This window comes from Amycolatopsis sp. NPDC058986 (assembly GCF_042741125.1).
Lineage (GTDB): Bacteria > Actinomycetota > Actinomycetes > Mycobacteriales > Pseudonocardiaceae > Amycolatopsis.
The window spans coordinates 1-55,094 of the sequence record NZ_JBHYJW010000050.1; the positions used below are offsets into that span (position 1 = coordinate 1).

Genomic DNA, 55,094 nt, shown 5'->3' on the forward strand with positions numbered 1-55,094 from the left:
AGCACGTCCGCGACACCACAACCTGACCATTACCCCACCCCGTCAACCCCACCCCACCAGCACAAACCAGGATGAAAAATCCCCATTGGGGCGCTCTCGGAGCCGGGCCTCGTAGGCTGCCGAGATCCTGAAGTTCCGTTCCACTGCGGTGTCCCGAACGCTCCTTTGGTGACGGCGCATGTCCCGAACGACGCGTTCGCGACATGCGCCACGCAACCAGGGTGCGCAGCGCTAGAACGGCAAGTCCGTGAAGGCCTCCTTCACGGCACTCAGCGCCGGTAAGGAGGCCTTCACTACCTCAGAGTCCATAAAGGACGCAAGGTCAGCCGAGGTCTTGGAGTTCTCGTTCCACCGCCGCCAGTTCCTCCGCGCTACCTTGGACTTTCGGGCCGGTGAACCACTTTCGCGCCGAGACGACCCACCACAACGCCGCTCCGCCGAGAACGACCAGGAACGCGATCGGCGTGTAGTTGAACGTGTCCACCGTGACCGGCGCGGCCTGCGGCAGCATGAACAGTACGAAGATCACGACGACCCACACGCTCGCGACGATCCCGATCGGCTTTCCCCACCGGCCCAGGTTCCACGGCCCCTTTTCGAACCGGTCACCCATCCGCACCCGCAGGAACACCGGGATCACATACGCCACATACAAACCAACCGTCGCGATCGACGTCACGGCCGCGTAGGCCGTCGCGCTCCACAGGTACGGCAGTGCCAGGATCAGCGCGCCACCGGTGGCGAGCCACACCGCGTTCGTCGGTGTCTGGGTGCGTTTGTTGATGCGGTGCCAGATCTTCGAGCCCGGGATCGCGCCGTCGCGCGCGAAGGCGTAGATCATCCGTGAGTTCGCCGTCACCGACGCCATCCCGCAGAACAGCTGCGCGCCGATGCAGATCAGCAGCAGGAACTTTCCGGTCACCGCGCCGGTCGCGTCGATGAAGATCTGCGCGGGTGGCACACCGGTGGCCGAGCCGACAGCGCCGTCGTAGTCCTGGATCGCGAAGGTCAGCCCGATCAGCAGGATCCAGCCCGCCACCAGCGAAACGATGATCGACGTGACGATGCCGCGCGGCCCCGCCTTGGCCGCGTTCTTCGTCTCCTCGGTCATGTGCGCGGAGGCGTCGTAGCCGGTCAGTGTGTACTGCGCCAGCAACAGCCCGAGCGCGAACACGTACACCGACGATCCCCAGCCGGTCTGGTTCTGGAAACTGCCGAACACGAACGACGCGTCCTGGTGCTTCGCCGGTACGAACACGAGCACGCCGACGATCACCAATACGCCGATCAGGTGCCACCACACGCTGACGCTGTTGAGGATCGCGACGATCCGTACGCCGAAGGTGTTCAGCGCGCCGTGCACTACCAGGATGATCGCGAGCAGCAGGATCGTGTGCCCCGGTGTCGCCGCGAAACCCCATTGCAGGTCGAGGAAGGCGTTGAGGAACAACGCCGCGCCGAAGTCGATGCCCGCGGTGACCGCGATCTGCCCGATCAGGTTGAACCAGCCGGTGAACCACGACCAGGCGGGACCGTTGCGCGGCGCCAGTTTCGCCGCCCAGTAGTACAACCCGCCCGCGGTCGGGTAGCTCGAGCAGACCTCGGCCATGCCGAGCCCGACCAGGATGACGAACAGGCCGACCAGCGGCCAGCCCCAGATCATCGCCGCCGGTCCGCCGGTCTTCATGCCGAAGCCGTACAGCGTGAGGCAGCCCGAAAGGATGGAGATGATCGTGAACGACACGGCGAAGTTGGCGAACGCCGACATCGTCCGTTTCAGTTCCTGCGCGTAGCCGAGCTGATGCAGGCGGGCGCTGTCGTCGTCGGCCGCGTCGTCGGCGGGTTTGGTGTTGGCCTGGTCGGAGACATCCATCGGGCTACCTCTCGAAAGGTATGCGGACAGACCATTGAGATCCGCAGAAAGTAGCCCGGGTCACCAGGGGTGTCAAGGTTTCGTCAAAACCCATGGTCGAGAGTGGGGCGCCAAATGCCGTTAAGGCCACCTTGCGGGCGTCAGATGCCCGCAAGGTGGCCTTAAGGGAACTTCAGACGTGGCTCAGCGGCCGAGGAAGTCGTGCAGTGATTCCAGCGCGGTGTCCGGCTGGTCGGCGAAGAAGCCGTCGACACCGGCCTTGAAGAACGCTGCCTCCTCCGCGAAGACGTTCCCGTACGCGTCGGGCTTGTCCGACGAGCGCAGGTTCTTCGGCAGGAACGGGTTTTCGTTACGGAACGTGTACGGCTGGACCTTCAGGCCCGCCGCGTGGGCGTCGCGGACGATCGCCGTCGGCTGCGTCAGATTGCCCGCCGCGTCCAGCGGGATGATCTGCGACTTCGCGGGACCGAGGTAGTCCGCGTACTTCGCGACCTCACGAAGTCCTTGCGGCGTAACAAGATCGGAATAGGTCCGCTTGTCGCCCTTCGCGACGAAGTCGGCGGGCGCACCGGTCGCGTCGGTCAGCTGCAGCAGCGGCACCCGCACCTGCTTGTGCAGGGCGATCAGGTTCGACACCTCGAACGACTGGATGATCACCGGCGCGTTGCGGCGGTTGAGCCCGTTGCGGTCGAGGATGGCCACCAGCTTCGGCTCGGTCGGGTTCCCGATCGACTGGAAGTACGTCGAGTGCTTGACCTCCGGGTAGGTCCCGACCGTCCGGTGCAGCTCGCGCGAGAGCCGCTTCGTCAGGTCGAGCACCTCCTGGTACGTCGCGATCTGGTAGCGGCCGTTGTACATCTGGTTGTTCGGCCGGTTCTGCGGGATCCGCTCCACCGCGCGCAGCGTCTTCAGCTCGGCCAGCGTGAAGTCCTCGGTGAACCATCCGGTCAGCGGTGTGCCGTCGATCACCTTCGTCGTCTTGCGCGAGGCGAATTCCGGGTGCTTCGCGACGTCGGTGGTGCCGCCGATCTCCGGTTCGTGCCGCGCGACGAGCTGACCGTCCTTGGTGGGCACGAGATCGACGTCGACCCAGTTCACCCCTTGGCGGAACGCCAGTTCGTACGAGGCGAGCGTGTGCTCGGGGCGATAGCCGGGCGCGCCCCGGTGTCCGATGATCACGGGGTCATCGTGCCCTCGGCCGTACCCCGCCGCATTCGGACTCTCCACAGTGTCCGCCGGAGCGGCACTCGCGGGCCCGACAGCCAGTCCGGCGACGCCGAGCAGGGCGAGACCGGTCAGTGCGAGCACGCCCACACGCTTGCGCTTCATCTGCAACCTCTTTCGCTTCCGGGACGGGTCCCGACTTACCGCGCCACCCTTGACAGCGCAAGCATCCGCTCGGCGTCGCTGCCCGTAAGCACGCCTGACGTCCGGGTGAACACCTCGAGGCCACCGCTGCCGTGGGTGACGGCGAAGTGTCGGCGCCGGGGACCGCCGGTACCCTGTCCGGCGTGCGCGTATTGGTAATCGGGTCCGGCGCCCGTGAGCATGCACTGGTCCTCGCGGTGTCCGGCGATCCCGCCGTCACCGCGCTCGCCTGTGCCCCCGGCAACGCCGGAACCGCCGCGGTGTCCGAGCAGCTCGGCGTCGACGCCGCCGATCCGGCGGCGGTGACCGCACTGGCCAAGGACTGGCAGGCCGACCTCGTCGTCGTCGGGCCGGAGGTCCCGCTCGTCGCGGGCGTCGCCGATGCCGTGCGCAAGGCGGGCATCGCCTGCTTCGGCCCGTCCGCCTCGGCCGCGCGGATCGAGGGCTCCAAGGCGTTCGCCAAGGACGTCATGGCGGCGGCGAACGTGCCGACGGCACGCAGCGAGGTCGTGGACACGCCCGCTCGGCTCGACGCGGCGCTCGGCCGCTTCGGCCCGACCTGGGTGGTCAAGGACGACGGGCTCGCCGCGGGCAAGGGTGTCGTGGTCACCAAGGACATCGAGGTCGCGCGCAAGCACGCCCTGATGCTGCTCGACGGCGGCCACCCGGTCCTCCTGGAGTCCTTTTTGGACGGTCCGGAGGCGTCGCTGTTCTGCTTCGTCGACGGACACACCGTCGTCCCGCTGCTGCCCGCGCAGGATTTCAAGCGTGTGGGTGACGGCGACGCCGGCCCGAACACCGGCGGTATGGGCGCGTACGCCCCGCTGGGCTGGGCGCCGGAAGACCTCGTCGACGACGTCGTCGCGAGGATCGTGCAGCCGGTCGTCGACGAACTCGTCGCGCGCGACGCGTCCTTCTCCGGGCTGCTGTACGCGGGTCTCGCGCTGACGTCCGAAGGCCCGCAGGTCATCGAGTTCAACTGCCGCTTCGGCGATCCCGAAACGCAGGTCGTGCTGGCGCTGCTGGAGTCCCCGCTCGCCGGCCTGCTGCACGCGACCGCGACCGGCAAGCTCGCCGAGCACCCGCCGCTCGAGTGGTCCGGTGGCGCCGCGGTGACCGTCGTGGTCGCCGCGGACGGCTACCCCGGTAAACCCCGTACGGGTGACGTCATCACCGGCGGGGAGCTGGAAGGTGTCCTGCATGCGGGCACGCGCCGCCGCGACGACGGCGCTGTCGTTTCCTCCGGTGGCCGCGTGCTTTCGGTCGTCGGCACCGGTCGCACGCTCAAGGCCGCGCGCAAGCACGCGTACGAGATCGTCGAGAAGGTGCACCTCGCCGGTTCGCACCACCGCACGGACATCGCCCTGCGCGCGGTGAACGGCGAGGTCACGGCCCCGGTGGCAGATCAGCACGCGTGAATCTCCGGCGGGACGGAACCGGACGGCGGCGAACTTCGCCGAATTGAGGCCGTCGCTACACGCGCGTTGGTAGCCTCGATGCAGCCAGCCGGTGACCGTCCGTATCACGTCAGGGGAACGCATGCCAGGAACCCCAGCCACCACAGAGGGACTCGACCTGACCGGTGCCGTCCCCGTGGCGCCGGGCGTCGCCGACGTCATGGTCGACCCGGAAAAGCTGCTCGCCGTCGCGAAAGTGGTGGAGGAGCAGGTCAAGGCGCTCGAGGACAAGCTGCTCACGCGGCTCGGCCGGCTGCGCATCGACAGTCCGTCGGCGGACATCGTCAGCACCCATGCCGTCGAGGCCTGGAACGGGCTGGTCGCGGACGGGGACCAGTCGTACGCGGGGCAGGTCCGGGAGTACGTGGCCGGGCTGCACCGGCTCGTCGCCCAGCTTCGTGAGGCCGCGAAGAAGTACCACACGGGCGAGGCGGACAAGGCCGCGGCACTCAGGGAGCGCGGTGGCCACCGCACGTAGGCACGGCCTGTGGCTCGCCGGTGGCGTCCTCGTCACCGCGACACTCGCGGGCTGCTCGTCCAGCACGGACGGCACCCCTTACCCGGTGGAGACCGCGGCCAGTTCGCTCGCGCAGCGCGCGAAAGCCGCGGAACTTCCGGCGCGCCCCAAGGATCTTCCGGTCAAGGGCGTCGATCCGTGTTCGCTGCTGAGCCAGCCGCAGCTGGCGCAGCTCAAGATCACCGGCGCGCCGCGTCCGGCCGCCGATCAGCCGGACGGGCCGACCTGCGTGCTGGACGCGAAGGACACCGAACCGTTCTTCGCCTACCACGTCCGCACGATCGGTGCGGACGTCTCCGAATGGCTCACCGGTGCCCGGCGCAAGAACAGTATGACCACGCAGCCGAACCCCGTCGGCGGATTTCCCGCGATCACGAACTTCCGGGCCGCGGGCACCCCTGCCGACTGTGAAACGCTCGTCGGCGTCGCCTCCGGGCAGACGCTCGTGGTGCAGGCGTTCGCGATCAGCGCGGGCGCGTTCACCCAGCCGCGGCTGTGCGAAATGTCCGCGCAGGCGGCCGATCTCGCCCTGCAGACCTTGAAAGCACGTAACTGAGGGAGCGCGCGTGAAGATCTCCGAGCTCGCGGGCAGGATCCGCGACCAGCGTTTCGACGGCTGGACCAACACCGCGATCGCCACCGAGATCGAGCGGATGACCACCGGCGACGGCATCGGCAGCATCGGTGTCGCGGTGGACGCGCTGAAGTCGGTCGCCGACGCCCTCGCGCAAACCGATCACACCCTGCGCACCGAGCTGGCCAAGATGGGCGTCGAATGGCAGAGCCAGGCGGGCGGCCAGGCCGGGCAGGTGTTCACCGAGCAGGCCGGGTTCTCCCAGGACGCGAAGGTGAAGGTGACCCACGCCGCCGAGATGATCTTCGCGCAGGGCGAGGCGTTCAACCGGGCGCGGTACAAGCTTCCCGACGCCGAAACCGTGCGCAAGGGGGCGGGCGGATTCACCTTCGGTGACACCGTGCTGAGCCTGATCGGGTTCGAGACCGACCACGCGCGTCAGGTCAGCGCCGCGAACAACGCCAGGGGGCAGGCGCTCGCCGCGTTGAACGAATACGCCAAGGAGAGCGGGGAAAACCTGCTCTCCACCGAGACGTTGAGCAAGCCGGAGGCGCTCAAAGCCGCGCCTGTCGGTGACTTCGGCGCGACCGCGCTCGCCGGTTCGGCGGTCGACCTGACCCCGGACGGCAGCGTGAAACCCGCGGCGGCGGAGGTCCGCTCGCAGTACGTCGAGCCGCCGCCGCAGGCGCAGCCCGTGCGCTACCAGGCCCCGGCACCCGCGCCGGTCGACCCGCCGACCCCGGCCTACGGCATCGCGGCGCAGGCTCCCCGGCAGACCGCTTCGGGCAGTCCGGCCGGCTATCAGCCCACCGCACCGAGTTCTGCCCCGACGGCACCGGCCGGTGTTCCGAAGCAGTCGGCTCCGGCGCCCAGCGGCTGGGTGAACGCGCCCGGGCGCGGACCCACCGAGTCCGCGCCCGCGCGGCCGGGTCTCGCGCCCACGCCCGCGGTGCCTCCTACGACCGGCGAGTTCGTCCCGCCCGGCGCGCCGGGCAGCCCGGCCGTCGGCGGCACCACCGGCGTCGGCGGTTCCGGTGGCACGGGCGGTGGCCCCGGTGGCGGCCCTGGTCCGACCGGTAGCCAGCAGCCGGGACGTCCTGTGGTCCCCGGTGGCGGCGCCGCGCTGCCCGGCGGCACGACCGGTGCCGACGGCTCGCTGGGACGTGGAGTGCCCGGAAGCTCCGACACCCGCGGCGATCAGGCGCTCGGCAAGGGCCGCACGGTCGGCGCCGCGCCCCAGTTCCCCGGCCAGGCACCGCAGCCGGGGCTCGTCAGCGGCTCCGGTGTCGTGGCGCCGAAACCGGTGGGGTCCGCGGGCGAACTGGGCGCGGGTGCGGCCGCGATCGGCGCGGGCGGAATCGGTGGCGCGCTGAGCGGTGAGCGGGATCGGCAGGGCCGCGGCTTCGGCTCCGGGGGTTCCGGCAGGGGCAAGGTCGGCCCGCTCCCGGTCGGCGAACTGCCGGAGGAGGAGGCGGTCGCGTTGCGGAAGTCGGAGCAGATCAGCCCGAAGCAGTCGCGTGGTGACGCCAAACTGCTCTCCAAGGCCGCGCCGCAGGACGGCCAGGAGCCCGAGGACGCCGAGCACGTGCGCCGGTACGGCGTGGACGACAAGGACCTGTTCGAGGACCAGCGCATGGTGTCCCCGGACGTCATCGGCGACAAGGATGTGCGCTGACCGTGCCCGCCGAGAACGGCAGCCTCGTGCTGTCCGCGCTGGAGTTCGACATGCTCTGGGAGGCCGAAGGCCTGCCACAGCGCCACGTCGCGCTGGACGTGCCGACTCCGGGCGTCACCCACACCGAGCGGGCGGAACTGGTCGAACAGGCCTGGTCGTCACTGGCCGCGCGGCGCCTCGCCCGCGGCCACCGCGCGACCGGCGAACTGGTCGACATGTTCCACCTGCTGGCGCGTCCGCAGCTCGCGGTCGACGTCTGGGTGTGGGCGGAGCGGGAGATCCGCGGCCGCGCCGTCAGCCTCGGCCGTCAAGCGCTGCTGGGCGTGGTCGACGAGGGGCAGGTCTGGCTGATCCCGGCCCGCGAAGGCATGCTGCCCGAGGCCGCGGTCTCGGTCGCCGGCGAACTGGACCCCGGCGTCGGCCAGGCCGTCAGTGTCCCGCACGACGTGCTGATGGCCGCCGACGCCGATGCCCGTGGTGAGGCGAAAGCCCTGGTCACCGCCTTGGAGGATCGGCGGATCCCGCTGTTTCAGGCCCAGGAACTGGCGGGGATGCTGCTCGGCCAGGAAGCTCGCGGCCAATTCGGCGCCGAACGCATCGGCCGCGACGGCGTCGCCCACCGAACCTCGCGCGTCGTCGCCTTCTACGACACGGATGCCGGACGGTACCTGTTCCAGCTCGGCAAGGACGCCGACGGCAGCGACTGGGCGACCATCGCCCCGGCCGACAACGCACTGCTCGCCGACCGGGTCCGGGAACTGCTCGCCGAAGCCTGAATCTGCTCGCCGGGGTGGAGTTTGGTGAAGATCCGCACACGGGGCGCAGCCGAAGTCTTACAGTATGCGCGGGAACCGTCCTGGTCGTGCCGACGTCACACCAGGTGGACGCAAGCTTCGAAGGGGATGACGAACCGTGCCTGTGTATGACCCGGATTCCATGGGCATTGCCGCCAAGCAGGTCGAGAAGCTCAAGGACGAGTTCGAGAAGTCCAAGAACAAGGTCACCGGCATGGACCACGAGAAGGAAAGTCCCTTCGGCGGTCTGACCGGCGCGAACGACGCGCACGGCGCGGTCGGCCAGTTCAAGCAGGGCGTGCACAAGGAATTCGACGCGGCGGGCAAGCTCATGGAGGCCACCAGCTTCGCGCTGCGTAAGGCCGCCGGGCTGATCGCGGAGACGGACCAGGTGGCGAAGAGCGACGTCACGCTGCACCAGACCGGGAACCACTGAGGGGGACACAGCTGTGGGTTTGAATACTGGCAGCGTGGGGGCACCGGACAACTGGGGCGCGTTCACGCAGAAGGTCGACCAGGTCTCCAAAATCAATCTTGACGCGATTCACAACGCGTCGGTGCAGTTCCATGAGGCTGCCAAAAATGCGGGCGACCACAGTGCTGCGTTCAAGTCGGCGACCGATGCTCTGAACGGTGGGGTCTGGTCCGGCCCTGCCGCGGACAACTTCGTCAACTATGTCAAGTCGATCACGACTGCGGGCGCGAAGGTACAGAGTCACCTCGAAGACGTCGGCCGGGACCTCGACGGGCTCGTGACCGATCTTGGCGATATCAAGAAGAAAGCGCACGACAAACTCGTCGATGCCGAGAAGGCGGTCAACGACCGCATCGGCAAGGCGGAAGCGGACATCGCCAAGGCGAAGATCGCTGCCGACGCGCACGCCAAGGATGCGAACAAACCCGCTCCGAACCCGGACGAGGGCGCCATTCGCAAACAGGCGCAGACCGATATCCACACCATCACCGCCGGGTTCGACGGTGATGTCGCGGGGCTTCTCGACGCGGCGAACAAGCAGATCGAGAAGTCCCAGGAGCTGATGAAGACTCAGATCGAGGGTGGGTACAAGGACGTTCCACCGCCGGGCAAGGACGGGACGATTCCGCAGAGCACCGGTGGCATCCACAGCAACGGCGCCATGTCGAACCACGGCGGCGGAGGCGGCGGTGGAGGGGGCGGCGGTGGTGGAGGCGGTGGCCTCGGCCCCAGCGGCGGGCCGCCTTCGTCGCCACCGCCGGGCAACGTGCAGCAGTGGATCCAGGAGGCGATCAAAGCGCTGCAGGCCGCCGGGGTGAACGTCACCGAGGCCGACATCCCCAATATCTGGGCCATTATCCAGCACGAATCGGGCGGTAATCCCAACGCGATCAACAACTGGGATTCCAATGCCGCTGCCGGGCACCCGTCGAAGGGGCTCATGCAGTGCATCGACTCGACGTTCAACTCGCACAAGCTGCCCGGGCACGACAACATCTACAACCCGGTGGACAACATCATCGCGGGCGTGAAGTACTCGATCAGCCGATACGGTTCGATCGCCAACGTCCCCGGTCTGAAGGCCATGGCGCACGGCGGTGCCTACCAGGGTTACTGAGCCGAAGTCCGTGAAGGCCACATTGAGGTTTTCTCAGTAATGGTCGGTTGCATTCGATACGGGCGACGGCTGTTGCGGGCTTTCGGCCTGGTCGGCACTCCAGGCTTTGCTGGTGGGCACTTTCCCCGGGGCATGCGCGGGGATGTCCGAGGGACGCCCTGGGTGCATCCACCGCACCCAGGGACGCCCTTGACGCACCCCAGGCCAGCGCACCCCAGGCGTCCTGCAACACAACCGGCAGCACACACGGCCCCAGAATCCTTAGCGAGAGAACCACATTGAGAGACTCCTGGTCCCTCAATGTGGCATTCACGGATCGTCAGTAGTCCTTGAGGCGGACGGTGTTGGCGGATTCGGTCAGCGGCTGCATCGCCTTTCGCATGATTTGGCTGCGGAAGGGCAGATAACGCAGCGCGCGCAGGCTCTGGATCTGCCGCCATTGCGCGGCGCGGGTCTGGCTGCGCTTGTTCGACATCGCCAGTTCCTGGTTCTTCAGCACGAACGGCCGCATGATCTCCGTGTACCGAGCGAACGCCGTGTGGTGGTCGCCGTGCGCGGCTCGCAGTTCGCCCGCCAGGACGTACGCGCCGACGAGTGCCAGGCTGGTTCCCTGGCCGGACAAGGGCGACGGGCCGTATCCCGCGTCGCCGACCAGGGTGACGCGATCGGCGGTCCAGGAATCCATGCGCACCTGGCTCATCGAGTCGAAATACAGGTCCGGTGCCGAGCGCATTTCCCGCAGCAGTCGCGGAATTTCCCAGCCGCCGCCCAGAAACGCGTCCGCGATCAGCTTTTCCTGCTGGGCGCGGTCGTGGTGGTCGTAGTCCAGCACCGGCGATTCGAAGCCCAGCATCGCCCGCGTTTCCGTGTTGCCCCGCGCGCTGTAGACGCCGGCGAGTCGTCCCGGCGACATGTGGAAGGCCTGCCAGCGGTCCAGGTTCAGGTAGTTCGGCATGGTGAACACGCTCAGATACGTGTCCAGATGGTGCAGATAACGCGTTTCCGGCCCGAACGCCAGCCGCCGTACCGCCGAGTGGATACCGTCCGCGCCGACCACGAGGTCGAACGTGCGGGAGGTGCCGGAGGCGAACGTGACGTCGACGCCGTCGGGGGTCTGGGTCAGTCCCGTGATCGAGTCGCCGAAGACGTACTCGACGCCGTCGGTCGCCGCGTAGAGGATGTCGGTGAGTTCGTCGCGCAGGATCTCGACGTCCTCGCTGTCGACGAGACCACCGGTCAGCGTGTGCTCGGTGACGTCCACCAGCTTCCGGCCGCGGGCGTTGTACCAGGACATCCCGCGCATGTCGGTGCTGAGCCGCCGGATGTCGGCCAGCACGCCCATTCGCTCGACGACGCCGAGCGCGCTGCCCCGGATGTCGATCGCGTGCCCGCCGCGCCTCGGCGCTTCGGCGCGCTCGACGACGGTCGGCCGGAAGCCGTGCCGGCGCAGCCAGTAAGCCAGGGTGATCCCGGCAACGCCCGCACCCGAGATCAGGATGTTCCGCTCGGTCATGATATCTCCCTGTGTACGTCGCTTCGAAGTTCGCTGCGTACAAGGTATGCATGAGGGCTAACATTGACCTAGAGCTGCGAAAAGGCGATGTATGAGCACTAGTGCGGAGAACGCTCGCGACCAGTAGCGCACTAGGCTCTGAGGAGCGATCGCACTAGTGCACTAGGAGGAGAAATGGGCCCTCAACCGGACCCGCCCTACCGCCGGATCGTCACCGAGATCCGGCGGCGGATCGCCGCGGGCGAGCTGGCGCCGGGCGCACGCGTGCCGTCGACCCGCCAGATCGTCAAGGACTGGGGCGTCGCGATGGCCACCGCGACCAAGGTGCTCGCGACCCTGCGGGACGAAGGGGTCGTGGTCACCCGTCCCGGCGCGGGGACCGTCGTCGCCGAGGCGCCCGAGCGTCGCGTGCCGAAGCGGGAGGCCGAACTTTCCCGCGAAAGCATCGTGCGGGCCGCCGTCCGCATCGCCGACACCGAGGGCATCGGCGCGCTCGCGATGCGGCGGATCGCGTCGGAACTCGGTGTCGCCACGATGGCGCTCTACCGTCATGTGCCCAAGAAGGACGATCTCGTGCTCGAAATGGCCGACCTCGTCCTCGGCGAAGTCACCTTCCCGGCGACGCCGCCGGAGGGCTGGCGGGCGCAGCTCGAACTGCTGGCCACGCGTCAATGGCAGCTGTTCCGGCGGCATCCCTGGCTCGCGCAGGCGCTTTCGGTCACCCGCCCGCAGCCGCTGCCGAACCTGCTCGACCACGCCGAATGGGCCGTCCGCGCGCTCGACGGCCACGGCCTCGCGCATTCGACGATCATGTACGCGCACATCACGCTGTTCAACTACGTCCGTGCGACGGCGCTGAACTTCGAGTGGGAGGCCGAAGCCGAGGCCGGGTCCGCGCGCTCGGACGAGGAATGGCTGGCCGAACACGAGCCCGTGCTGTTCGAGCTGATCGCCCAGGGCCGCTACCCGTCCTTCGCCGCCGTCATCGCCCGCGGCGACTTCGACTTCGAGCTGGATCGGCTGTTCGGGTTCGGCCTGCAACGCCTGCTCGACGGCTACGGGACCTTGATCGCCCGCACCGCGGCACATCGGGGCCGGCCCCATCAGCCGGGTTAGCCTGCAGGACATGGTCGACCTCGGTGCTTTCGCCGGGCCCGCGCTGCGGGCCGGAGTTCCCCCGTTCCACGTCATGGACGTCCTTTCCGCGGCACAGGCCCGGCAGCGCAGCCATGGTGATCTGGTCGCGCTCTGCGCGGGCCAGCCGTCGGCGCCCGCCCCCGCGCCCGTGCTCAAGGCCGCGCAAGAAGCTTTGTCGACGCGGACCCTCGGGTACACCGAACAGCTCGGCATTCCCGAGCTGCGCGAAGCGGTGGCCGGGCATTACCAGCGGAAATACCGGCTCGACGTCTCCTCGCAGGACGTCGTCATGACGACCGGTTCCTCCGGCGGCTTCCTGCTGTCGTTCCTCAGCGCGTTCGATCCCGGCGCTCGGGTCGCGATGGCAAGGCCCGGCTACCCGGCCTACCGGAACCTGCTGCATGTGCTCGGCTGCGAGGTCGTCGAGTTCGCCACCGGCCCGGAGACGAACTTCCAGCCCACGGTGGCCCTGCTCGACGAACTCGGCCCGATCGACGGGCTCATCGTGGCCGCCCCGAGCAACCCGACCGGTACCGTGCTGCCGCCCGGTGAGCTGGCCGCGATCAGCGGCTGGTGCTCGTCCCACGGCGTCCAGCTGATCAGCGACGAGATCTACCACGGCATCTCCTACGGCGCACCGCCCGAGGTACGTATTCCCGCCGAGGGCGCATCGACACAGTTGGATTGTGCCTGGCAGTACGGGCACGAGGCGCTCGTCCTCGGCAGCTTCTCGAAGTACTTCGCGATGACCGGCTGGCGGCTCGGCTGGATGCTGGTGCCGCAGCGGCTCCACCGCGCCGTCGACGTCCTGACCGGCAACTTCACCATCTGCCCGCCCGCGGTCTCGCAACACGCCGCCGTCGCCGCGTTCACACCGGAGTCCTATGCCGAGGCCGACGGCCACGTCGAGCGCTACCGCGCCAACCGCGACCGGCTCTTCGCCGGGTTACGTGAGGTGGGAATCGACAAGCTCGCCCCCGCCGAAGGGGCCTTCTACGCCTACGCCGACGTGTCCGCGTACACCACCGACAGCCTGAGCTGGTGTCAGCGGCTGCTCGCCGACACCGGCGTCGCCATCGCACCCGGCGTCGACTTCGACCCGGTCGACGGCGGGAAGTTCGTGCGGTTCTCGTTCGCGGGCTCGGCCGAGGACATCGACGAGGGCGTCCGGCGCATCGGTGCCTGGCTCGGCTGAGGACGTCCGGACACGTTCAGGGGGAACCCGGAGATCCCCCTGAACGTTGGCCGGTTCGAGAGAGTTTTCGCGTCGAGGGTGGGACGCTGGCCATACCGGGCCGGCAGGGCGCGGGGACGCAATCGGAGGAGCCATGTTCTGGAAGATCGTCGGAGCGCTTGTCGTCGCGTGGGTGGCGTTCATGGTGCTCGGCTCGGTGATCGGGTTCGTGTTCAAGGCGATCCTGTGGATCGCCGTGATCGGCGGGGTGCTGTTCCTCGGCGCCGCCGGCTACCGCGCGATCACCGGCAAGAAGGACCCCAGGCGCATCAATCAGTGAAACCGGTGAGCTGACGGCCGGTCACGGGATCCGCGCCACGCCTGCCAGCGACGTGAAGTTCACGGGCGCCAGCTTGGCGAGGCGCGGCCCCTCCGGCCACCACTGGTGTGGATAGGTCAGCCCGGGCTTGACGAGATCCAAGCCGTCGAAGAACGACTCGATCTCCTCGCGGGTGCGGTAGAGCGTGTCGAGCCCGGTACCGCCGAAGCGCTTCTCCAGCGCCGTCGCCACGTCGGCGGCTTCGCTCCCGTCGGCGGGGTTGTGCTGGTGCAGCAGGACGAGGTACGAACCCGGCGCCATTGCCTCGACGTAGGCCTTCACCACGTTCCGCGCCCGTTCGAGGTCGGTGATGTGGTGGATGATCGCGCACATGATCAGCCCCGTCGGCTTGCGGAAGTCGAGGTTCCGCACCAGCGTCTCGTCGGACAGCGTGGCGTCGGGATCGAGCAGGTCGCTGCCGGAGATGTGGGTGTACTCGTTCTCTTCGAGCAACGCGCGGCCGTACGCCTGCACGACCGGGTCGTTGTCGACGTAGACGACGTGCGCCTCGGAGTTGTACCGCTGCGCCACCTGATGCGTGTTCTCCACGGTCGGGAAGCCCGAGCCGAGGTCGAGGAACTGGTCGATCCGCATCCGCTCGGTGAGAAACCGGACCGCGCGCACGAGCCAGGCCCGCACCTCCTTCGCCATCCTCGACGAGTCGGGCGCGATGTCCAGAATCTGCCGCACCACCGCGCGGTCGACCGCGTAGTTGTCCTGCCCGTCCATCAAGGCGTCGAAAACCCGCGCGATGCTCGGCCGATCGAAGTCGGACGGCAGCACGGCCGGCCGGCGATCGGACGGCGGATCGTGTGCGGGCATGTCACCTACCGCGGGAAGTCGGTTTGGGTGAAGCCAGCTTAGGCCCACGCTATTGACCCTGTGTAGGCGGATCTGCCGTGTGGGTGATTTTCAGCCGAGCGCGGCCTTCGCCGCGTCGGCACCGTCCCATACGTGGGCCCGGATTCCGAGCGCCACCGCCGCGTCCACATTGGACTTTCGATCGTCGAAGAAGAGACAGTCCGCCGGTGCCGCGCCGAGCCGGTCGAGCAGGATCCGGTAAATCCGCTCGTCCGGTTTCACGCAGCCCAGATCGCCGGAGAACAGCGTGACGCGGAAATGCCGCGCCCAGTCCTGTGCCCGCGCCCAGCGGCCGAAGGACGACGGCGCGTTGGACAGCAGCGCGAGCGCCGCGCCCGCCTCGCCCAGCGTGTCCAGCAGTTCGGCCGAGGACGGTTCGAGATGGGACCAGCCTTCGACATCGATGCTGGTCAGCTCCTCGCTCTTCGCTTCGTCGACCTCGACGCCGAGCGCCTTCCCGACCGACTGCCAGTACTCGAGGTCGCCGCAGCCGCGGTCGTACGGCTCCCGCAGCGCCCAGTAGTGCTCCTCCAGCCGCCCGGCCTCGACACCCAGCGTCGCGGCGAGTTTCGGCAGCGCGGCGGTCCGCCTGCTCAGCACGTCGCCGTAGTCGAACACGATCCAGTTCATCGATCCCCCATCAGTTCAGGCACCGGCCTTGATGCGGCGCAGTGCTTCTTCGACGTCGGCGGCGGACAGGTCGCGGTGCAGCACGAACCGCACCCGGCCCGCCATCGGGAGTGCCAGGATGCCGAGCGAGCCGAGCCACTCCAGCGCCGCCGGGACGTCGGCGACCTCGGCGAGCACGATGTTGGTCTCCGGGGTCACCACCGGCCAGCCGTGCTCGGCGACACCGGCCGCGAGCCGGCGGGCGTTCTCGTGGCTCTCGGCCAGCTCGTCCACGCGGTCGAGTGCGACGAGGCAGGCGGCCGCGAGCACCCCGCCTTGGCGGACCCCGCCGCCGAGCATCTGCCGCGTCCGCCGCGCCTGCTCGACGAAGTCCGGCGTTCCCGCCACGACCGAGCCGACCGGCGCGCCGAGGCCCTTGCTGAAGCAGGCCGACACGGTGTCGACGCCGACGGTCAGCGCGGCGGGCGGCACTCCGAGCGCGACCGCGGCGTGCCAGATCCGCGCGCCGTCGAGGTGGACTTTCAGCCCGGCCTGCTTGGCCACGGCGAGCAACCGCGCGTGCTCGTCCGGCGGAGTCACCGCCCCACCCGCCGCGTTGTGCGTGTTTTCCAGGCACAGCAACGAAGTGCGCAGTGTGTAGTACGGGCCCTGCGCGCCGATCGCCAGTTCGAGGGCCTCGGCGGTGGCCCGGCCGGGCCCGGCGTCGTGTTCCAGTGGTTCCGGCATCCCGCCCGCGAGCCACGCGGCGGAGCCGAGTTCGTTGTTCAGCACGTGGGCGCCGCGCATCGCGAGGAACCGGTCGCCGCGGCGCAGGTGCGCGGTCAGCGCGATCAGGTTGGCCATCGTGCCGCTCGGGACCCACAGCGCGGCGGGCATGCCCAGCACTTGCGCCGCGCGCCGTTCGAGTTCGGCGATCGTCGGATCGGTGTCGATGACGTTGTCGGCGACCTCGGCCGCGGCCATCGCCCTGCGCATCGTTTCATCCGGCCGGGTGACAGTGTCGGAGCGGAAGTCGAGCGGCTGTGGCGTCCAGGTCACGGTCCGATCACATCACACGGGCCGTGCGTGGATCAATGCGGCAGGAGGCTGGTCGAACTTCGCGGGCCGTGCAACCGTGGACGCCCCCGGTTCCGTCCTACCGCCGACGACAAACAGAGTGGAGCACGACTGCGCGTGGACCAGCGCGACGAGCAGGAGTTCGCGGAGTACTTCGCCGCAAGGCGGGACGCCGTGCGCCGGACCGCGTACATGCTCTGCGGCGACTGGCATCGCGCGGACGACCTCGCGCAGACGGCGTTCGTGGCGCTGCACCGGAGGTGGAAGAAGATCAGGGATCGCGGGGCGACGGACGCCTACGTGCGCAAGACCCTGGTACGGGCGTCGATCGACGAGTCCCGGCGCCCGTGGCGGCGGGAACGGCAGACCGACGAGCTGCCCGAGCCCGCACAGGACGGGCCCGGCCTCGCCGAACGTGTCGCCACCAGGGAAGACCTGCTCGCGGCGTTGCGCGAGGTACCGCCGAAGCAGCGCGCGGTCCTGGTCATGCGCTTCTTCGAAGGGCTCGACGTCAGTGCCGCCGCGAAGGCGCTGGGCTGCAGCGAGGGCAACGTCAAGAGCCAGACCGCGCGCGGGCTGGCGAATCTGAAACAGGTTCTGGAACGGGAGGTGGAGACCAATGGATGAGCGCGACCTCGAGACGTTGTTCTCCGCCGCGCCCGGCGAACCACCGCCCTCGACCTTCAGCGAATCCGACGTCGTCGCCGAGTCGAAGCGGCAGACGGCGCGGCGCCGTTCGCGTCTCGCCGTGTCGACGAGTGCGGTCGTCCTCGTCCTCGCGGGGGCGGGAATTTTCGGAATTGTGTCGAATGCCCAGTTCGGGGCACCGGATTCGGCCTCCTCGGGGGTCAGGGCGAACTCGGCTCCGGCCCCGGAGCAACCGAGCGCGGGGCCCGCACGTCCATCGGGTGAGTCACCGAACTTCTCGTCGGCGTCGCCCCAGCAGGGGGGCGACGGAGACGGGAGGACCGGCCCTCGGGTCGAAGGCACCTCCGGGTGCGAGCAGGTAGACCGGGAGCTCGCCACAGCCCTCGCTGGCGAGCTCCCGGTCCCTGTCGCCGCCGATGGGGCTTCACCGGGCGGCGCCTGTACGACGGGCGCCCGGGCCGCGGGGTTCCCGCTGCCCGACGGCATCATCTCCGCCGCGGTTTTCCCCGCCGGAATCCCGGCCGAAGTGCCGCGGCAGCCCGCAGGTGCGTCGATCACGCGGCTTCCGGCCCGCAGCGGCGGGACGGTGGTGCTGATCAGCGTCGCGGGGACGCCGGGGCGGCCGGTCCCCTTCGCGGGTGACCTCGGCCGCATCGCGGGTGACCTCGCCGCGCGGTTCTGACCGGGTGCCGCGGGCGGAGCTGGCACAATGAAGGCCCATGACCGCTGCTGCCACCACGCCCAAGGGTGAACGCCGGCGCACCGCGCTCGCCGAGGCGGCGGCGGAGCTGCTGGCCGAAGGCGGATTCGACGCCGTGCGCCACCGCGCGGTCGCCGAACGCGCCGGCCTGCCCCTTGCCTCCACGACGTACTACTTCGACTCGCTCGAAGACCTCGTCACCACCGCCGTCGAGCACCACTCCCGGATCGAACTCGCCGCCGGGCGTCGTCGGCTGGAGGAGATGGCCACCCGCAACCGCGGGGTCCAGGCGACCATCGAGCTGGCGCTGGACATGCTGCTCGGGCCCGCCACCGGGGATCCCGAGACCGACGCCGAGGCGGTGCTGCTGCGGTACGAGCGGCTGGTCGCCACCGGCCGCCGGAAGTACCTGCGGCCGATCATGCGGACGCTGAGCGAGCAGTTCAAAGAGCTGCTGATGGAGACGTTCACCAGGTCCGGGACCCCGGTGACCGACGCCGAGCTGGAGAAACTGGTCGCGCTGGTCGACGGCGCCGTGGTCAACGCGCTGATCGAGGTCGACCCCGATCCGCGCGCCGCGGCGGCACGCATGCTGCGGACCGCCCTGACCGAGAACGCCGGGGTCAGCTGAACAGCACGCAGCTGGGCCGGGGGGTCGGATAGCGCGCCGGTTCGCCGGAGCCGTCGAGCGGGAACACGGTGATCGCGTCGTCGTTCTGCGCCGCCACGAAACACATCCCGTCGGCCAGTGCGAAATGGCGTGGCTCGGCGCCGCTCGGATGGTCGGTGGCCGCGAGGGCCGCCGGGTCGAGGGTGAACTCCGTGACGCAGTCCGGTCCGCGACTGGACAGGTACAGCCGGTCGCCGTCCAGCTCCACGTGCGCGACCAGGTTCGGTGTGGTGTCCGCGGCGTGCGTCGACGGCGTGACCGCAACGACCTCGAACGCGCCGGGCCTGATCTCGCGCATCGTGACCAGCGTCCCCGCCAGCTCGCCCACGACGTAGGCGAGATCCGTCCCGGGCCGCCGGATCAGCTGTCGCGGTCCGGTGCCGGAGGGCACCGTCGAGACCGCGAACTCATGGAGCTTTCCCTCCGGGGAGAGCCGGTAGCTGCGGATTTCGTCGGTGCCGAGGTCGACCGCGCTGACGATCGTGCCGAGATCGTCGATGCCCGGCACCGCCATGTGCACGTGGGCGCTGTCCTGCCTGCCCTCCGCCGGGCCACGTCCGGTGTGCCGCACCAGATCCGTCCGGCCGGTGATCCGTCCGTCGCTGTCGAGCCCGAACACCGCGAGGCTGCCGCTGGAATAGTTGGCGCACAACAGAAATCGGCCGTCCTGGGTGACCGCGAGATGACACGGGTCGGCGCCGCCGCTGTCGACGGTGTCCAGCGCGATGAGCGTGCCGGAGTCCTCGATACGGACCGACGTGATCGCGCCGTCCGCGGTTTCGTTGGCCGCGTACAGCATCGGCAGCGCCGGGTGCCGGGTCAGCCAGGACGGCGACTCCATCGGCAGTGTCCCCGCGTGGGTCAGCTGGCCGGTGGCCGAGCGGCGGAAGATCACGATGCCGGTGGGCCCGTAGCCACCTACGAGGACAAGATCCATGGCGCCGAGTGTTCCGGCCGCCTGCGGCTGGACGCAAGCACGCCGAGTATCGTGAGGTCGTGACGGACAAGCCCCGCATTCCGAACGTGCTCGCCGCCCGCTACGCCTCCACCGAGCTGGTCTCGCTGTGGTCGCCGGAGCGCAAGGTCGTGCTGGAGCGCGAGCTGTGGCTCGCCGTGCTCCGCGCGCAGGCCGACCTCGGGGTCGCGGTGCCGAGCGGCGTCGTCGCCGACTACGAGCGGGTGCTGGAGCAGGTCGACCTCGATTCGATCGCCGCCCGCGAGCGCGTCACACGGCACGACGTCAAGGCCAGGATCGAGGAGTTCAACGCGCTGGCCGGGCACGAGCACGTCCACAAGGGAATGACCTCGCGGGACCTTACCGAGAACGTCGAACAGCTGCAGCTGCTGCGTTCCCTCGAGCTGATGCGGACCCGCGTCGCCGCGGTGCTCTCGCGGCTGGCGGCACTCGCCGTCGAGCATGCCGACCTGGTGATGGCCGGTCGCTCGCACAACGTCGCCGCGCAGGCGACCACGCTGGGCAAGCGGTTCGCCACCGCCACCGACGAACTGCTCGTCGCGTTCGCCCGGCTGGACAACCTGATCGAGCGGTACCCGCTGCGGGGCATCAAGGGCCCGGTCGGCACCGCGCAGGACATGCTCGACCTGCTCGGCGATGAGTCCACTTTGGACGCGCTGGAGTCGCGGGTGGCCGAGCATCTCGGCTTCAAACAAGGATTCGTCAGCGTCGGCCAGGTCTATCCGCGGTCGCTCGACTTCGACGTACTGTCCACTGTGGTCCAGCTGGCGGCCGCGCCGTCGAGCCTGGCCAAGACGATCCGGCTGATGGCGGGGCACGAGCTGGTCACCGAGGGCTTCAAGCCCGGCCAGGTCGGCTCGTCGGCGATGCCGCACAAGATGAACACGCGTTCCTGTGAGCGGGTCAACGGCCTCGCCGTCGTGCTGCGCGGGTACCTGTCGATGATCGGCGAACTCGCCGGCGACCAGTGGAACGAGGGTGACGTCTCCGACTCCGTGGTCCGCCGGGTCGCGCTGCCGGACGCGTTCTTCGCGCTCGACGGCCTGCTGGAGACGTTCCTCACGGTGCTCGCCGAGTTCGGCGCCTTCCCCGCGGTGGTCGAACGCGAACTGGACCGTTATCTGCCGTTCCTCGCCACCACGAAGGTGCTCATGGCGTCGGTGCGGGCCGGGGTCGGCCGGGAGACCGCGCACGAGGCGATCAAGGAGAACGCCGTCGCCGTCGCGCTGGAAATGCGCGAGCGCGGGCTGGCCGAGAACGATCTGCTGGACCGGCTCGCCGCCGACGAGCGCATCCCGCTGGACCGCGGTGAGCTGGACAAGCTGCTCGCCGACCGGATCTCGTTCACCGGGGTCGCGCCGCGCCAGGTCGAGGAGGTCGCGCGGCGGGTCGAAGCGGTGCTGGAGCGCTTCCCGGAGGCGCGCGAGTATGCGCCTCAGCCCATCCTGTGAGCAAGGGCACCTGAAACCGTTCACAGAGTGAGACGGAATTACTCGAACGGGCGAAATCCCTAATCTCGACCGCTGGAAACCGGAGCGCCGGGCCGCCTACCCCGCGGCCTGGCGTGTTGTATCGCGCATGCGCGCGCCTACCCACGGAAGAAGCGATGAGATCCACGCTGTCGAGAATTGCCGCCGTCGTCACCACCGGAGCGCTCGCGCTGAGCCTCGCGGCCTGCGGCTCGTCGTCGGGCGCCGCCGGCACGGACAAGAAGACGCTGCGGGTGGGCACGCTGAGTGACGCGCCGCCGTCGATCTACCTGCAGAACGGCACCTTCACCGGGTACGACAACGAGCTGCTGCGCGACATCGCCAAGCGCGAGGGGTTCGAGGTCGAGTTCGTCGGCACGGAGTTCGCCGGCCTGCTCGCCAGCGTCGCGAACGGCAAGTTCGACATCGGCAGCTCGACCATCTCGACCACCGATGCGCGCAAGAAGACCGTCGCGTTCACCAACGGCTACGACGTCGGCTACACCACGATCGTGACCAAGAAGGACGCGAACCTCAAGGACCCGGCCGCGTTCGCCGGGAAGCGGCTCGGCGTGGTCCAGGCCTCGGTCCAGGACGAGTTCGCCGGGAAGATCGCCGGTGCGAACGTGGTCCGGTTCCCGGACTACAACGCCGGTTTCGCGCAGCTGAAGAACGGCACGCTGGACGGCTGGGTGGTGCCGAAGGACATCGGCCAGCAGTATCTCGACCAGAACCCGGCCGTGCCGCTGGAGTTCGGCTTCACCCAGCCGAACAAGGACACGCCGTCGGCCTACGCCGTCGCGAAGACCAACAAGGACCTGATCGCGAAGCTGAACGACGGCATCGCCAAGGCGATCGCGGACGGCACGGTCGCGCGGCTGCACGCGCAGTTCTTCAAGCAGGCCCCGGTGGCGCCCGAACTCGAACAGGGCGGCGCCGGCCTCCCCGTGACCAACCCCGGAGTGTGACGTCGTGAAGAAGATCCTGCTCGCCACACTGGCCGCCGGTCTGGTCGCGACGCTCAGTGCCTGCGGTTCGGGCGACGCCTCCGACACCCTCCGGGTCGGCACCCTCGGTGACGCGCCGCCGAACGTGTTCGTCAAGGACGGCGCGTACACCGGGTTCGACAACGAGCTGCTCCGTGCCATCGCGGCGAAGAAGAACCTCAAGCTGGAGTTCTCCGCGACCGAGTTCTCTTCGCTGCTCGGCCAGGTTTCGTCTGGCCGCTACGACATCGCCAGCTCGGCGATCGCGCAGACCGAGGAACGCAAGAAGACCGTCGACTTCTCGGATGCCTACGACTTCGAGACGATGAGCATCCAGACGAAGCAGGGCAGCCCGATCACTGAAGAGAAGGGCCTGTCGGGCAAGCGGGTCGCGGTGATCCAGGCGACCGTTGGCGACAAGTGGCTGACCAGTACGGTGCCGGACGCGCAGCCGGTGCGGTTCCCCGACTACGCCGCCGCGCTGACCGCGCTGAAGACCGGGGCCGTCGACGCGTACGTGCTGGACCAGAGCATCGCCGAGAAGAACGTCACCGAGAACCCGGACGCGAAACTCGCGGTCGTGAAGAGCTTCACCACCGACGTGCCGCACGGTTTCGCCGTCCGCAAGGGCAACGCCGACCTGCTGACGAAGCTGAACGACGGGCTCAAGCAGGTGATCAAGGACGGTACGTGGCTTAAGCTCCATCAGCAGTTCCTGCCGACCGCTCCGGTGCCGACCGGGTTTGGAAGCTGAGGAGTGACATGAGGAAGACTTTGGTCACGGCGGTAGCCGCGACACTGCTGGCCGCGCTCACCGCGTGCGGCGGCGGTGGTGGCTCCGAGGGCAAGACGTTGCGGGTCGGCACGCTGAGCGACTCCCGGCCGAACGCCTATCAGGAGAACGGCAACTACACCGGTCTGGACAACGAGCTGCTCCGGGCCATCGCGGCCAAGGTGAACCTCAAGGTGGAGTTCGCCGCGACCGACTTCTCGGCGCTGCTCGGCCAGGTCGCCAACGGCACGTACGACATCGGCAGCGCGAGCGTCGCGCAGACCGAGGCGCGGAAGAAGACGGTGGACTTCTCGGCGCCGTACGCCTACCAGGCGCTCGGCATCGAGACCAAGGAAGGCACGCCGATCACCGACGAGAACTCGTTGGCGGGCAAGCGGATCGGCGTCGTGCAGGGCACGGCCTCGGACACCTGGCTGGCCGCCAACGCCCCGACGGCGCAGCCGGTCCGTTTCCCCAGTGACGCGGCGGTGCTGAGCGCGCTCAAATCGTCCGGTGTGGACGGTGCGGTGTTCGACCAGGCGTCGGCCGAGGACTACGCGAAGTCCAATGCGGACTCGAAGTTCAAGGTCGCGAAGGTCATCACGACGAACATCCCGCTCGGCTACGCGGTGAAGCACGGGAACTCCGAACTCCTGAACAAACTCAACGACGGGATCAAGCAGGTCGTCGCGGACGGCACGTGGGAGAAACTGTTCAAGCAGTTCGAACCGAACACGCCGATTCCCGCCGACTTCAAGGTCAGCAAGTAAATGGATCAGTTCTTCACCACCTTTCTCAACTGGGAATACATCTGGCAGGTCTTCCCCGATCTGCTCAAGACGGGCATCTGGAACACCCTGATCCTCGCCGTGGTTTCGGCGGTGATCGGCACCCTGCTGGGCATGGTCGTCGCGGTGATGGGCCTGTCCACGAAGAAGTGGCTGCGCTGGCCCGCGCGGGTGTACACGGACATTTTCCGTGGCCTGCCGGCGATCCTGACGATCCTCGTGATCGGCCAGGGCCTCGGCACGCTCGCGCGCGACATCGTCGGCACGAACCCGTATCCGCTGGGCATCCTGGCGCTGAGCCTGATCGCGGCGGCCTACATCGGCGAGATCTTCCGGTCCGGCATCCAGAGTGTCGAAAAAGGACAGCTGGAAGCCAGCCGCGCGCTGGGGATGAGCTACACCAAGGCGATGGCGCTGGTCGTCATCCCGCAGGGCGTGCGGCGGGTGCTGCCCGCGCTGGTGAACCAGTTCATCTCGCTGATCAAGGACTCCAGCCTGGTGTACTTCCTCGGCCTGCTGCCCGAGCAGCGCGAGCTGTTCCGGATCGGGCAGGACCTCGCGGCGAACACCGGGAACCTGTCGCCGCTGGTCGCGGCCGGGTTCGTGTACCTGGTGATCACGATTCCGCTGACGCACCTGGTGAACTACATCGACAAGAAGCTGCGGACCGGGAAGAAGGTCGACACCGTGGATCCCAGCACGGAGTACACCCCGGCCAACTATTCGGGTGGAGGTGTTCCCCAGTGAGCGTGCGTGCGCCGGTGCGCTCGTCGAGCGTCGAGTTGCGCGACATCCACGTGAAGTTCGGGACCCTGGAGGTCCTGCGCGGGGTGGATCTTCGCGTCGAGAAGGGGAAGACGACCTGCATCATCGGGCCGTCGGGTTCGGGCAAGTCGACGTTGCTGCGGTGCGTGAACCGGCTGCAGGAGCCGGACCGCGGCGATCTGCTGCTGAACGACGAGAGCGTCATCTCCGCGGACCCGGACGTGCTGCGGCAGCGGGTCGGCATGGTGTTCCAGCACTTCAACCTGTTCGGGCATCGGAGCGTGCTGGACAACATCGTCCTGCCGCTGCGCAGCGTCAAGCGCCTCGGCAAGGAGGAGGCGGCGGCGATCGCCCGTGCGCGGCTGGAGGACGTCGGCCTGGCGGACAAGGCGCCGTACCGGCCGAGCGCGCTCTCGGGTGGCCAGCAGCAGCGGGTCGCGATCGCGCGGGCGCTGGCGATGGAGCCCGAGGTCATGCTGTTCGACGAGGCCACCAGCGCACTGGACCCCGAGCTGGTCAAGGGCGTCCTGAACCTGATGGCCGGTCTCGCCGAACGCGGCCTGACCCTGCTGGTCGTGACCCACGAGATGGGCTTCGCCCGCAGTGTCGCCGACGAGGTCGCCTTCATGGACGGCGGCAAGATCGTCGAACAGGGCCCGCCCGCCGAGATCTTCGACAACCCGCAGAGCCCGCGTCTGCAACGCTTCCTCTCGCAGGTGCTCTGACCAGGCTTCCGGCATGTCCCGAATGCCCCATGGGGGACGTTGAACGTCTCGAACGGAGCATTCGGGACATGGGGGCCACCTCGCCGACAGGTAACCTGCGATCATGGCGAGAATCGCGCGGCTGACGTATTACCCGGTCAAGGGATGCGCCGGGACCTCGGTGGACACGGCGGTGGTCACCGAGGCCGGGCTGACACACGACCGCGCCTTCATGATCGCCGCGCCCGGCGGTGACTTCCGCAGTCAGCGCAAGTTCGCCGCCCTCGCCACCGTCCGTCCCCGCCTCACCGGCGACGGAACCCTTGAACTGTCCGCGCCCGGGCTCGAAGACCTCGAAGTCGACATCCGGAAAGACGGCCCACGGCACCCCGCGTCCACCTTCAGCTGGCACGGCGACGCCGTTCACCAGGGCAAGGAGGCACAGGACTGGTTCTCGACGCTGCTCCGAGCCGAATCGATTCTCGTCGGCGTCGCGCCGGACCACGAGCGCGTCACGAGCGGAGAGACGCCCGGCACCGCGGCCTTCGCCGACGGGCACGCACTCCTCGTCACGAGCGAGTCCTCTTTGGACAGTCTCAACGAGAGGATCGCGTCGCGGGGCGGCGAGCCGGTGCCGATGGATCGCTTCCGCCCCAACATCGTCGTGGCGGGCTGGGAAACACCGCACACCGAGGACGACGTCCGCGCGATGCGGGCCGGGAGCGCCGAATTCGGCTACGCGAAGCCGTGTGTGCGGTGTTCGGTGCCGATGGTCGACCAGGAGACCGGCGTGAAGTCCGGTCCCGAGCCGATCCGCACGCTCGCCACCTACCGCCGCGATCCCGACGGCGGCGTGACGTTCGGGATGAAGGCCGCCGTCACGAAGCCCGGTCAGCTCGCCGTCGGCGACGAGGTGATCGTGCACTCCTGGGCCGGGCCGAGGCCCAGCGTCGCGGCCGCCGAGCCACCGTTGATCGCGACCGCGAGCCGGCCTGCCGAGTCGGTGTAGAGCACCGCCTCGCCCCGCGGCACGTCCCCGAACGTCCGGCCCACCACCGCCCGCACCGCGACCCGCGCGCTGTGCACCGACACCGCGCCGGTCAGCTCGGTCAGCGCCAGGTCGGCGGGACTCGCGGCGAGCTGGACGTTGCCGAAGTGGTCCACCGTCACGACCTCCGCGACCAGCTTTCCCGGGAACGCGGCGACGAGCGGGTCCGCCAATGTCACCGGATCGGGCACTCGCTCGCCGAACTCCGACGGCGCCACGCCCAGCGCGAGATGCGCGGCAGCGGGGGCGAAGATGTCGCGGCCGTGGAAAGTGGCCGATGTCTCGGGGAGTCGCAGCGAAGGCTCGGACAGCTCGAAAGTCTCGACGACGCCGCCGAGCGCCGATGCCGCGGGAAGCAACAACCCGTTGTCCGGCCCGACGAGCAGTCCCCGCTGCGCGACGACGACAACGCCGCGCCGGGCGGTACCGACTCCGGGGTCGACCACCGCGAGATGCACCGCTTCGGGCAGGTAGGGCACGGTCTGCGCCAGCGCCGTCGCGCCGTGCCGGATCTGCTGCGGCGGCACCTCGTGGGTGACGTCGATCATCTGGACGTCGGGCGCGAGCCGCGCGATCACCCCGCGGCAGGCCGCCACGAACCCGTCTCGCAGGCCGTAGTCGGTCGTGAACGAGATCCACCGGTACGTCATGACCTGCATCATCGCGCGGGTTAGGGTGCTGCGGTGACGACGCTCGCCGATTACCCGAAGATCTCCGCAGGCAAGGTCCGCGAACTGTACGCGGTCGACGACGACCATCTGCTGCTGGTCACCTCGGACCGGATCTCCGCCTACGACTTCGTGCTGGACACGCCCATCCCCGACAAGGGGAGGGTGCTCACGGCGATGAGCGTCTTCTGGTTCACCCAGCTCGCCGACGTCATGCCGAACCACCTCGTCGCCTACGACGACCCGCGCATCCCCGCCGAGGTCCGCGGTCGCGCGCTGCTGGTGCGGCGGCTGAGGATGCTGCCCGTCGAGGCCGTCGCCCGCGGCTACCTCACCGGCTCCGGGTTCGCCGACTACCGGCGCACCGGCGCGGTGTGTGGCGTCGAACTGCCCGCCGGGCTGGCGGAGTCCGCGAAGCTGCCCGAGCCGATCTTCACCCCGGCGACGAAGGCGGAACTCGGCGAGCACGACGAGAACGTCACGTTCGACGCGGCCGCCGCCACCATCGGCCGCGAGCTGGCCGAACGGGTCCGCGAGGCCACCCTGACGATCTACCGGCGAGGCGCCGACCTCGCCGCGGAGCGCGGAATCCTGCTGGCCGACACGAAGTTCGAGTTCGGCCAGGACGAGAGCGGTGCTCTCGTCCTGGGGGACGAAGTGATGACCCCGGACTCCTCGCGCTACTGGCCCGTGGACGGCTACGCGCCCGGCCGCACGCAACCGTCGTTCGACAAGCAGTACGTCCGCGACTGGCTCACCGGCCCGGCCTCCGGCTGGGACCGCGCGTCCAACACCCAGCCGCCGCCCTTGCCGGACGACGTCGTCGCCGCCACTCGCGCCCGCTACGTCGAGGCCTACGAGCGCATCACCGGGCTCTCACTGGCGGACTGGCCGGGCTGACCTTCGCGCCGGGCAATCCACCGGAAAACGGTCCGCGTTGACCCAGCCGGGTGAACGCCTCCGCAACCGTCGTCGGACCGTTCGGTGCAGTTCACGGCGTGGTCAGGCGGTCGCCACCGGGGTCCGGCCCAATGGGCAGCGTGGACGCTCGTTTGCTCGTATCGCTGTCCGGGATCACACCGCGGACACTGCATCGCTGCGCCGACCTCGCGGCCGAGCTGGAACGACGCAAGGTGCCGCTGTCGGTCCTGTATGCGGCGAGGACCGGCGACGGTCCGGTGACGGAGTGGACGCGAGTCCGCGCGAAGGCCGGTGATTCCGTGCTCCTGCACGGATACGACCATCGCGTCACGCCTACCCATCGGACTGTCCACCTCGGCAAGAAAGCCGAGTTCGCGGCACTGCCCGCACACGAGGCGCGGCTGCGGCTGATCGCCGCGAAGGCAGCACTCGAGGGCACCGGGCTCGCCGTCGACGGGTTCGCGCCGCCGCGCTGGATCGCGTCGCAGGGCACGCTCCAGGCGTTGGCGGAACACGGTTTCACGTTGTGCGCGGACCTGGTTTCGGTGCGGGACCTGGAAAGCGGTGAATCCTGGCGCTCACGGGTCCTGGAGTTCAGCAGCCAGTCCCAGCGCACCGAAACCGTGCGCTGCTTCGCGCTCGTGCTCGCGAGCGCCAGGGCGGCGCGGAGAGGCGGCCTCGTCCGCCTGGGAGTCGAGGCCGCCGATCTCGCGCGTCCCGGTCTGCGCCAGGCATTGCTCGACGCGGTCGATGTCGCGCTGGAGAACCGGGCTTTCGGCTCAACCTATGGCGCGCTCCGCCGCGTCGGTGTTTGACAGGACAGCCTGACGTCAGACGGTGGTGGGCTCGGCGCGGTCGAGCACCTTCACTTCGGTGCCCTCGGGCGCGAGGTTGCCGAACAACCCGTAGTGCAGGGCCGGATTCGCCAGCACGGCCTCGTGGATCGGCACGGCCGTGCGGGGTGCCACCGCCCGCAGGTAGTCCACCGCCTCGCCCGCCTTGAGCCACGGGGCGCCGGTGGGCAGGCCGAGCACGTCGATCTTCTGCTCGGGCACGAAGAACGAGTCGCCGGGGTGGTAGAACGCGCCGTGGTCGACCACGTAGCCGACGTTCGGGATCACCGGGATGTCGCTGTGGATCACCGCGTGCTCACCGCCGACGACGTTCACCGTGCTGCGCCCGATTTCGAACGCGTCGCCCGGTTTGGCGACCTCGAACGTCGCGCCCGTCTTCCGCACGGTCTCGACGGAACCGGGGTCGATGACGAGTTTCGCGCCGGGGTTGGCCTCCAGCAGCGCGGGCAGCCGCTCGACGTCGAGGTGGTCGAAGTGCTGGTGGGTAACGAAAATCGCGTCGAGTTCGCGTTCGCCTTCGAAGCCGGCGGAGAACGTGCCCGGGTCGATCAGGATCCGTGCGCCGTCGGTCTCCAGCAGCACGCAAGAATGTCCAAAGTGGACAATTCGCATCAGGATTCTCCTTAGGATCGTCGCTTTCCACCCTATGCCCGGATGAGGGCGCCGCCAAGTTCGGTTCGTCGTCGGCGGACTTCCCTGCCCCGCCGCGCGGCCTCCGGCGCGTTCGGCTCCGAGTCCACTTTGGGCAGTTCGACGCTGGTGTTCACGGTGCTCGCCACGGCCACGACCGGGTCGTACCGGATGGGTCCGTCGCGGTCGACGCGATGATCGTCGAGGGCGTGCTCATCGCCGGGCCCGCTCGCGAGGTGCCTGCCCTGGCTGGTCTGTCAGTTCACCGTCGGGCTGCTGCTGTCCTCGATCGAGGTCGCGCCGCTTCCGCTCGTCCAGTGGCTCGGGGCACCTGATGCGACGGCCCCGATCGTGACTGCCGTGCTGTGCGGCGCGAGCATCGGGGGCAGTTCGCTGTACGCCTGGCGCGGGACGACCGGCGAACCGCGGCTGTTCCTGACCGGACCGCTGATCACGATGACGTCGGCGAGCCTCCAGCGTCTGCTCCCGGAAAACCGCAGGTCGGAAGGGTCCTCGCTGGCGTTCACTGTCCAAACGACCGGGTTCGGGCTCGGCTCGCTCGGCGTCGGCGTGCTCCCGCTCCGGCTCACGCCGTTGTTCGGTACCTTTTCCGCGGCGATCATCGTTGTCATGCTGGGTACCCGGCCCCGGCGAACTGTTGGCACTGCGTCAGTAACGTCGTAGCCTGGGCCTTACGTCGATACCACGGGAGTGACGCCGATGACCGCCGTGCAGCCCAAGCCGACCTCGGTCGGCGAAACCTTCGACTCGCTGAGCCCCGCGACCGACGAGGTGGTCGGGACCTATCCGGTCAACACCGCGGAAGAGGTGAAGGCCGCGGTCGAACGCGGGCGGGCGGCCGCCGAATGGTGGGCCGGCCTCGGCTACGCGGGCCGTGGTGAGCGGCTGCGCCGGTGGAAGGGCGTGCTGACGCGCCGCCTGCCGCAGCTGTGCCAGGTCGTGCGCGACGAGACCGGCAAGCCCATCGCCGACGCGCAGCTGGAGAGCGTCCTCGCGATCGAGCACATCGCCTGGGTGAGCAAACACGCGCGCAAGTACCTCGGCAAGCAGCGGCGTCCCGCCGGGCTGCTGATGGCGAACCAGGCGGCGACGGTCGAGTACCAGCCGCTGGGCGTCGTCGGCGTGATCGGGCCGTGGAACTACCCGGTGTTCACGCCGCTCGGCTCCATCGCCTACGCGCTCGCGGCGGGGAACGCGGTCGTCTTCAAGCCGAGCGAGTACACCCCTGGCGTCGGGAAGTGGCTGGTCGACGCGTTCGCGGAGGTCGTCCCGGAGCACCCGGTGCTGCAGTTGATCACCGGCTTCGGCGAGACCGGCGCGGCGCTGGTCGGCGCGGGCGTCGACAAGATCGCCTTCACCGGCTCGACCGCGACCGGCAAGAAGATCATGGCCGCGGCCGCCCAGACGCTGACCCCGGTGGTCATCGAGGCGGGCGGCAAGGACCCCGTGCTGGTGGACGCCGACGCCGACCTCGACGCCGCCGCGGACGCGACGGTGTGGGGTGCCTTCTCGAACTCCGGCCAGACCTGCATCGGCGTCGAGCGGGTCTACGTCCACGAGCGGGTGCACGACGAGTTCGTGCGCAAGGTCGTCGAGAAGTCGAAGGACATTCGCGCGGGCTCGGACGAGGCCGCGCAGTACGGCCCGGTCACCATGCCCTCGCAGCTCGGGGTGATCCGCAAGCACATCGCGGACGCGCTGGCGCGCGGCGGGAAGGCCGTGCTCGGCGGGGTCGACGCCGTCGGCGACCGGTACGTCCAGCCGACCGTGCTTGTCGACGTCCCCGAGGATTCCGAGGCGGTCCGCGAGGAAACCTTCGGCCCGACCGTCACCATCGCGAAGGTGCGCGACATGGACGAGGCGGTCGAGAAGGCCAACGACACCAAGTACGGCCTCGGCTCGACGGTGTTCTCGAAGTCGCGCGGCCTCGAACTGGCCCAGCGGCTGCGCACCGGCATGACCGCGATCAACGCGCCGCTCTCGTTCGCGGGCGTCGCGTCGCTGCCGTTCGGTGGCGTGGGCGACTCCGGCTTCGGACGGATCCACGGGCCGGAGGGCCTGCGGGAGTTCGCGCGGTCCAAGGCCATCGCCCGGCAGCGCTTCGCGCCGCCGATGATGCTGACTTCCTTCAGCCGCAAGCCTTCCACGGACGCGCTGGTGGCGAAGCTGATCACCGTGCTGCACGGAAAACGCTGATTCGCCTGGTAGGCCCGTGGGGGCCTCCCCGAGGGACCCAGAGTGCCTCAGGGAGGTCCCCGCGTTGTTTCTCGTGCGTCCTTTGTGGACTCTGCGGCGGGGCCGGAGCGGTTGCGACAAGGGCGTCCCTCGGTGCGTCAGATGCGTCCAGGGCGTCCCTCGGCTTCCGCGCCTTGGGGCCCGCCTTCAGGACCTCTGGAGCGTGTCGGGGCGGAACGGCTCGGCTCACGTGTCGTGAACGGAGCGTTCGCGACGATCAGCGTCCCGAACGGAGCGTTCGCGACAGACATGGCCGCCGCACTCTCGGCGACCTCTCGTCAGCTATCCACTTCCAGTTGTCCACAGCCCTGCGCCGATGTGGACAACTCCGGCCATTGTTGATCTTGAACCCGGTTTTGTCGTACCCCGGCGGTAGAATGGTCTTGGGGTCGCCCCCCGGAGCGGGAGGGGGATACCCGAGCAGTGGGGTGTCTCAGCGGGCGTCGGCCCGGATGAGGTCGGCGGCCTTCTCTGCGACCATGATCGTCGGGGCGTTCGTGTTGCCCCGCGGGACGATCGGCATGATCGAGGCGTCCACGACGCGCAGGCCGTCCACGCCGCGCACCCGCAGAGCCGGATCGACGACAGCCTGTTCCCCGTTGCCCATCGAGCAGGTGCCCACCGGGTGATACAGCGTCTGCGTGTTCGCCCGGACGTGCTCGATCAGCGCGTCCTCGTCCAGTTCGGACCGATCGGGGAGGAACGGCTTGTCCAGGAAACGCGCCAGCGGTCCGGATTTCGCGATCTCCATCAGCGTCCGCAGGCCGGCGAGGGTCGCCTCCATGTCCGCCGGGTCCGCGTAGTACGCCGGGTCGATCAGCGGTTTCCACAGGGGATTCGCCGACTTCAGCCGCAGCCGTCCGCGGCTCGCGACGTCGACGAGTGTGGTCGCCGAGGTGAAGCCCGGCACCGTCGGCTCACGCAACCCGTTGTCGTAGAACAACGTCGGCGCGACGTGGAACTGCATGTTCGGCGCGGCCATTCCGTCCATAGTGGACATGAAGCCGCCTGCCTCGCCCACGTTGGACGCCAGTGGGCCGCGTTTGGTCAGCTGGTACCGGACGAGCCCGGCGGGCGTCGCGGCGTCGACAAGATCCGTCGTGCCGCGGGTGGACCAGATGACCGGAGATGCCGGGTGGTCGTGCAGGTTCTCGCCGACGCCGGGCAGCGCGGCCACGACGTCGATGCCGAACTCCCGCAGGTGCTCGGCGGGCCCGACTCCCGAGAGCATCAACAACTGCGGCGAGTTGATCGCGCCGCCGCACAACAGTACTTCGGCCGCCGCGTGCGCGATCTTCTCAACCCCTGCGTCCAAATAGGACACACCGGTGGCGCGGGTTCCCGAGAACACCACGCGCGTCGCCTGTGCGCAGGTGCGGACGGTCAGGTTCGGCCGCGTCAGCGCCGGGCGCAGGTAGGCGTCCGCTGTGGACCAGCGCGCGCCCTTCTTGCAGGTCACCTGATAGAGCCCGGCGCCGTCCTGCGTCTCGCCGTTGAAGTCGTCGTTGCGCTTGAGTCCCCACGTCACGGCCGAATCCACCCAGGCGTGGGACAGCTCGTGGGTGAACCGCCGGTCCTCGACGTGCAGTGGCCCGTCCGTGCCGTGCAGCGGACCGCCGAACCGCTGGTTGCCCTCGGCACGCTTGAAGTACGGCAGGACGTCGTCGAAACCCCAGCCCTCGGCGCCGTGCTCATCGCGCCAGGCGTCGTAGTCGGCGCGGTTACCGCGGATGTAGATCATCGCGTTGATCGACGAACAGCCACCCAGCGTCTTCCCTCGCGGCCAGTACGACGTCTTCCCGGTGTGCTTCTGCTCGACCGTCTCGTAGTTCCAGTCCCATTTGGTCTTGAACAGCGCGGCGAACGCGGCCGGGATGTGGATCTCGTCGGCGGTGTCCTCGCCGCCCGCCTCCAACAGCAGGACTCTGGCCGAGGGATCCTCGCTCAGCCGGTTCGCCAGCACGCAGCCCGCGCTGCCCGCGCCGACGATGACGTAGTCGTAGGAGTCCTGCTCGGCCACGCTGCCTCCCGGGGTATTGGCACCCTGCCAAGAGCTCATCATGACGCAGCTCACCCTACGCGCAAAGCCCCCGGTAGAGGGGTTAGTCCGACGACGGGTCGAACGAGGTGACGCACGGGCCGCCCTTCGCGCGGTCATCGGTTTCGACGCGGCCCTGGCTCGGCACGCCGTCCACCTTGGCGTCGACGTGCACGATCGTCCGGCCCGCGGTGCGCAGCACGTCCGTCGACTGCGCGACGAGCTTCACTTCGCCGTTGATCAGCTGCTGGGTGCCGCTGCGGGTGGTGTCGGGCGCGTCCTTGCACATGACCGACAGCGCCGCCGGGATGTCGCGCCCGTTGACGGCGGCGATGAACTGGTTGGCCGCGTCCGCGCCGTCCTTCACTTCCGGCCTCGGCCTCGGGTCCGTCGACGCGCTGGCCAGCGGCTCCGGTTCCCCGCCCTCCTTGGCGTCGCGCACGCACCAGCCCTGATTGCCGGGGATCATCGCGAGGCCGTAGCTGAGCGGGCCCGCGGTCACCGTCGCCGCCCGCTCCTGCTGGCCGGTCGGATGCACCGGGTTGGTCAGCTTCGCCTCGTCCTTGGCCACCGCGAACGCCTGCTCGGCGGTGTAGGACCGCTTCGAGCGGATCTTGCACCACAGCTGGTCGAACATCGCGTGCTCGGTGATCGCGTTGGCGAACGACTGTGCCAGCTGCTCCGGTGTCGCCTGCGACGTGGTGTCCAGCTTCTTCTTGAAGAAACCCGGCGTGACCCAGCCGGTGAACGCGAAGGCACCGCCGAGCACCACGACGACCGCCACGACGACGATCCACAGCCCGGCTTTCGACTTCTTCTTCGGCGGCTGCGGAGGCGGGTACTGGCCGTATGGCGGCCGGCCCTGCGGGGGATAAGGGCCCTGCGGCGGGTAGGGGCCTTGCTGCGGCGGGTGGTTCATGTCTCCCCCTCGATACCGGTCCGTCAGGCGCCCAGGCTAGTGAAGTACGCTCTGACGGTACCCACGACCTGCGTGAATAAGGAGCAGCCTGCCGTGGCTCGAGTCGTCGTCGACGTCATGCCGAAACCCGAGATCCTCGACCCGCAGGGCCAGGTGGTGGCCCGCGCGCTGCCGCGGCTGGGCTTCAGCGGCGTCACCGAGGTTCGCCAGGGCAAGCACTTCGAGCTCGAGGTCGACGACTCCGTCGACGACGAGACGCTCGCCAAGATCGCCGAGGGCCTGCTGGCCAACCCGGTCATCGAGCAGTGGACGGTCCGGCGGGTGGAGGCGTGACCGCCCGGATCGGCGTCGTCACCTTCCCCGGCACCCTCGACGACGGTGACGCCGCCCGCGCGGTCCGCTACGCCGAGGCCGAGGCGGTGCCGCTGTGGCACGCCGACGAGGACATCAAGGGCGTCGACGCGGTCGTCGTCCCCGGTGGTTTCTCCTACGGCGACTACCTGCGTGCCGGGGTGATCGCCCGCCACGCGCCGGTGATGACGTCGGTGATCGAGGCCGCGCACCAGGGCATGCCGGTGCTCGGCATCTGCAACGGGTTCCAGATCCTGTGCGAGGCGGGGCTGCTGCCCGGCGCGATGATCCGCAACGCGGGCCTGCACTTCATCTGCCGCGACCAGTGGCTGCGCGTCGAGAACACCGGCACGGTGTGGACCAGCCGGTACGAGCAAGGCGCCGAGATCCTCATCCCGATGAAGAACATCGACGGCTGCTACATGGCCGAGCAGTCCACTTTGGACGAGCTGGAGGCCGAGGGCAGGGTCGTGTTCCGCTACGTCGGCGGTAACCCGAACGGCTCCCGCAACGACATCGCCGGGATCCGCAGCGCCAACGGCCGCGTGGTCGGTCTCATGCCGCACCCGGAGCACGCCATCGACGCGCTGACCGGACCGTCGGACGACGGCCTCGGCATGTTCTACAGCGCCGTCGACGCACTGGTGAACGCCTGAGCGAGACGCTCACCAGGCGGAACCGATTGACCGACGTTCGGTGACGGTGGTGGCATGGGCCCATGACCCGAGCCATGCCCCGGGCGCGCGTCGAGCTGACGTTCGCGATCCGGGTCGACGCGGACCACGAGCGGGCGGCAGGCATCGCCGCCCGCGTTGCCACCGCCGTCCAGAATGCCGTCGGGGACTGTCCGGAACCCGGTGAGGTGCTGCTCTTCGAGGTCCCGCCGCCGACCGTGCGGCCGACGGTGGAACGACCGCTGCGGCTGCACGTCCCGTCGCGGCGGGCGCTGCTGCACGGCGAGGCCCTCGACTTCACCCGGCTCGAATTCGACCTGCTGCTCTACCTCGCCACGCATCCCGACCGGGTGCTCGACCGCGAGACGCTCCTGCGCGAGGTGTGGGAGCTGCCGGGCACCGTCGGCGGGCGCACGGTCGATGTCCACGTCCGCAAGATCCGGGGGAAGCTCGAACCGGTGATCGCGCCGATCACCACCGTGCGCGGCGTCGGCTACCGGTTCGACGGCGCCGATCAGGTCGACGTGGAGCTCGCCGACGCCGGTCACCGTCCACTCGCGACGGTGACCGCCGTCGGCTAACGGCTATTCCGCCTTGGAGTGGTCGCTGCTGAGCCACTTCTCCGGGCGCATCCGGACCAGGACCGAAGTCTCGGTGAGCGAGCCGTCGACGAAGGCGCGGGCCTGGTCCTCGGGCAGATAGCGCTCGGCGATCCGCGTCGCCTGCTCTCGGGTGGGGGCCGTGTCGCTGGCTACGACGGGACCTTCCACGGTGACGTACTTGTACGGTTGCTGCTCGGACTGCACCACCAGGCTGAATCGTCCGGCCTTGCGGAGCGAGCGGTCCTTCAGCGAGTCGCGGTCCATCCAGACGAGGACTTCGCCACCGGGCTCGTAGTCGTACCAGACCGGCACGGCCAGCGGCGCGCGTTCGTCCCGCCCGATCGCGAGCACCCCGATGTGGACCCCGCTCAGGAACTCCTGACGCTCCTGGGCGGTCATGACCATTGGCATGCGGATCTCCCCTTGATCGACAGTGTCATCCGGGGCCAACACCGCCACCGCTCCGGACATTCCGGACGCCTGCTGAAGGGGACTTTCCTCGCGTGTCATGCGCTGAAAGTCCCCTTCAACTCACGAGACGAGACGAAAGTCCCCTTCAGCTCGCGGCGGCGACCAGACGGGCATACGAGCCCTCCGCCGCGAGCAGGGTGTCGTGGCTGCCCAGCTCGGTGATCCGGCCGCCCTCCACGACCGCGACCCGGTCCGCCGCGGCCGCGGTGTGCAGCCGGTGCGCGATCGCGATCACCGTCCGGCCTTCGAGCACGCTGTTCAGCGACCGCTCCAGCTCCCGTGCCGAACCGGTGTCCAGCAACGACGTCGCCTCGTCCAGTACCAGCGTGTGCGGGTCGGCCAGCACCACCCTGGCGAGCGCGAGCTGCTGCGCGAGCGCCGCGGGCACGGCATATGCGCCGGAGCCGAGCTTCGTGTCGAGGCCGTCCGGCAACGACGCGGCCCACTCCGCGGCACCGGCCGAGGCCAGCGCCGCCCGCAACTCGTCGTCCGTCCACTCGCCACCGGCGCGCCGGGCGGGCAACGCCAGGTTCTCCCGCAGCGTCCCGGAGAACACGTGGTGTTCCTGCGTGAGCAGCAGGACCTCGCCCCGCAGGACGTCATCGGCCAGCGTCGACACCTCGGTCCCGCCGATCCGCACCGAACCGGACGTCGGCGCCGCGATCCCGGCCAGCAGCCGTCCCAGCGTCGACTTGCCCGCACCGGACGGTCCGACGATCGCCAGCCGCTCACCGCGCGGCACGCGCAGGTCGATCCCGTGCAGTACCTCGCGATCCGCGGTGTAGCCGAACCGGACCCCCGAGACGTCGATGTCGCGTCCGCGCGGCGCCTCGGCTACGGCGTCGCCCTGCGGGGTGGGCCGGACACCGAGAATGCGCCGCGCCGCGGCCAGTGCGACCTGCAGATCCTCCAGCCAGAACAACGCCTCGTTGAGCGGCGTCGCCATGGCCTGGGTGTAGAGCAGCATCGTGGTGATCGTGCCCAGCCCGGCCCAGCCCTGGCTGTAGGCGAGGACGCCGAGCAACAGCATCGCCGCGGCCGGCAGCACGTAGCTGATCTCCAGCGCCGGCAGCCAGCGCATCTGCAGCGCCCGCAGCTTCCGCTCGCTGAAGATCGTGTCGCCGAGAGCGGCGCGGCTGGTACGGATACGCCGTTCGGTCAGCCCGAGCGCCTCGACGGTCCGCGCGCCTTCGACGGTTTCGTGCGCGATCGACTGCAGCACGCCCCAGCGGTCCAGCATCGAGGCCATCACCGCCGGGATCCGCCGCTGGTACCAGACGTTCACCGGCACCAGCAGCGGCAGCGCGACCAGCAGGCCCGCCGCCAGCAGCGGCGACGTGACCACCATCGCGATCGTCGTCAGCAACACGGTCACCACCGCGATCAGGATTTCCGGCGCGGCGTTGCGGACCGCGTGGTCCAGCCTGCCGATGTCGCTGGTGGCACGGCTGAGCAGATCACCGGTCCCAGCGGCTTCGACGGTGCCCAGCGGCAGCGTCAGCGCGTTGCCGACGAAACCTTCGCGGGTCTCGGCCAGCACCAGCTCGCCGAACTTCCGTGCGCGGAACCGCGCGGCCTTGCGTGCGGCCGCCTGCGCCAGCAGGACCACGACGAACGCCACGGCCAGCAGATCGACGCGGGCGGCCGTGCCGCCCTCGACGACGCCGTCCACCAGCCGCCCGAGCAACTGCGGCCCGGCCAGCCCGATCAGCGTCGCCAGGCAGAACATGCCGAGCATCAGGGCGAACTCGCGCCGGTGCGCGTTCGCCGTGCGCAGCGCCCAGCGCCGGACGTCCCGCTGGGACGCCAGTGGGAGCTTCTTCATGGTGGTCACACCGTTGCTTTCGTACTCACGACTTCGTCGGCCACATGTGTCCACAAAGGACTCTGACTGAACACCACGGTCGTCCGCCCGCGCCGCAGTTTCGCGACGCGCTCGGTGATCCGCGCCTCGGTGTGCGCGTCGACGGCCGACGTCGGCTCGTCCAGCAGCAACACGTCGGCGTCCATCGCCAGCGCCCTGGCCAGGTTCAGCCGCTGACGCTGACCGCCGGAGACCTCGCGGCCGCGTTCGCCGATCAGCTCGTCGACGCCGCGCGGCAGCGCCTCCACGATGTCGTCGGCATCCGCCGCGTAGAGGGCGTCGCCTATCTCGATGTCGCTCTCGTGCGGTGGTGTCAGCTGTTCGCGAAGGATCCCGGAGAACCAGATGTCCTGGTTGTGCGCGTACACCACTCGCTTCCGCAGCTCGGCCAGCGCGATCTCGTTCGCGGGGATCCCGCCGATCAGCGCCTGCTCCTCCTCGGCGACGTCCGCGAAGCGGGCAAGCCGAACGGCGATCGCCTCGGCGTCGGCGCCGAGGTCGACCACGGTGAGCTTCCCCGCCGCGATCCGGATGCCGCTCTCGCTGTCGTAGAGGTCCAACGGCCCTGCGGGCAACGCCTTCGGCGTATCCGGATCGGAGAGCCGGGGCTTGATCGACAGCAGTCCGCACACCTTGCGCGCGGCCACCAGCGCGGAGCTGAGCGAACCCGCGAACTCGGTCATGATCGCCACCGGGCCGATCAGGAACGCCGAGACGCCGTAGAACGCGACCAGCTCGCCGACCCCGATCGTGCCCTCGATCGCCAGCCGCGCGCCCAGCCAGGTGATGGCCACGGTGACCAGGCCCGGCAGCGCGATCTCGGCCGCGGCCAGCCAGGCTTCGCTGCGGCCGACCTCGTTACCCGCGAAGCGCACCCGCTGGCTCGCCGTGCGGAACCGGGCCAGGAAGCGCCGTTCGCCGCCGACCCCGCGCAGGATCCGCAGGCCGGACACGATGTCCGCGCCCAGCGCGTTCACCTCGGACAGGTTCTCCCGCTGGACCGTCTTGCGTTTCTGCAGCGGCGCCAGCAGCGGCCCGATCCCGGTCACCGCCAGCGGGACGCCGACCAGCGCGATCACGCCGAGCAGCGTGGAGGTCGACAGCAGCGCGATGCCGATCACCACGAACGAGAGCACCGCTCCGCTCGCGCGGCCCAGCACCTCGAACATGTTGCCGATGTGGTTGATGTCCGAAGTGGTCACGGCCACGACGTTGCCGGTCGTGGTGTGCTCACGCAGACCGGCGCCGACCCGGGTGGTGTGCTCGGTGACCGCTCGCTGGGTGGCCGCGGCGCCGTGGAGCCACAGTCCGTACTGGATGAAGTGCAGCCAGGTACCGAAACCCGCCTGGAGCACGCCGAGGACGGCCATGAGCGACGCCCAGCGCCAGACGGCGGCCGTGTCGTGTGCCGCGATCGCGCTGATCCCGCGGCCGATCACCAGCGGTTGCAGCGCGCCGGGCAGCAGCCAGAGCGCACCGATCAGCGCCCCCGCGAGGACGACCGGCGACCGGGCACGGAGCACGGCGAACAGGTACCGGGCGGCGGTCAGCCGGGCCGGTAGCCGAGGCGTTCGGATGGGATATGTGGCGGAAAGCACGTACATCGACGTTAAAGACCCGCGCCCGGCGACGCGACCGAATTATGCCGGTGTGGGCTGGGACCCGGAGCGGGTGTGAGCAAGGTGACGACCTACTCTTGAGGCCGTGGCGAACCCAGACGGCGACACCGTGACCAGCACCGTTGACACCACCGCGCGCGCCGAGGCGACTCCGGACCTCGCGCAGCCGTACGTCGAACTCGGCCTCGCCGAAGACGAGTACGCCCGGATCCGCGAGATCCTCGGCCGACGGCCGACCGACGCCGAACTGGCGATGTACTCGGTGATGTGGAGCGAGCACTGCTCGTACAAGTCCTCGAAGAAGCACCTGCGCTACTTCGGTGAAAGCGCCACGCCCGAGATGAAGGAGAAGACGCTCGCGGGCATCGGCGAGAACGCCGGTGTGGTCGACGTCGGCGAGGGCTGGGCCGTCACCTTCAAGGTGGAGAGCCACAACCATCCGTCCTATGTGGAGCCGTACCAGGGTGCCGCGACCGGCGTCGGCGGCATCGTCCGCGACATCATGGCCATGGGCGCGCGTCCCCTCGCGGTTGCCGACGCGCTGCGCTTCGGCCCCGCCGACGCGCCGGACACCAAGCGCGTGCTGCCCGGTGTGGTCGCCGGTGTCGGCGGCTACGGCAACTGCCTCGGCCTGCCGAACATCGGGGGCGAGCTGGTGTTCGATCCGAGCTACGCGGGCAACCCGCTGGTCAACGCGCTGTGCGTCGGCGCGATGCGGGTCGAGGACCTGCACCTGGCGTTCGCCTCGGGGACCGGCAACAAGATCATCCTGTTCGGTGCGCGGACCGGGCTCGACGGTATCGGCGGCGTGTCGGTGCTCGCGAGCGACACGTTCTCCGGCGACGAATCGGCGGCGGGGCGCAAGAAGCTGCCGAGCGTCCAGGTCGGCGACCCGTTCACCGAGAAGGTGCTCATCGAGTGCTGCCTCGAGCTGTTCGCCGCGGACGTCGTCGTCGGCATCCAGGACCTCGGCGGTGCCGGGCTGTCCTGCGCGACGTCCGAGCTGGCGGCGGCCGGTGACGGCGGGATGCACATCTACCTCGACCGGGTTCCGTTGCGCGCCAGCGGAATGACCCCGGCGGAGGTGCTCTCCAGCGAGTCACAGGAGCGCATGTGCGCGGTCGTCACGCCGGAGAACGTCGACGCGTTCATGAAGATCTGCGCGAAGTGGGACGTCATCGCCACCGACATCGGCGAGGTCACCGACGGCGAACACCTGGTGATCACCTGGCACGACGAGACCGTGGTCGACGTCCCGGCGCACACCGTGGCGCACCAGGGCCCGGTGTACGACCGGCCCATCCAGCGACCGTCCACTCAGGACGCGCTGATCGCGGACACCTCGGCGAAGCTGCCCCGTCCGTCCACTTCGGACGAACTGCGGGCGGATCTGCTCAAGCTGATCTCCTCGCCGAACCAGGCGTCGAAGGAGTGGGTGACCTCGCAGTACGACCGCTACGTGCGCGGCAACACGGTGCTCGCGCAGCCGTCGGACTCCGGCGTCATCCGGATCGACGAGTCGACAGGGCGCGGTGTCGCCGTGTCGACGGACTGCAACAGCGGCTTCGTCTACCTCGACCCGTACGAGGGTGCGAAACTGGCGCTCGCCGAGGCGTACCGCAACGTCGCCACCAGTGGTGCGACCCCGGTCGCGGTGTCGGACTGCCTCAACTTCGGTGCCCCGACCGACCCCGGCGTGATGTGGCAGTTCGAGCGGGCGGTGCACGGCATCGCCGACGGCTGCGTCGAGCTGGGCATCCCGGTCACCGGCGGGAACGTGAGCTTCTTCAACCAGACCGGTGACGTCGCGATCCTGCCGACACCGGTGGTCGGCGTGCTCGGCGTCATCGACGACGTGACCCGCCGCATCCCGACCGGGATCGGCGCGGAAGCGGGCGAAACCCTGCTGCTGCTCGGGGAAACCCACGACGAGCTGGACGGTTCCGCGTGGGCGCGCGAGCTGCACGGCCACCTCGGCGGCGTCCCGCCGAAGGTCGACCTCGCGCGGGAGAAGCTGCTCGCCGAGATCCTCGTCGCGGGCTCCCGGGACGGCATGATCTCCGCCGCGCACGACCTCGCCGACGGTGGTCTCGCCCAGGCGCTCGTCGAGACCGTCCTCATCGGACAGTGCGGCGCGCGGGTCTTCCTCGACACCGACCAGGATCCGTTCGTGCAGCTGTTCTCGGAGTCGACGGGCCGGGTGCTCGTCGCCGTGCCGCGCACCGAGGAACTGCGGTTCACCGAGATGTGCACCGCGCGCGGCCTGCCGTGGCGCAAGACCGGCGTCGTCGACCCGGAGGCGAATTCGCTGGAGCTGCAGGGAATCACGACGTTCTCGCTCGACGAGTTGCGCGAGGCGTGGGAGCGCACCCTCCCCGCCCTGTTCGACTGATTCGGCGAACTCACGTACCCAGGCAGTCGGCCGGTGAGCCGACTGCCTGGGTACGTCAGCCGGCCGTTCGGAGACGCGAGCCGACGTTCTGGACGCTCAGCTCACGAGTCCTTGCCCGGTAGCACAGTGCCTGGTGGCACGTCGGTATCCACAAAGGACACTTCGCCGGACGCGGTGCACTCACGGAATTCCGGAACCTGCCCGAACTTCGCCCGATCGAACCGCAGGGTGCCCCGGACGATCGCGCCGGTGAGGTCCACGCTTTCCTCGAACACCGTGTCGCTGAAGTCGGCGCCGTTGACGATCTCGGTCCGCTGCATACCCAGCCAGGCCACCCGGCGGCGCGGCAGCATGAAGCGGTCGAGCCGGGCACCCGCCAGGTCGAGTCCGTAGGCAGGCACGTTCTTTTCCTTGGTGTGCGGCATCAAGGTCCGGATCAGCTGCTGGGCGGTTCGGCGCACCTGGCGCTCCCGGCTCGCCGCCTCCAGTTCCTCGTGCTCGGTGATCCGGGCCCCGAAGTTCGGGTGCCGGAACGGCCGGCGCAGATACGCACACAACACGTCGATCACGGTCTGCCCGTAGAGATCCGGCCGGGCGCGCGCGAGTCCGGCCAGGGCGTGCATGGCGCCGAGCCGCACCTGATCGGCCTCGTGCCCCAGCAGTTCGACGGCCTTGGCGAACCGATCGTCGGAGACCCGGTCGCGCTCGACGGCATGCCGCGCCTCCTCGACACGTCGGCGCCGGTCGTTGAGCCACAGTCCATAGAGGACCGCCACCGCGCCACCCGCCAGTCCCGACGTCTTGAGCGCGTCACCCCGGCTGGTCGCCGGATCGGCCAGCAACCACACCAGCACTCCCGCGAACACCGCCGCGGTGAGCAGAAAGGCCCACAACAGCGGGGATCTGAGCCGCTTCATTCGCGCCCCGGGACGATCCGGGCGGTCCGCTCGTCGAGTTTCTCCAGTCGCCAGTCCGCCGGTAGCAGCGGTTTCTTCGCCGTAGCGGCGGTGGTGTTGTTCAGCGCGCCGGAGTCCGGCGGTCCGGCGAACCGGAGGTCGGCCAGGCCTTCGAAGCGGGTGTTGCGCAGATCGAAGAATCCCTTGCGGACGGCGTCGATGAATACGGCGTCTTTGGCGAACACGGCGTTCTTGAAGGTTGTCCTCCCGGCGAACCTCGTGCCCTCGAAGACGGCGTCCTCGTGGAACATCGTCCCGCTGAACCAGGCGCGATCGTGGAATTCCGTGTCCTCACAACGGAAATACCCCAGGCTCCGGTCCCCGGTTCCGGCCCCGGTGAAGTAGGCCGCCCGAAGGATGCGGCACTTGCTCAGGTTCGTGCTGCTGTGCAAGGACACGTACCGCATGACCAGCTCGCCGATCGTGTGCTCGGAGAGGTCGAAGTACTCCAGCTCCGCCCCGGTCAGATCGAGCTTGTAGGCCGGTGCGTCGACGGCGTTGTGTGGTGGCAACAGGTCACCGATCAGCCGTTGCGCGGTCAGCCGGACCTGACGCTCCTGGTCCTTCGCCGGGTCCGGCGACTTCGCCCCAGTCAGAACGTCGTCAGCATGCGGATATTCGAACGGCCGCCGCAGGTAGGAACACAGCACGTCGAGCACGGTCTGCCGATAGCTCTCCCGGCTCCTGGCGAGCCCGGCGAGCGCGTGCAGCGCGCCGACCCGTACCTGGTCGGCCTCGTGGCCGAGCAGTTCCACCGACTTCGCGAACCGCTCGTCACCGACCCGTTCACGGTCGAGTTCGGCCCGGCTGAGTTCGAGCGTGTGCCGATCGCGCTCGACCTCCTGCCGGGCCTCTTCGACCTTCCGTCGCCGGTCGTTGAGCCACAACGCATACAGCGCGACGACCGCGCCTCCGGCGAGGCCGCCGGTCTTCAACGCGTCGCTGTGGCTCGTCGCCGGGTCAGTGAGCAGCCAGCCACCCACGGCCAGCAGCAGCACCACCGCGGCGACGAACGTCCACAGCAACGGTGAGCGCACGTGCTCAGTGGGCGTAGAAGAACATGATCAGGACGCAGGGCTTGCCGCCGGTCGACGACGCGCCGACGGTCCCGCTCACGGTCTTGCCGCCCATCGTGCCGCCGAGCCTGCCCATGGTCGTGCTCTTGTCCTCCACCGGCGTCACGGTGATCTGCGGGTCGCCGCTGGTCGCCTGGTTGACGCTGTCCTGCAGCGAAGGCCGCATGGTCGAGCAGCCGAGCGCGAGCGCGCCTTCCTTGTCCTTCGCGTTGAGCTTGTCGACGAAGCTCTTGATCACGTCGAACTCGGCCGCGCGGTTCGGGTTGTCCGACGACGGCGAGCTCGAGGACGGCGACGAGGAGCGCGTGCTGCTGGGGCGCGACGGCGTCGTCGAGGTGTCACTGCCGCTGGTCCCGCCGGTACGCGAGAACTTGGTGACGGACTTCCAGCACCAGTTGTCGCCGGACTTGACGATCGTGCCCGAGGACGTGCCCTGCCTGCCGCTGACGGTCATCGCGACGTTCGCGGAGTACTCGGTGTCGGACTTCTTGTTCAGCCCGCCCTCCATCCGCACGCCCGAGATCTTGTCGAGGTCCTTGAGCATGCTGTCGATCAGGCGGTCCGAGTCCGGGCACTTCAGCGCCACGAGCGCGGCGTTGTCGTGCTTGTTGAGCCCGTCGATGATCGACTGCGCGGTCTTCTGCGCGCCGTCCTCGTCCTTGCTGACCAGGAAGCCGGGCGCGAGGAAGCCGGTGATGCCGAAGACCGCCCCCAGCACCACGACCACGCCGAGCGTGATCCACAGCCAGAGCAGGCTCTTCTTCTTCGGCGGCGCGGGCGGGCCCCCGAAGCCCTGCGTGTAGGCCGGGTTGTTCGGGTCCCACTGCTGTTGCGCGTTGGGATCCCAGCCCTGCTGTTGCTGCGCGTTCGGGTCCCAGCCGCCCTGCGGGTACTGCTGCTGACCGGTGTTGGGGTCCCAGCCGCCCTGCTGCGGGTACTGCTGGGTCGGGTACGGCTGCTGCGGCTGCCCGAATCCGCCGGACGGCGGCTGTTGCTGGCCGTACGGATCAGGCTGCTGGCCGTAGGGCTGGCCAGGCTGTCCCGGCTGGGGAGGGTAGGTCATCTTTCTTGCCTTTCCGCTGGCTCAGTCTTCTGGCTCAGTCTTGGGTGATGGCCTCATGCGAACACGAACAGACCGGCGACACACCAGTTGCCGCCCACGTTGCCCGCGGTGATGAAGCCCGCGGCCTTCTTGCCGTCGAGGGTGCCGCCGAGCTGGGTCAGGGCGGTGTCTTCGCTGCCGGTCGGCTCCTCCGCGGTGAGCCTGGGGTCACCGGTGGTCGCCCGCGTGACGGCGTCCTTCACCAGCTCCTCCATCCCCGGGCACACCAGCGCGTTCGCGCCCGCGGCGTCCTTCGCGTTCAGCTTCGCGAGGACCGTTTCGACCAGTTGGCGTCCGCCGGCCGGTGCCGGGCCCTCGCTGCTCTTGGCTGGCGGCGGTGCTCCGGTGCCGGGCCGGGACGGCGGGACGGGCATGCCGCTGGGCAGGCCCGGCGCCCCGGTCGCACTCGACGTGCTCGCTGGCGGAGCGGCGCTGCTTTCGTTCTTGCCGAGGAAGAACCCGGGCGCGACGAAGCCGGTGACACTCAGCGCGATGACGACGACCACGGCGACGGCGACCGCGATCCACAGGCCGGTCCGGTTCTTCCGCGGCGGCTCCGGCGGTGGCCCGGGATAGCCGCCCTGCGGCGCGTTCGGGTCCCAGTGGCTCTGCTGCTGGGGGTACGGCGACGGCGGCGTGCCCGGATCCCACCCGCCGGGCTGCGGCGAGGCACCCGGTTGCGGTGGATACGTCATCGGTCTCGCCTTCCGTGTACGCCGTGCTTCGCGCGATCTGACGGACGGCGTACGCCGGTGGTTCCCCCAGACCTCGACAGCAGCATTGTGCAAGGTGAGACAACCGGACACAAAAGCGGCTCCCGGCCGCGCCACCCGAAGGGGCGGCGGGACCGGGAGCCTGAATCGATCGTGACGGGGCAGGTCAGCCGTTCGCGAGCGCCTGGAGCCGGTCGTAGGCGCCGTTGAAGACGTTCTGGTCGATGGGGCTCGAGGAGTACTGCCAGAACGTGTAGAAACCCCAGTTGTAGGGCAGGGTGCCGGGCGCGGAGGCGTACCGCGCCACCCAGAGCGGCACCGTGCTCGCGAACTGCTGGGACGTGCCGACGCACTGGCTCCACCAGCTCGTCGACGTGTAGAACACCGGCCAGCGGCCGGTCCTGGCGTGATAGGTGTCGTGGAAGTCCCTGATCCACGCCCCCATGGCGGCCTGGCTCTTGCCGTAGCAGGTCGCGCCGTACGGGTTGTACTCCAGGTCGGCGGCCCCCGGCAGGGTCTTGCCGTCACGGGACCAGCCGCCGCCGTGGTCGACGAAGTAGTTCGCCTGCTGCGCGCCGCTGGACCGGTCCGGCAGCGCGAAGTGGTACGAGCCGCGGATCATGCCGACGTTGTAGGAGCCGTTGTACTGCTGGGCGAAGTACGGGTTGGTGTACCCGGTGCCCTCGGTCGCCTTGACGTAGGCGAAGCGCTTTCCCTGGTTCCACCAGTTCGCCCAGTCGACGTTGCCCTGGTGACCGGACACGTCGATCCCGGCGACCGACGCGTCGACCTGCTGGCCGATCGCGTCCGTGCCACGGGCCTGTTCGGCGGCCTTGCGGGTGTCCGGAGTGGACTGGTCGCCTTCGACCCGGCGGATCTGGGACCCCAGTTCGTGATCCTGGTCGATGGCGGACGCGCTGCTGGTGGTGGGGGACGGTTCGGCCGTCGCCTGGACCGTGGAGCCGAGCAGGAGCGCCACGGTGGGGACGGCGAGAGCGGCGAGCAGAGCGGATCGCCGGCCTCTTCGGGAAGTGGACATCATCGGATTCCCTTCACAGATACCCTCGCTGAGGACGGCTTACTGCAGGTAGCCGCCCAGGCACGATTCTTAGCTACCGGGTGCGGGTTTGTCACCGAATTCCGTGAAATTGAGCACTCACGTGAGTGAATTTCCCGGGGAGTTGATCTTTACTTCGTGAGTCACTAACCCTTTGGGTCAGCCCCTGGCCAGCGTCCGAAGCCGGTCCAGCGGGCCGTTGAACCAGTTCTGGTCGCCGGGGAGCGCTCCGTGGTTGGCGAACTGCCAGATCGTCTGGGTGGCCCAGCTCGCGGGCAGCGGGCCGACCTGGGTGTCGTACCGGGCGAGCCACAACGGGATGTCGCCGAAGCTCCCGTTGTCGCCGGTGCAGCGCCGCCACCAGTTGGTCGAGGTGTAGATCATGGGCGCGCGGCCGGTACGGGCGCGGTAGGTGCCGACGAAGTCCCGGATCCACGCGACCATCCCCGCCGCGTCCTTGCCGTAGCAGGTCTCGCCGTACGGGTTGTACTCCGCGTCGAGCGCGCCAGGCAGCGTTTTCCCGTCGCCGGCCCAGCCGCCGCCGTGATCGACGAAGTAGTTCGCCTGCGCGGCGCCGCTCGACACGTCGGGCAGCGCGAAATGGTAGGCGCCCCTGACCAGCCCCACGCTGTGGGAGCCGTCGTACTGCTGGGTGAACTGCGGGTTGGTGTAGGTGACGCCTTCGGTCGCCTTGACGTAGACGAACCGGGCGCCCGCCCCCGAGGCGCCCGGCCAGTCGACCGGGCCCTGATGGCTGCTGACGTCGTGGCCGAGGACCTGGTCCTCGGCGCTGTAGCGAAGGTTCGGGACGCCGCCGGCACCCTCGTACCGCTCGATCTGTGAGCCCGCGTAGTGGTCCTCGGGGCCGGTGACCTGCCGGTACTCCCCGGCGGACGCGGGCGCCTGGCCGCACAACACGATTCCGGCGGCGATCGCGGCGACGCCGCGGATCGGACGATGCTTCACCCTCGACTCTCCCTCACCGGACGCACGTACTCCGATGAGGCTCACGATGCCCGTGTGACGCGAGTGGGGCGACCTTGATCACCCGAAGGTGTCGCCGAATGCCGTGAAGGAGGCCTTCACGGACTGTCGCGGGGCCTACTTCCGCTCGTCCGCGAGGGCGCGGATCAGGTGCTCGGCAGGCACGACCGCGGTGATCCGGTCGTGCGGGTTGATCGCCACCGGGTGTCCGCCCAGCAGCCCGACGATGTCGCGCCCCAGCACCGCCCTGGCGTGCGGCCACTCCTTCGGCACCATCGACTTCGCGGTGTACGCCGGGACCATGACGCGCCCGTCGGTGTTGTGGAAGCCGATCACCGTGCGCTGCACCGGCGACATCGCGTACACGAACAGCGTCGAGTCCAGGATGACGCGGGGGAGGTCCTCGGCGGGCCGGTGCTCGGTGCGCACGAGCTGGAGCAGCCGTTCGAGCTCGCTGCTCGGTTCGGGGAACCCCAGCGCCTTCGGCGACGGCCGGTAGCGGTCGTTGGGGTGGAAGTCCGCCACGATGTCCCCGCCCGCGTTGACCGGATAGGCGCCCACCACGGCCCACGACGGCACCGGGCCGTTGGGGTCGAAGGCCTCGTCGATGACGTACAGCCAGCTGTTCGGGTTGGCACGCGCGTTGCGGCGCATCTCGGCGGTGATCTCCGGCTTGCCGGTCTTGCCCGGCTTGCCCCGGCCACCCGGTTTACCCGGCCTTCCCGCGGGAGTCTGCGAAACCATCCGATCTGCCTCGTCCCGCTGCGCCATCGCCATCCCTACGTCCCGGGTGCCTGAAGGATCTAGTTCTGCCACTCTACTGTTTCCCCATGGTCTCTTCGCGTTCGGTCGACCCCGCTGAGTTACGCGCGGCGGTGTCGGCAATTTCCCCTTGGCTGAACGGGAACGCCCCCGATCCGGACCGGCCGGAACTCGCCGCGGCGGTCCGGCTGAGCCTGCGGACACTGGCCGCGGACGCGCCGGGCCGCAGTGTCGAAGTCCGCGTGCCGCCCTTCGCGGCCGTCCAGTGCGTCGAGGGGCCCCGGCACACCAGGGGCACCCCGCCGAACGTCGTCGAAACGGACCCGCGGACCTGGCTCGAACTCGCCACGGGCCGCGTCGAGTGGGCAGCCGCGGTCGAGACCGGCCGTGTGAGCGCTTCCGGCTCGCGTGCCGATCTCTCCCGGTGGCTGCCCCTGCTGCGGATCTGACTCAGCGCTTGAAGCCGACGCCGCCCGCGATGCAGTGCTGGGCGGCACTGAGGTCCTTGATGCGCGGGCCGTCCGGCCACCAGTCGACGCAGCGGGTCACACCGGGCTCGACCATCTCGAGGCCGGGGAACAGCCCCTCGATCTCCTCCTTGGTGCGGAACGTCCCGGAGCCCATGGGGCTGTGCAGGAACATGTCCTCCATCTTGCGGGCGGTCTGGCTGTGCTCGTCCTGCGGGTCGAGGAAGTGCGAGACCGCGACGAACGAGCCCGGCGCGAGGTACGAGACGAACTCGCGCATGATCTCGGCGGGACGCTCCTTCGGGCCGTTGTAGTGGTGCAGGGTCCCCAGCTGAAGGAACGCCACCGGCTCGTCGAAGTTGATGTACTCGCGGACGTCCTTGTTGTTCATCAGGTCTTCCGGCACGAAGATGTCGTCCGAGACGAAGTGGGTGTTTTCGTTCTCCTCCAGCAGCGCGCGCCCGTGCGCGAGCACCACCGGGTCGTTGTCGACGTAGACGACGGTGGCCTCCGGGACCAGCCGCTGGACGACGTGGTGGGTGTTCTCGACGGTGGGCAGTCCCGAGCCGCAGTCGAGGTACTGGGTGATCCCGGTCTGGCTGGCTATGAACCGGCAGGCGCGGATGAGGAAGGACCGGTTCTCGGTCGCGAGGTCCTTCGCCTCCGGTGCCACCGAGAGCACCTTGTTCAGGGTCTCCCTGTCGATCTCGTAGTTGTCCTTGCCGTCGAGGAACGCGTCGTAGACGCGCGCGATACTCGCCCGCGTCGGGTCCACGCCGACAGGTACGGATCGCTCCGATTTGGTGGCTCCGGTCATCACGGCCTCGCAAGGTGTGGGGGAAATCTCTACTCTACTTAGAGTAGAGCTACGTACTCGCGCGGTAAACACGAGCCATCCCTATGCGGCAGCCTCCGGTGCGTGTACTTTCAGTAGCTGGACTGGCATCTCCTGGTGAAGATTCGTGTCGTACGGAAGGGCTGATCATGAACGCGGTCAACGCGTCCAGTGGTGAGCAGAGCCTGGGTCCGACCGCGCGCCGGATGATCCTCGGCTCGCAGCTGCGACGGCTGCGCGAAGAAGCGGGCATCACCCGTCAGCAGGCGGGCTACAGCATCCGTGGCTCGGAGTCCAAGATCAGCAGGCTCGAGCTGGGCCGGGTGGGCTTCAAGGAACGCGACGTCACGGATCTGCTGACGATGTACGGCGTCAGCGACGAGAAGGACCGTGAAACGTTCCTCGAGCTGGTCAAGCAGTCCAACGAACCCGGCTGGTGGCGGCGCTTCAACGAGACCATGCCGAGCTGGTTCTCCGGACTGGTCGGCCTGGAGGAGGCCGCGTCGCGGATCCAGATCTGGGAGCCGCTGTTCGTCTCCGGTCTGCTGCAGACCGAGCAGTACGCGCGGGCGATCTTCAGTCACGGCCGTCCCGAGATGGCCGACGACCGGATCGACCAGAAGGTCGCGCTCCGGATGCGCAGGCAGAAGATGTTCAGCAGGCCGGACTCGCCCCGGGTGTGGACGGTCCTCGACGAGTCGGTCCTGCACCGCCCGATCGGCGGCGCGAAGGTGCTGAAACAGCAGCTCGAGCACCTGATGGAGATGACGACGCTGCCGCACGTCTCGGTGCAGATCCTGCCGTACGACCGCAGCGGCCTGTCCGCGGAGCACGCGTTCTCCCTGCTGCGCTTCGCCGAGCCGGAGCTGCCGAACATCGCCTACGTCGAGTACCTCACCGGCGCGCACTACCTGGAGAAGCGGGACGAGATCGAGAAGTACAGCCGTGCTCTCGACATGCTCGCGGTCGACGCGGAGACGCCGGAACGCAGTCGTTCGATGATCGCGAAGCGTCGTCAGGAAATCTGACATCCCTTTCGCGTTTCCACGATTGGGGTAATAGGTCCGGAAAATGGTTACGATTCGTAGTCGTAGACCTGAACGAGCCACGCTTTATCCGCTCGTCAGGGTGGTTTTCAACAGCGCGTTTATTACATAGCGAGAAAGTTGCAAAAACTTCTGCACGTGCATTTACCGCTGCAGGAGCGCGTGCTAGCGTCCTACTCACAGGCAAATGCACATGCAGATGCATCTCCGAAGGAGAGCGCATCGTCCAGGCTTCACTGTTCGGGAAGGTGGGGACCATGGCAGAGCGGTTCGAGAACGGCATACCGGCCGACCGGCTGGCGGGCGCCCAGTGGCGCAAGGCCAGCTACAGCGGCGCCGTCGGGAATTGCGTGGAAGTCGCGCCGTTGGCCGGCGGGGATGTCGCGATGCGCAATTCGCGATTTCCGACCGGTCCGGCATTGGTGTACACCCGTGCGGAAATGGCCGCATTTCTCGCAGGCGCCAAGGATGGTGAATTCGACGATGTCCTCCAGTGATGTCCTCGTGCCCGAAATCACCGATATCGAATCCGGGCTGCAGGAACTGATTTCCCGGGGGTATCAGTTCGTGCACCAGAGTGATGATCGGGGCGAGGTGTCGGCCGTCGTCGGCGTACGGGTCCACGACCACGTGGTCGACGTCGTCCGGCTCAACGCCGAAGACGACGTCGAGGCCACCCGGATGCCCGGCACGGAGGACAACATCTTCGAGCCGGAGCGGTGGTTGTGGCGCTCGCGCGGCGAAGGGGCGCAGGTCCTCACCGAGGTGCTCGCGCTCCCCGACGAGTAAGCCTTTTCCTCGATTCCGGGTGTCGTCCCCCGGAGTCCGGCGGTGTCCCTGAGCGCGCCTTGCCGAAATCCCCGTGTCCGGGGTGGCGGGGCGCGCTCTGGTGTTCACGGAGCGTTGTACCGGGGTTGTGTCATTGGGGCAGTGGGTAATCCGAAGTGGGCAGGACCACGCCGGGTGAGGCCGGATTCATAACCGGACCGTTTACACTGGACGTGGCCTGACCACGTCATCCTGGGAGCACCTCGGTGGTTTCCGACCCGTCCCCCGCAGGACAGTCCGCACCCGACCAACCCGATCCGGAGCCCCGCGAAGAGTGTGGTGTCTTCGGCGTATGGGCGCCCGGAGAAGAGGTCGCGAAGCTGACCTACTACGGGTTGTACGCACTCCAGCACCGTGGCCAGGAGGCCGCGGGCATTTCCGTCTCCGACGGCTCGCAGATCGTGGTCTTCAAGGACCTCGGCCTGGTCAGCCAGGTCTTCGACGAGCAGGTGCTCCAGTCGCTGCAGGGGCACATCGCCGTCGGGCACTGCCGGTACTCGACGACCGGGTCGACGATCTGGGAGAACGCGCAGCCGATCTTCCGCACCACCGCGACCGGCAGCGGCCTGTCCTTCGCCCACAACGGCAACCTGGTCAACACCGCCGAGCTGCGGGACCGGACCGCCGAGGCGGGGCTCAAGCCGCACGCCGGGCTCACCGGCTCGTCCAGCGACTCCGACCTGGTCTGCGGGCTGCTCGCCGCGAACGCCGCGGACAAGGGCATCGAGGCGGCGGCGCTCGACCTGCTGCCGACCCTGCGCGGCGCGTTCTGCCTGGTCTTTTCCGACGAGAACACGCTGTACGCCGCCCGTGACCCGCACGGCGTGCATCCGCTGGTGCTCGGCAGGCTCGAACGCGGCTGGGTGGTCGCGAGCGAGACGGCGGCGCTGGACATCGTCGGCGCGTCCTTCGTCCGCGAGGTCGAGCCCGGTGAACTGATCGCGATCGACGCGGAGGGGCTGCGCTCCTCGCGGTTCGCCAATCCGGACCCCAAGGGCTGCGTGTTCGAGTACGTCTACCTGGCGCGTCCGGACACCTCGATCGCCGGCCGCAGCGTGCACGCGACCCGCGTCGAGATCGGCCGCAAGCTCGCCGGCGAACACCCGGCGGAGGCCGACCTGGTCATCCCGGTGCCGGAGTCCGGGACCCCGGCCGCGATCGGGTACGCGCAGGGCTCGGGCATCCCGTACGGCTCCGGCCTCGTCAAGAACGCCTACGTCGGCCGGACGTTCATCCAGCCCTCGCAGACCATCCGCCAGCTGGGCATCCGGCTCAAGCTGAACCCGCTGCGCGAGGTCATCCGCGGCAAGCGGCTGGTCGTGGTCGACGACTCGATCGTCCGCGGCAACACCCAGCGCGCGCTGGTGCGGATGCTGCGCGAGGCGGGCGCGCTGGAGGTGCACGTCCGGATCGCGTCGCCGCCGGTGCGCTGGCCGTGTTTCTACGGCATCGACTTCGCCTCGCGGGCCGAGCTGGTCGCGAACGGCGTCGACCTGGACGGCATCCGCCGGTCGATCGGGGCCGACTCGCTGGGCTACATCTCGCTCGACGGCCTGGTCTCGGCGTCCGAGCAGCCGAAGTCGCGGTTGTGCACGGCGTGCTTCTCCGGCGAGTACCCGATTCCGCTGCCCGAGGACGCGTTGATCGGCAAACATCTGCTGGAAAGCCTCGACTCGGTCAATGGCGCGGCAACGCCGGTCACCCCTGCCGGGTACGGTGCCGAGGACGCCGTTCGGCGTCCGTAGACCATTTCCCAGATTTGGAGTCCACCAGTCGTGAGCGAGTCCACGAGCGCCACGTACGCCGCCGCCGGGGTCAGCATCGATGCCGGTGACAAAGCCGTCGAGCTGCTCAAACCGCACGCGGAGCGGGCGAGCAGGCCGGAGGTGCGCGGCGGTGTCGGCGGTTTCGCCGGTCTGTTCTCGCTGAAGCTGGACAAGTGGAAGGAGCCGGTGCTCGCCTCCTCCACCGACGGGGTCGGCACCAAGATCGCGGTCGCGCAGGCGCTGGACAAGCACGACACGGTCGGTATCGACCTGGTCGCCATGGTCGTCGACGACCTCGTCGTCACCGGTGCCGAGCCGCTGTTCCTGCAGGACTACATCGCCGTCGGCAAGGTCATCCCGGAGAAGGTCGCGGCGCTCGTCGGCGGTATCGCCGAGGGCTGTGTCCAGGCAGGGTGCGCGCTGCTCGGCGGGGAGACCGCCGAGCACCCGGGCCTGATGGCCGAGCACGACTACGACATCTCGGGTACCGGCATCGGCGTCGTCGAGGCCTCGGCCGTCCTCGGCCCGGAGCGGGTGCGGCCCGGTGACGTGGTGCTCGCGCTCGGCTCGTCCGGGCTGCACTCCAACGGGTATTCGCTGGCCCGGCACGTACTGCTGGACATCGCGCGGATGCCGCTGGACGGGCACGTCGAGGAGTTCGGCCGCACGCTCGGTGAGGAGCTGCTGGAGCCGACCAAGATCTACGCCAAGGACTGCCTCGCGCTGGTGGCCGAGACCGAGGTCCGGACGTTCGCGCACGTCACCGGCGGTGGGCTGGAGGCGAACCTCGCGCGGGTCATGCCGCGCGGGCTTGTCGCGCGGCTCGATCGCGGGACCTGGACGCCGGCGCCCGTGTTCGCACTGATCGGGCAGCGCGGCAAGGTCGAACGCGCCGAGCTGGAGAAGACGTTCAACATGGGCGTCGGCATGGTCGCGATCGTCGGTGCCGAGGACGTCGACAGGGCGCTCGCGGTGCTGACCGCGCGGCATGTCCCGGCGTGGATTCTCGGTGACGTCCAGCCCGCGGAGGACCCGGACGGGCCGCGCGCGGTGCTCTCGGGTGACCACCCGCGCTTCTGAACCGCTAATCGGTTCGACTCCGGCTGTCACACTGGAG

General features: G+C 69.1%; 57 protein-coding genes. 35 read left to right on the top strand and 22 right to left on the bottom strand.

What is annotated here, in order from left to right:
* Positions 1-322: 322 nt before the first annotated feature.
* On the bottom strand, positions 323-1,873 hold the full coding sequence (locus ACFW0G_RS33680) for an amino acid permease (protein ID WP_378329508.1): 1,551 nt from the start codon (positions 1,871-1,873) through the stop codon (positions 323-325).
* A gap of 183 nt (positions 1,874-2,056) precedes the next feature.
* Entirely contained in the window at positions 2,057-3,202 is a 1,146-nt protein-coding gene (locus ACFW0G_RS33685) for a glycerophosphodiester phosphodiesterase (RefSeq protein ID WP_378329509.1), read from the bottom strand.
* Positions 3,203-3,384: 182 nt separating this feature from the next.
* On the opposite strand from ACFW0G_RS33685, the gene purD reads away from it, so the two are divergent.
* The 7 genes from purD (at position 3,385) to ACFW0G_RS33720 (ending at position 9,850) form a co-directional block, all read left to right on the top strand.
* On the top strand, positions 3,385-4,659 hold the full coding sequence (gene purD / locus ACFW0G_RS33690; protein WP_378329510.1) for a phosphoribosylamine--glycine ligase: 1,275 nt from the start codon (positions 3,385-3,387) through the stop codon (positions 4,657-4,659).
* Between the two features lie 121 nt (positions 4,660-4,780).
* Positions 4,781-5,176 carry a PE domain-containing protein gene (locus ACFW0G_RS33695; protein ID WP_378329511.1) on the top strand — a complete coding sequence of 132 codons (396 nt, stop codon included), beginning with the start codon at positions 4,781-4,783 and terminating at the stop codon, positions 5,174-5,176.
* Positions 5,160-5,771: a DUF3558 domain-containing protein gene (locus ACFW0G_RS33700; protein ID WP_378329512.1), complete on the top strand. Its 612-nt coding sequence runs from the start codon at positions 5,160-5,162 to the stop codon at positions 5,769-5,771. The genes ACFW0G_RS33695 and ACFW0G_RS33700 overlap by 17 nt, the downstream gene beginning before the upstream one ends.
* A gap of 10 nt (positions 5,772-5,781) precedes the next feature.
* The gene (locus ACFW0G_RS33705) at positions 5,782-7,464 is read left to right on the top strand and encodes a hypothetical protein (RefSeq protein ID WP_378329513.1); all 1,683 of its coding nucleotides are present in this window, start codon (positions 5,782-5,784) and stop codon (positions 7,462-7,464) included.
* Between the two features lie 2 nt (positions 7,465-7,466).
* Positions 7,467-8,240, top strand: coding sequence for an ESX secretion-associated protein EspG (locus ACFW0G_RS33710; RefSeq protein WP_378329514.1), 774 nt, complete (start codon positions 7,467-7,469; stop codon positions 8,238-8,240).
* A 136-nt stretch (positions 8,241-8,376) separates the two neighbouring features.
* Positions 8,377-8,694, top strand: a complete 318-nt coding sequence (locus ACFW0G_RS33715) for a hypothetical protein (protein WP_378329515.1) — start codon at positions 8,377-8,379, stop codon at positions 8,692-8,694.
* Positions 8,695-8,707: 13 nt separating this feature from the next.
* On the top strand, positions 8,708-9,850 hold the full coding sequence (locus tag ACFW0G_RS33720) for a transglycosylase SLT domain-containing protein (protein WP_378329516.1): 1,143 nt from the start codon (positions 8,708-8,710) through the stop codon (positions 9,848-9,850).
* A gap of 319 nt (positions 9,851-10,169) precedes the next feature.
* Here the strand turns inward: ACFW0G_RS33720 and ACFW0G_RS33725 are convergent, their stop codons facing one another.
* Positions 10,170-11,363 (bottom strand): FAD-dependent monooxygenase, encoded by a 1,194-nt coding sequence (locus ACFW0G_RS33725; RefSeq protein WP_378329517.1) that lies wholly within the window; start codon positions 11,361-11,363, stop codon positions 10,170-10,172.
* Positions 11,364-11,537: 174 nt separating this feature from the next.
* Here ACFW0G_RS33725 and ACFW0G_RS33730 point away from each other — a divergent pair, with 174 nt between their 5' ends.
* The 3 genes from ACFW0G_RS33730 to ACFW0G_RS33740 all read left to right on the top strand — a co-directional run bounded on the left by ACFW0G_RS33730 (position 11,538) and on the right by ACFW0G_RS33740 (position 14,014).
* Positions 11,538-12,479, top strand: coding sequence for a TetR/AcrR family transcriptional regulator C-terminal domain-containing protein (locus ACFW0G_RS33730; protein WP_378329518.1), 942 nt, complete (start codon positions 11,538-11,540; stop codon positions 12,477-12,479).
* 10 nt (positions 12,480-12,489) lie between these two features.
* The gene (locus ACFW0G_RS33735; protein ID WP_378329519.1) at positions 12,490-13,695 is read left to right on the top strand and encodes a pyridoxal phosphate-dependent aminotransferase; all 1,206 of its coding nucleotides are present in this window, start codon (positions 12,490-12,492) and stop codon (positions 13,693-13,695) included.
* 133 nt (positions 13,696-13,828) lie between these two features.
* Entirely contained in the window at positions 13,829-14,014 is a 186-nt protein-coding gene (locus tag ACFW0G_RS33740; protein ID WP_378329520.1) for a hypothetical protein, read from the top strand.
* 21 nt (positions 14,015-14,035) lie between these two features.
* Here ACFW0G_RS33740 and ACFW0G_RS33745 read toward each other — a convergent pair whose 3' ends face one another.
* The 3 genes from ACFW0G_RS33745 to ACFW0G_RS33755 all read right to left on the bottom strand — a co-directional run bounded on the left by ACFW0G_RS33745 (position 14,036) and on the right by ACFW0G_RS33755 (position 16,582).
* Complete coding sequence (locus tag ACFW0G_RS33745) at positions 14,036-14,875, bottom strand: SAM-dependent methyltransferase (RefSeq protein ID WP_378329521.1); 840 nt, start codon at positions 14,873-14,875, stop codon at positions 14,036-14,038.
* 90 nt (positions 14,876-14,965) lie between these two features.
* Positions 14,966-15,544: an HAD family hydrolase gene (locus ACFW0G_RS33750; RefSeq protein WP_378329522.1), complete on the bottom strand. Its 579-nt coding sequence runs from the start codon at positions 15,542-15,544 to the stop codon at positions 14,966-14,968.
* A 15-nt stretch (positions 15,545-15,559) separates the two neighbouring features.
* Positions 15,560-16,582, bottom strand: a complete 1,023-nt coding sequence (locus ACFW0G_RS33755) for a threonine aldolase family protein (RefSeq protein WP_378329523.1) — start codon at positions 16,580-16,582, stop codon at positions 15,560-15,562.
* A 135-nt stretch (positions 16,583-16,717) separates the two neighbouring features.
* Between ACFW0G_RS33755 and ACFW0G_RS33760 the strand changes: the two genes are divergently transcribed.
* Genes ACFW0G_RS33760 through ACFW0G_RS33770 form a run of 3 tightly spaced genes read left to right on the top strand, consistent with a single transcriptional unit; the run spans position 16,718 to position 18,579 of the window.
* Positions 16,718-17,227 (top strand): SigE family RNA polymerase sigma factor, encoded by a 510-nt coding sequence (locus ACFW0G_RS33760; protein ID WP_378329524.1) that lies wholly within the window; start codon positions 16,718-16,720, stop codon positions 17,225-17,227.
* Positions 17,220-17,930 carry a hypothetical protein gene (locus tag ACFW0G_RS33765; protein WP_378329525.1) on the top strand — a complete coding sequence of 237 codons (711 nt, stop codon included), beginning with the start codon at positions 17,220-17,222 and terminating at the stop codon, positions 17,928-17,930. Before ACFW0G_RS33760 ends, ACFW0G_RS33765 begins: the two co-directional genes overlap by 8 nt.
* A 37-nt stretch (positions 17,931-17,967) precedes the next feature.
* Entirely contained in the window at positions 17,968-18,579 is a 612-nt protein-coding gene (locus ACFW0G_RS33770) for a TetR/AcrR family transcriptional regulator (RefSeq protein WP_378329526.1), read from the top strand.
* Here ACFW0G_RS33770 and ACFW0G_RS33775 read toward each other — a convergent pair.
* The gene (locus ACFW0G_RS33775) at positions 18,572-19,555 is read right to left on the bottom strand and encodes a lactonase family protein (RefSeq protein ID WP_378329527.1); all 984 of its coding nucleotides are present in this window, start codon (positions 19,553-19,555) and stop codon (positions 18,572-18,574) included. The two genes, ACFW0G_RS33770 and ACFW0G_RS33775, sit on opposite strands and share 8 nt — an antisense overlap.
* A 59-nt stretch (positions 19,556-19,614) precedes the next feature.
* Here ACFW0G_RS33775 and purB point away from each other — a divergent pair, with 59 nt between their 5' ends.
* From purB to ACFW0G_RS33810, 7 genes are all read left to right on the top strand, one after another.
* Positions 19,615-21,045, top strand: coding sequence for an adenylosuccinate lyase (purB, locus tag ACFW0G_RS33780; protein ID WP_378329528.1), 1,431 nt, complete (start codon positions 19,615-19,617; stop codon positions 21,043-21,045).
* Positions 21,046-21,200: 155 nt separating this feature from the next.
* Entirely contained in the window at positions 21,201-22,031 is an 831-nt protein-coding gene (locus ACFW0G_RS33785; protein WP_378329529.1) for a substrate-binding periplasmic protein, read from the top strand.
* A gap of 4 nt (positions 22,032-22,035) precedes the next feature.
* Entirely contained in the window at positions 22,036-22,803 is a 768-nt protein-coding gene (locus ACFW0G_RS33790) for a transporter substrate-binding domain-containing protein (protein ID WP_378329530.1), read from the top strand.
* Positions 22,804-22,811: 8 nt separating this feature from the next.
* Entirely contained in the window at positions 22,812-23,591 is a 780-nt protein-coding gene (locus ACFW0G_RS33795; RefSeq protein ID WP_378329531.1) for a substrate-binding periplasmic protein, read from the top strand.
* Complete coding sequence (locus tag ACFW0G_RS33800) at positions 23,592-24,356, top strand: amino acid ABC transporter permease (protein WP_378329532.1); 765 nt, start codon at positions 23,592-23,594, stop codon at positions 24,354-24,356.
* A gap of 2 nt (positions 24,357-24,358) precedes the next feature.
* The gene (locus ACFW0G_RS33805; RefSeq protein ID WP_378329584.1) at positions 24,359-25,099 is read left to right on the top strand and encodes an amino acid ABC transporter ATP-binding protein; all 741 of its coding nucleotides are present in this window, start codon (positions 24,359-24,361) and stop codon (positions 25,097-25,099) included.
* A gap of 103 nt (positions 25,100-25,202) precedes the next feature.
* Positions 25,203-26,087: an MOSC domain-containing protein gene (locus ACFW0G_RS33810; protein ID WP_378329533.1), complete on the top strand. Its 885-nt coding sequence runs from the start codon at positions 25,203-25,205 to the stop codon at positions 26,085-26,087.
* On the opposite strand, the gene ACFW0G_RS33815 is transcribed toward ACFW0G_RS33810, so the two are convergent.
* A complete protein-coding gene (locus tag ACFW0G_RS33815) occupies positions 25,970-26,776 on the bottom strand; it encodes an S-adenosyl-l-methionine hydroxide adenosyltransferase family protein (RefSeq protein WP_378329534.1) in 807 nt (268 codons plus the stop codon). The two genes, ACFW0G_RS33810 and ACFW0G_RS33815, sit on opposite strands and share 118 nt — an antisense overlap.
* 33 nt (positions 26,777-26,809) lie before the next feature.
* On the opposite strand from ACFW0G_RS33815, the gene ACFW0G_RS33820 reads away from it, so the two are divergent.
* Complete coding sequence (locus tag ACFW0G_RS33820; RefSeq protein ID WP_378329535.1) at positions 26,810-27,694, top strand: phosphoribosylaminoimidazolesuccinocarboxamide synthase; 885 nt, start codon at positions 26,810-26,812, stop codon at positions 27,692-27,694.
* Positions 27,695-27,825: 131 nt separating this feature from the next.
* Positions 27,826-28,530 (top strand): DUF2334 domain-containing protein, encoded by a 705-nt coding sequence (locus ACFW0G_RS33825; protein WP_378329536.1) that lies wholly within the window; start codon positions 27,826-27,828, stop codon positions 28,528-28,530.
* A gap of 15 nt (positions 28,531-28,545) precedes the next feature.
* Here the strand turns inward: ACFW0G_RS33825 and ACFW0G_RS33830 are convergent, their stop codons facing one another.
* Positions 28,546-29,181 (bottom strand): MBL fold metallo-hydrolase, encoded by a 636-nt coding sequence (locus ACFW0G_RS33830; protein ID WP_378329538.1) that lies wholly within the window; start codon positions 29,179-29,181, stop codon positions 28,546-28,548.
* A gap of 42 nt (positions 29,182-29,223) precedes the next feature.
* On the opposite strand from ACFW0G_RS33830, the gene ACFW0G_RS33835 reads away from it, so the two are divergent.
* The 3 genes from ACFW0G_RS33835 to ACFW0G_RS33845 all read left to right on the top strand — a co-directional run bounded on the left by ACFW0G_RS33835 (position 29,224) and on the right by ACFW0G_RS33845 (position 31,416).
* Positions 29,224-29,397 carry a hypothetical protein gene (locus tag ACFW0G_RS33835; RefSeq protein WP_378329539.1) on the top strand — a complete coding sequence of 58 codons (174 nt, stop codon included), beginning with the start codon at positions 29,224-29,226 and terminating at the stop codon, positions 29,395-29,397.
* 153 nt (positions 29,398-29,550) lie between these two features.
* Positions 29,551-29,883 carry a hypothetical protein gene (locus ACFW0G_RS33840; protein WP_378329540.1) on the top strand — a complete coding sequence of 111 codons (333 nt, stop codon included), beginning with the start codon at positions 29,551-29,553 and terminating at the stop codon, positions 29,881-29,883.
* 36 nt (positions 29,884-29,919) lie between these two features.
* On the top strand, positions 29,920-31,416 hold the full coding sequence (locus tag ACFW0G_RS33845; protein ID WP_378329541.1) for an aldehyde dehydrogenase family protein: 1,497 nt from the start codon (positions 29,920-29,922) through the stop codon (positions 31,414-31,416).
* 472 nt (positions 31,417-31,888) lie between these two features.
* On the opposite strand, the gene ACFW0G_RS33850 is transcribed toward ACFW0G_RS33845, so the two are convergent.
* Together ACFW0G_RS33850 and ACFW0G_RS33855 are read right to left on the bottom strand one after the other, a co-directional pair.
* Positions 31,889-33,475: a GMC family oxidoreductase gene (locus ACFW0G_RS33850; RefSeq protein ID WP_378329542.1), complete on the bottom strand. Its 1,587-nt coding sequence runs from the start codon at positions 33,473-33,475 to the stop codon at positions 31,889-31,891.
* Between the two features lie 82 nt (positions 33,476-33,557).
* On the bottom strand, positions 33,558-34,412 hold the full coding sequence (locus ACFW0G_RS33855) for a hypothetical protein (RefSeq protein WP_378329543.1): 855 nt from the start codon (positions 34,410-34,412) through the stop codon (positions 33,558-33,560).
* Between the two features lie 93 nt (positions 34,413-34,505).
* Here ACFW0G_RS33855 and purS point away from each other — a divergent pair, with 93 nt between their 5' ends.
* The 3 genes from purS (at position 34,506) to ACFW0G_RS33870 (ending at position 36,018) form a co-directional block, all read left to right on the top strand.
* Positions 34,506-34,745, top strand: coding sequence for a phosphoribosylformylglycinamidine synthase subunit PurS (gene purS, locus ACFW0G_RS33860; protein WP_345395628.1), 240 nt, complete (start codon positions 34,506-34,508; stop codon positions 34,743-34,745).
* Positions 34,742-35,419, top strand: coding sequence for a phosphoribosylformylglycinamidine synthase subunit PurQ (gene purQ, locus ACFW0G_RS33865; protein ID WP_378329544.1), 678 nt, complete (start codon positions 34,742-34,744; stop codon positions 35,417-35,419). Before purS ends, purQ begins: the two co-directional genes overlap by 4 nt.
* A 62-nt stretch (positions 35,420-35,481) precedes the next feature.
* Entirely contained in the window at positions 35,482-36,018 is a 537-nt protein-coding gene (locus ACFW0G_RS33870; protein WP_378329545.1) for a winged helix-turn-helix domain-containing protein, read from the top strand.
* Between the two features lie 3 nt (positions 36,019-36,021).
* Here the strand turns inward: ACFW0G_RS33870 and ACFW0G_RS33875 are convergent, their stop codons facing one another.
* From ACFW0G_RS33875 to ACFW0G_RS33885, 3 genes are all read right to left on the bottom strand, one after another.
* A complete protein-coding gene (locus tag ACFW0G_RS33875) occupies positions 36,022-36,450 on the bottom strand; it encodes a pyridoxamine 5'-phosphate oxidase family protein (RefSeq protein ID WP_378329546.1) in 429 nt (142 codons plus the stop codon).
* Between the two features lie 145 nt (positions 36,451-36,595).
* Positions 36,596-38,335, bottom strand: coding sequence for an ABC transporter ATP-binding protein (locus ACFW0G_RS33880; RefSeq protein WP_378329547.1), 1,740 nt, complete (start codon positions 38,333-38,335; stop codon positions 36,596-36,598).
* Positions 38,336-38,340: 5 nt separating this feature from the next.
* A complete protein-coding gene (locus tag ACFW0G_RS33885) occupies positions 38,341-39,972 on the bottom strand; it encodes an ABC transporter ATP-binding protein (RefSeq protein WP_378329548.1) in 1,632 nt (543 codons plus the stop codon).
* 130 nt (positions 39,973-40,102) lie between these two features.
* On the opposite strand from ACFW0G_RS33885, the gene purL reads away from it, so the two are divergent.
* The gene (gene purL, locus ACFW0G_RS33890; RefSeq protein ID WP_378329585.1) at positions 40,103-42,385 is read left to right on the top strand and encodes a phosphoribosylformylglycinamidine synthase subunit PurL; all 2,283 of its coding nucleotides are present in this window, start codon (positions 40,103-40,105) and stop codon (positions 42,383-42,385) included.
* Positions 42,386-42,486: 101 nt separating this feature from the next.
* Here purL and ACFW0G_RS33895 read toward each other — a convergent pair whose 3' ends face one another.
* The 7 genes from ACFW0G_RS33895 to ACFW0G_RS33925 all read right to left on the bottom strand — a co-directional run bounded on the left by ACFW0G_RS33895 (position 42,487) and on the right by ACFW0G_RS33925 (position 49,050).
* Positions 42,487-43,302 (bottom strand): pentapeptide repeat-containing protein, encoded by an 816-nt coding sequence (locus ACFW0G_RS33895; protein WP_378329549.1) that lies wholly within the window; start codon positions 43,300-43,302, stop codon positions 42,487-42,489.
* Positions 43,299-44,378: a pentapeptide repeat-containing protein gene (locus ACFW0G_RS33900; RefSeq protein ID WP_378329550.1), complete on the bottom strand. Its 1,080-nt coding sequence runs from the start codon at positions 44,376-44,378 to the stop codon at positions 43,299-43,301. Before ACFW0G_RS33900 ends, ACFW0G_RS33895 begins: the two co-directional genes overlap by 4 nt.
* 4 nt (positions 44,379-44,382) lie before the next feature.
* Positions 44,383-45,480: a hypothetical protein gene (locus ACFW0G_RS33905; protein ID WP_378329551.1), complete on the bottom strand. Its 1,098-nt coding sequence runs from the start codon at positions 45,478-45,480 to the stop codon at positions 44,383-44,385.
* Positions 45,481-45,533: 53 nt separating this feature from the next.
* Positions 45,534-46,214 (bottom strand): hypothetical protein, encoded by a 681-nt coding sequence (locus ACFW0G_RS33910; protein WP_378329552.1) that lies wholly within the window; start codon positions 46,212-46,214, stop codon positions 45,534-45,536.
* A gap of 184 nt (positions 46,215-46,398) precedes the next feature.
* The gene (locus tag ACFW0G_RS33915) at positions 46,399-47,271 is read right to left on the bottom strand and encodes a lysozyme (RefSeq protein WP_378329553.1); all 873 of its coding nucleotides are present in this window, start codon (positions 47,269-47,271) and stop codon (positions 46,399-46,401) included.
* A gap of 177 nt (positions 47,272-47,448) precedes the next feature.
* The gene (locus ACFW0G_RS33920) at positions 47,449-48,255 is read right to left on the bottom strand and encodes a lysozyme (protein WP_378329554.1); all 807 of its coding nucleotides are present in this window, start codon (positions 48,253-48,255) and stop codon (positions 47,449-47,451) included.
* Between the two features lie 135 nt (positions 48,256-48,390).
* A complete protein-coding gene (locus ACFW0G_RS33925) occupies positions 48,391-49,050 on the bottom strand; it encodes a type VII secretion system-associated protein (protein ID WP_378329555.1) in 660 nt (219 codons plus the stop codon).
* A 53-nt stretch (positions 49,051-49,103) separates the two neighbouring features.
* Here ACFW0G_RS33925 and ACFW0G_RS33930 point away from each other — a divergent pair, with 53 nt between their 5' ends.
* Positions 49,104-49,484 (top strand): sterol carrier family protein, encoded by a 381-nt coding sequence (locus tag ACFW0G_RS33930; RefSeq protein ID WP_378329557.1) that lies wholly within the window; start codon positions 49,104-49,106, stop codon positions 49,482-49,484.
* A gap of 1 nt (position 49,485) precedes the next feature.
* On the opposite strand, the gene ACFW0G_RS33935 is transcribed toward ACFW0G_RS33930, so the two are convergent.
* Positions 49,486-50,319 carry an SAM-dependent methyltransferase gene (locus ACFW0G_RS33935; RefSeq protein WP_378329558.1) on the bottom strand — a complete coding sequence of 278 codons (834 nt, stop codon included), beginning with the start codon at positions 50,317-50,319 and terminating at the stop codon, positions 49,486-49,488.
* Positions 50,320-50,486: 167 nt separating this feature from the next.
* On the opposite strand from ACFW0G_RS33935, the gene ACFW0G_RS33940 reads away from it, so the two are divergent.
* The 5 genes from ACFW0G_RS33940 (at position 50,487) to purM (ending at position 55,057) form a co-directional block, all read left to right on the top strand.
* Positions 50,487-51,365 (top strand): helix-turn-helix domain-containing protein, encoded by an 879-nt coding sequence (locus tag ACFW0G_RS33940; protein WP_378329559.1) that lies wholly within the window; start codon positions 50,487-50,489, stop codon positions 51,363-51,365.
* A 275-nt stretch (positions 51,366-51,640) separates the two neighbouring features.
* The gene (locus ACFW0G_RS33945; protein ID WP_345395669.1) at positions 51,641-51,880 is read left to right on the top strand and encodes a DUF397 domain-containing protein; all 240 of its coding nucleotides are present in this window, start codon (positions 51,641-51,643) and stop codon (positions 51,878-51,880) included.
* Positions 51,867-52,172 (top strand): hypothetical protein, encoded by a 306-nt coding sequence (locus ACFW0G_RS33950; RefSeq protein WP_378329560.1) that lies wholly within the window; start codon positions 51,867-51,869, stop codon positions 52,170-52,172. Before ACFW0G_RS33945 ends, ACFW0G_RS33950 begins: the two co-directional genes overlap by 14 nt.
* A gap of 245 nt (positions 52,173-52,417) precedes the next feature.
* Complete coding sequence (gene purF / locus ACFW0G_RS33955; protein WP_378329561.1) at positions 52,418-53,956, top strand: amidophosphoribosyltransferase; 1,539 nt, start codon at positions 52,418-52,420, stop codon at positions 53,954-53,956.
* A 30-nt stretch (positions 53,957-53,986) separates the two neighbouring features.
* Entirely contained in the window at positions 53,987-55,057 is a 1,071-nt protein-coding gene (gene purM / locus ACFW0G_RS33960) for a phosphoribosylformylglycinamidine cyclo-ligase (protein ID WP_378329562.1), read from the top strand.
* Positions 55,058-55,094: the final 37 nt, after the last annotated feature.

Excerpts from the sequence above, each read along its gene's own strand:
- ACFW0G_RS33680 (WP_378329508.1), bottom strand. The coding sequence starts at position 1,873 with ATGGATGTCTCCGACCAGGCCAACACCAAACCCGCCGACGACGCGGCC.
- ACFW0G_RS33685 (WP_378329509.1), bottom strand. The coding sequence starts at position 3,202 with ATGAAGCGCAAGCGTGTGGGCGTGCTCGCACTGACCGGTCTCGCCCTG.
- ACFW0G_RS33695 (WP_378329511.1), top strand. The coding sequence starts at position 4,781 with ATGCCAGGAACCCCAGCCACCACAGAGGGACTCGACCTGACCGGTGCC.
- ACFW0G_RS33725 (WP_378329517.1), bottom strand. The coding sequence starts at position 11,363 with ATGACCGAGCGGAACATCCTGATCTCGGGTGCGGGCGTTGCCGGGATC.
- ACFW0G_RS33730 (WP_378329518.1), top strand. The coding sequence starts at position 11,538 with ATGGGCCCTCAACCGGACCCGCCCTACCGCCGGATCGTCACCGAGATC.
- ACFW0G_RS33735 (WP_378329519.1), top strand. The coding sequence starts at position 12,490 with ATGGTCGACCTCGGTGCTTTCGCCGGGCCCGCGCTGCGGGCCGGAGTT.
- ACFW0G_RS33740 (WP_378329520.1), top strand. The coding sequence starts at position 13,829 with ATGTTCTGGAAGATCGTCGGAGCGCTTGTCGTCGCGTGGGTGGCGTTC.
- ACFW0G_RS33745 (WP_378329521.1), bottom strand. The coding sequence starts at position 14,875 with ATGCCCGCACACGATCCGCCGTCCGATCGCCGGCCGGCCGTGCTGCCG.
- ACFW0G_RS33750 (WP_378329522.1), bottom strand. The coding sequence starts at position 15,544 with ATGAACTGGATCGTGTTCGACTACGGCGACGTGCTGAGCAGGCGGACC.
- ACFW0G_RS33765 (WP_378329525.1), top strand. The coding sequence starts at position 17,220 with ATGGATGAGCGCGACCTCGAGACGTTGTTCTCCGCCGCGCCCGGCGAA.
- ACFW0G_RS33770 (WP_378329526.1), top strand. The coding sequence starts at position 17,968 with ATGACCGCTGCTGCCACCACGCCCAAGGGTGAACGCCGGCGCACCGCG.
- ACFW0G_RS33775 (WP_378329527.1), bottom strand. The coding sequence starts at position 19,555 with ATGGATCTTGTCCTCGTAGGTGGCTACGGGCCCACCGGCATCGTGATC.
- ACFW0G_RS33785 (WP_378329529.1), top strand. The coding sequence starts at position 21,201 with ATGAGATCCACGCTGTCGAGAATTGCCGCCGTCGTCACCACCGGAGCG.
- ACFW0G_RS33795 (WP_378329531.1), top strand. The coding sequence starts at position 22,812 with ATGAGGAAGACTTTGGTCACGGCGGTAGCCGCGACACTGCTGGCCGCG.
- ACFW0G_RS33800 (WP_378329532.1), top strand. The coding sequence starts at position 23,592 with ATGGATCAGTTCTTCACCACCTTTCTCAACTGGGAATACATCTGGCAG.
- ACFW0G_RS33810 (WP_378329533.1), top strand. The coding sequence starts at position 25,203 with ATGGCGAGAATCGCGCGGCTGACGTATTACCCGGTCAAGGGATGCGCC.
- ACFW0G_RS33815 (WP_378329534.1), bottom strand. The coding sequence starts at position 26,776 with ATGACGTACCGGTGGATCTCGTTCACGACCGACTACGGCCTGCGAGAC.
- ACFW0G_RS33825 (WP_378329536.1), top strand. The coding sequence starts at position 27,826 with ATGGGCAGCGTGGACGCTCGTTTGCTCGTATCGCTGTCCGGGATCACA.
- ACFW0G_RS33830 (WP_378329538.1), bottom strand. The coding sequence starts at position 29,181 with ATGCGAATTGTCCACTTTGGACATTCTTGCGTGCTGCTGGAGACCGAC.
- ACFW0G_RS33835 (WP_378329539.1), top strand. The coding sequence starts at position 29,224 with ATGAGGGCGCCGCCAAGTTCGGTTCGTCGTCGGCGGACTTCCCTGCCC.
- ACFW0G_RS33845 (WP_378329541.1), top strand. The coding sequence starts at position 29,920 with ATGACCGCCGTGCAGCCCAAGCCGACCTCGGTCGGCGAAACCTTCGAC.
- ACFW0G_RS33855 (WP_378329543.1), bottom strand. The coding sequence starts at position 34,412 with ATGAACCACCCGCCGCAGCAAGGCCCCTACCCGCCGCAGGGCCCTTAT.
- ACFW0G_RS33870 (WP_378329545.1), top strand. The coding sequence starts at position 35,482 with ATGACCCGAGCCATGCCCCGGGCGCGCGTCGAGCTGACGTTCGCGATC.
- ACFW0G_RS33875 (WP_378329546.1), bottom strand. The coding sequence starts at position 36,450 with ATGCCAATGGTCATGACCGCCCAGGAGCGTCAGGAGTTCCTGAGCGGG.
- ACFW0G_RS33880 (WP_378329547.1), bottom strand. The coding sequence starts at position 38,335 with ATGAAGAAGCTCCCACTGGCGTCCCAGCGGGACGTCCGGCGCTGGGCG.
- ACFW0G_RS33895 (WP_378329549.1), bottom strand. The coding sequence starts at position 43,302 with ATGAAGCGGCTCAGATCCCCGCTGTTGTGGGCCTTTCTGCTCACCGCG.
- ACFW0G_RS33905 (WP_378329551.1), bottom strand. The coding sequence starts at position 45,480 with ATGACCTACCCTCCCCAGCCGGGACAGCCTGGCCAGCCCTACGGCCAG.
- ACFW0G_RS33910 (WP_378329552.1), bottom strand. The coding sequence starts at position 46,214 with ATGACGTATCCACCGCAACCGGGTGCCTCGCCGCAGCCCGGCGGGTGG.
- ACFW0G_RS33915 (WP_378329553.1), bottom strand. The coding sequence starts at position 47,271 with ATGTCCACTTCCCGAAGAGGCCGGCGATCCGCTCTGCTCGCCGCTCTC.
- ACFW0G_RS33925 (WP_378329555.1), bottom strand. The coding sequence starts at position 49,050 with ATGGCGATGGCGCAGCGGGACGAGGCAGATCGGATGGTTTCGCAGACT.
- ACFW0G_RS33930 (WP_378329557.1), top strand. The coding sequence starts at position 49,104 with ATGGTCTCTTCGCGTTCGGTCGACCCCGCTGAGTTACGCGCGGCGGTG.
- ACFW0G_RS33935 (WP_378329558.1), bottom strand. The coding sequence starts at position 50,319 with ATGACCGGAGCCACCAAATCGGAGCGATCCGTACCTGTCGGCGTGGAC.
- ACFW0G_RS33940 (WP_378329559.1), top strand. The coding sequence starts at position 50,487 with ATGAACGCGGTCAACGCGTCCAGTGGTGAGCAGAGCCTGGGTCCGACC.
- ACFW0G_RS33945 (WP_345395669.1), top strand. The coding sequence starts at position 51,641 with ATGGCAGAGCGGTTCGAGAACGGCATACCGGCCGACCGGCTGGCGGGC.
- ACFW0G_RS33950 (WP_378329560.1), top strand. The coding sequence starts at position 51,867 with ATGTCCTCCAGTGATGTCCTCGTGCCCGAAATCACCGATATCGAATCC.